Annotated in this window: 48 protein-coding genes and 2 pseudogenes (2 of these 50 running past the window's edge); 18 read left to right on the top strand and 32 right to left on the bottom strand. The window is 36.1% G+C overall.

Annotation, left to right across the window (positions count from 1 at the left end):
- A protein-coding gene (locus BUA89_RS07100; RefSeq protein WP_072954834.1) for a trehalase family glycosidase crosses the window boundary here: on the top strand, window positions 1-638 show its final stretch. It extends 841 nt beyond the left edge of the window; 638 of the gene's 1,479 nt are visible here — the last part of the coding sequence; the start codon falls outside the window, past its left edge; the stop codon is at window positions 636-638.
- Between the two features lie 183 nt (window positions 639-821).
- Entirely contained in the window at window positions 822-3,266 is a 2,445-nt protein-coding gene (locus tag BUA89_RS07095; protein WP_072954831.1) for a TonB-dependent receptor, read from the top strand.
- Window positions 3,267-3,377: 111 nt separating this feature from the next.
- On the opposite strand, the gene BUA89_RS07090 is transcribed toward BUA89_RS07095, so the two are convergent.
- From BUA89_RS07090 to BUA89_RS07080, 3 genes are all read right to left on the bottom strand, one after another.
- Entirely contained in the window at window positions 3,378-3,836 is a 459-nt protein-coding gene (locus tag BUA89_RS07090; RefSeq protein WP_072954827.1) for an SMI1/KNR4 family protein, read from the bottom strand.
- Between the two features lie 986 nt (window positions 3,837-4,822).
- The gene (locus BUA89_RS07085) at window positions 4,823-5,341 is read right to left on the bottom strand and encodes a DUF6678 family protein (protein WP_072954823.1); all 519 of its coding nucleotides are present in this window, start codon (window positions 5,339-5,341) and stop codon (window positions 4,823-4,825) included.
- A gap of 83 nt (window positions 5,342-5,424) precedes the next feature.
- Window positions 5,425-6,063, bottom strand: a complete 639-nt coding sequence (locus BUA89_RS07080; protein WP_072954820.1) for an MBL fold metallo-hydrolase — start codon at window positions 6,061-6,063, stop codon at window positions 5,425-5,427.
- Window positions 6,064-6,338: 275 nt separating this feature from the next.
- Between BUA89_RS07080 and BUA89_RS07075 the strand changes: the two genes are divergently transcribed.
- Window positions 6,339-7,550 carry a type IX secretion system plug protein gene (locus tag BUA89_RS07075; protein ID WP_083531627.1) on the top strand — a complete coding sequence of 404 codons (1,212 nt, stop codon included), beginning with the start codon at window positions 6,339-6,341 and terminating at the stop codon, window positions 7,548-7,550.
- A gap of 256 nt (window positions 7,551-7,806) precedes the next feature.
- Here BUA89_RS07075 and BUA89_RS07070 read toward each other — a convergent pair whose 3' ends face one another.
- From BUA89_RS07070 to BUA89_RS07055, 4 genes are all read right to left on the bottom strand, one after another.
- Entirely contained in the window at window positions 7,807-8,067 is a 261-nt protein-coding gene (locus BUA89_RS07070) for a hypothetical protein (RefSeq protein ID WP_143152282.1), read from the bottom strand.
- A gap of 1 nt (window position 8,068) precedes the next feature.
- Window positions 8,069-8,299, bottom strand: a complete 231-nt coding sequence (locus tag BUA89_RS07065) for a hypothetical protein (protein ID WP_143152281.1) — start codon at window positions 8,297-8,299, stop codon at window positions 8,069-8,071.
- Between the two features lie 737 nt (window positions 8,300-9,036).
- Complete coding sequence (gene hemH / locus BUA89_RS07060) at window positions 9,037-10,059, bottom strand: ferrochelatase (RefSeq protein WP_072954806.1); 1,023 nt, start codon at window positions 10,057-10,059, stop codon at window positions 9,037-9,039.
- 86 nt (window positions 10,060-10,145) lie between these two features.
- Entirely contained in the window at window positions 10,146-11,024 is an 879-nt protein-coding gene (locus BUA89_RS07055) for a NifU family protein (RefSeq protein WP_072954803.1), read from the bottom strand.
- A gap of 154 nt (window positions 11,025-11,178) precedes the next feature.
- Here BUA89_RS07055 and BUA89_RS07050 point away from each other — a divergent pair, with 154 nt between their 5' ends.
- A complete protein-coding gene (locus BUA89_RS07050) occupies window positions 11,179-11,718 on the top strand; it encodes a gamma carbonic anhydrase family protein (protein ID WP_072954798.1) in 540 nt (179 codons plus the stop codon).
- A 97-nt stretch (window positions 11,719-11,815) separates the two neighbouring features.
- Here the strand turns inward: BUA89_RS07050 and BUA89_RS07045 are convergent, their stop codons facing one another.
- Window positions 11,816-12,256 carry a hypothetical protein gene (locus tag BUA89_RS07045; protein ID WP_072955774.1) on the bottom strand — a complete coding sequence of 147 codons (441 nt, stop codon included), beginning with the start codon at window positions 12,254-12,256 and terminating at the stop codon, window positions 11,816-11,818.
- An 80-nt stretch (window positions 12,257-12,336) separates the two neighbouring features.
- Here BUA89_RS07045 and BUA89_RS07040 point away from each other — a divergent pair, with 80 nt between their 5' ends.
- Window positions 12,337-14,466, top strand: coding sequence for a helix-turn-helix domain-containing protein (locus tag BUA89_RS07040; protein WP_072954794.1), 2,130 nt, complete (start codon window positions 12,337-12,339; stop codon window positions 14,464-14,466).
- A 6-nt stretch (window positions 14,467-14,472) separates the two neighbouring features.
- On the opposite strand, the gene BUA89_RS07035 is transcribed toward BUA89_RS07040, so the two are convergent.
- From BUA89_RS07035 to BUA89_RS07020, 4 genes are read right to left on the bottom strand one after another with little or no spacing between them, the layout of a single operon-like run.
- Window positions 14,473-14,961, bottom strand: coding sequence for a DUF1877 family protein (locus BUA89_RS07035; protein WP_072954791.1), 489 nt, complete (start codon window positions 14,959-14,961; stop codon window positions 14,473-14,475).
- Window positions 14,962-14,970: 9 nt separating this feature from the next.
- Window positions 14,971-15,426: a hypothetical protein gene (locus BUA89_RS07030; RefSeq protein WP_072954787.1), complete on the bottom strand. Its 456-nt coding sequence runs from the start codon at window positions 15,424-15,426 to the stop codon at window positions 14,971-14,973.
- 57 nt (window positions 15,427-15,483) lie between these two features.
- The gene (locus tag BUA89_RS07025; protein WP_072954784.1) at window positions 15,484-16,179 is read right to left on the bottom strand and encodes an endonuclease/exonuclease/phosphatase family protein; all 696 of its coding nucleotides are present in this window, start codon (window positions 16,177-16,179) and stop codon (window positions 15,484-15,486) included.
- Window positions 16,179-16,751, bottom strand: a complete 573-nt coding sequence (locus BUA89_RS07020; RefSeq protein WP_072954779.1) for a hypothetical protein — start codon at window positions 16,749-16,751, stop codon at window positions 16,179-16,181. Before BUA89_RS07020 ends, BUA89_RS07025 begins: the two co-directional genes overlap by 1 nt.
- 213 nt (window positions 16,752-16,964) lie before the next feature.
- Between BUA89_RS07020 and BUA89_RS07015 the strand changes: the two genes are divergently transcribed.
- Together BUA89_RS07015 and ribB are read left to right on the top strand one after the other, a co-directional pair.
- Window positions 16,965-17,969 (top strand): LLM class flavin-dependent oxidoreductase, encoded by a 1,005-nt coding sequence (locus BUA89_RS07015; RefSeq protein ID WP_072954776.1) that lies wholly within the window; start codon window positions 16,965-16,967, stop codon window positions 17,967-17,969.
- Between the two features lie 244 nt (window positions 17,970-18,213).
- A complete protein-coding gene (gene ribB / locus BUA89_RS07005; protein WP_072954769.1) occupies window positions 18,214-19,335 on the top strand; it encodes a 3,4-dihydroxy-2-butanone-4-phosphate synthase in 1,122 nt (373 codons plus the stop codon).
- 120 nt (window positions 19,336-19,455) lie between these two features.
- On the opposite strand, the gene fmt is transcribed toward ribB, so the two are convergent.
- The 5 genes from fmt to folK form a co-directional block, all read right to left on the bottom strand.
- Window positions 19,456-20,403 (bottom strand): methionyl-tRNA formyltransferase, encoded by a 948-nt coding sequence (gene fmt / locus BUA89_RS07000; protein ID WP_072954766.1) that lies wholly within the window; start codon window positions 20,401-20,403, stop codon window positions 19,456-19,458.
- A 58-nt stretch (window positions 20,404-20,461) separates the two neighbouring features.
- A complete protein-coding gene (locus tag BUA89_RS06995; protein ID WP_072954762.1) occupies window positions 20,462-22,363 on the bottom strand; it encodes a RecQ family ATP-dependent DNA helicase in 1,902 nt (633 codons plus the stop codon).
- A gap of 78 nt (window positions 22,364-22,441) precedes the next feature.
- Entirely contained in the window at window positions 22,442-23,893 is a 1,452-nt protein-coding gene (locus BUA89_RS06990; protein WP_072954759.1) for an OmpA family protein, read from the bottom strand.
- Window positions 23,894-23,928: 35 nt separating this feature from the next.
- Window positions 23,929-25,044, bottom strand: a complete 1,116-nt coding sequence (locus BUA89_RS06985) for an outer membrane beta-barrel protein (protein ID WP_072954756.1) — start codon at window positions 25,042-25,044, stop codon at window positions 23,929-23,931.
- Between the two features lie 22 nt (window positions 25,045-25,066).
- On the bottom strand, window positions 25,067-25,483 hold the full coding sequence (gene folK / locus BUA89_RS06980) for a 2-amino-4-hydroxy-6-hydroxymethyldihydropteridine diphosphokinase (protein WP_072954752.1): 417 nt from the start codon (window positions 25,481-25,483) through the stop codon (window positions 25,067-25,069).
- A 19-nt stretch (window positions 25,484-25,502) separates the two neighbouring features.
- Here folK and sppA point away from each other — a divergent pair, with 19 nt between their 5' ends.
- A complete protein-coding gene (sppA, locus tag BUA89_RS06975; RefSeq protein ID WP_072954749.1) occupies window positions 25,503-27,263 on the top strand; it encodes a signal peptide peptidase SppA in 1,761 nt (586 codons plus the stop codon).
- Between the two features lie 73 nt (window positions 27,264-27,336).
- Here the strand turns inward: sppA and BUA89_RS06970 are convergent, their stop codons facing one another.
- The 6 genes from BUA89_RS06970 to lnt form a co-directional block, all read right to left on the bottom strand.
- The gene (locus BUA89_RS06970; protein ID WP_072954746.1) at window positions 27,337-27,600 is read right to left on the bottom strand and encodes a GlsB/YeaQ/YmgE family stress response membrane protein; all 264 of its coding nucleotides are present in this window, start codon (window positions 27,598-27,600) and stop codon (window positions 27,337-27,339) included.
- A 71-nt stretch (window positions 27,601-27,671) separates the two neighbouring features.
- The gene (gene ftsY / locus BUA89_RS06965; RefSeq protein WP_072954742.1) at window positions 27,672-28,625 is read right to left on the bottom strand and encodes a signal recognition particle-docking protein FtsY; all 954 of its coding nucleotides are present in this window, start codon (window positions 28,623-28,625) and stop codon (window positions 27,672-27,674) included.
- Between the two features lie 190 nt (window positions 28,626-28,815).
- On the bottom strand, window positions 28,816-28,965 hold the full coding sequence (locus tag BUA89_RS06960; RefSeq protein WP_065395045.1) for a DUF4295 family protein: 150 nt from the start codon (window positions 28,963-28,965) through the stop codon (window positions 28,816-28,818).
- Window positions 28,966-28,985: 20 nt separating this feature from the next.
- Window positions 28,986-29,168, bottom strand: coding sequence for a 50S ribosomal protein L33 (gene rpmG, locus BUA89_RS06955; protein WP_027373683.1), 183 nt, complete (start codon window positions 29,166-29,168; stop codon window positions 28,986-28,988).
- A gap of 6 nt (window positions 29,169-29,174) precedes the next feature.
- Window positions 29,175-29,417, bottom strand: coding sequence for a 50S ribosomal protein L28 (rpmB, locus tag BUA89_RS06950; RefSeq protein WP_002976757.1), 243 nt, complete (start codon window positions 29,415-29,417; stop codon window positions 29,175-29,177).
- Between the two features lie 250 nt (window positions 29,418-29,667).
- A complete protein-coding gene (gene lnt, locus BUA89_RS06945) occupies window positions 29,668-31,302 on the bottom strand; it encodes an apolipoprotein N-acyltransferase (RefSeq protein ID WP_072954739.1) in 1,635 nt (544 codons plus the stop codon).
- A 55-nt stretch (window positions 31,303-31,357) separates the two neighbouring features.
- Between lnt and BUA89_RS06940 the strand changes: the two genes are divergently transcribed.
- Entirely contained in the window at window positions 31,358-31,777 is a 420-nt protein-coding gene (locus BUA89_RS06940; protein ID WP_072954736.1) for a VanZ family protein, read from the top strand.
- Between the two features lie 125 nt (window positions 31,778-31,902).
- Here BUA89_RS06940 and proC read toward each other — a convergent pair whose 3' ends face one another.
- The 4 genes from proC to BUA89_RS06920 all read right to left on the bottom strand — a co-directional run bounded on the left by proC (window position 31,903) and on the right by BUA89_RS06920 (window position 35,518).
- Window positions 31,903-32,706, bottom strand: coding sequence for a pyrroline-5-carboxylate reductase (gene proC, locus BUA89_RS06935; protein ID WP_072954733.1), 804 nt, complete (start codon window positions 32,704-32,706; stop codon window positions 31,903-31,905).
- Window positions 32,707-32,791: 85 nt separating this feature from the next.
- Window positions 32,792-33,805 (bottom strand): UDP-N-acetylmuramate dehydrogenase, encoded by a 1,014-nt coding sequence (gene murB / locus BUA89_RS06930; RefSeq protein WP_072955771.1) that lies wholly within the window; start codon window positions 33,803-33,805, stop codon window positions 32,792-32,794.
- A gap of 5 nt (window positions 33,806-33,810) precedes the next feature.
- Complete coding sequence (locus tag BUA89_RS06925; protein ID WP_072954729.1) at window positions 33,811-34,293, bottom strand: hypothetical protein; 483 nt, start codon at window positions 34,291-34,293, stop codon at window positions 33,811-33,813.
- A 19-nt stretch (window positions 34,294-34,312) separates the two neighbouring features.
- Window positions 34,313-35,518 (bottom strand): pyridoxal phosphate-dependent aminotransferase, encoded by a 1,206-nt coding sequence (locus tag BUA89_RS06920; protein ID WP_072954726.1) that lies wholly within the window; start codon window positions 35,516-35,518, stop codon window positions 34,313-34,315.
- 285 nt (window positions 35,519-35,803) lie between these two features.
- Between BUA89_RS06920 and BUA89_RS06915 the strand changes: the two genes are divergently transcribed.
- The 6 genes from BUA89_RS06915 to BUA89_RS06890 all read left to right on the top strand — a co-directional run bounded on the left by BUA89_RS06915 (window position 35,804) and on the right by BUA89_RS06890 (window position 42,896).
- Window positions 35,804-38,404 (top strand): T9SS-dependent choice-of-anchor J family protein, encoded by a 2,601-nt coding sequence (locus BUA89_RS06915; RefSeq protein ID WP_072954722.1) that lies wholly within the window; start codon window positions 35,804-35,806, stop codon window positions 38,402-38,404.
- A 123-nt stretch (window positions 38,405-38,527) separates the two neighbouring features.
- The gene (locus tag BUA89_RS06910; protein WP_072954717.1) at window positions 38,528-39,712 is read left to right on the top strand and encodes a hypothetical protein; all 1,185 of its coding nucleotides are present in this window, start codon (window positions 38,528-38,530) and stop codon (window positions 39,710-39,712) included.
- Between the two features lie 8 nt (window positions 39,713-39,720).
- On the top strand, window positions 39,721-41,145 hold the full coding sequence (locus BUA89_RS06905) for a hypothetical protein (RefSeq protein WP_072954714.1): 1,425 nt from the start codon (window positions 39,721-39,723) through the stop codon (window positions 41,143-41,145).
- A gap of 121 nt (window positions 41,146-41,266) precedes the next feature.
- Window positions 41,267-41,725, top strand: coding sequence for a DUF1801 domain-containing protein (locus tag BUA89_RS06900; RefSeq protein ID WP_072954710.1), 459 nt, complete (start codon window positions 41,267-41,269; stop codon window positions 41,723-41,725).
- A complete protein-coding gene (locus BUA89_RS06895; protein ID WP_083531626.1) occupies window positions 41,700-42,359 on the top strand; it encodes a YiiX/YebB-like N1pC/P60 family cysteine hydrolase in 660 nt (219 codons plus the stop codon). Before BUA89_RS06900 ends, BUA89_RS06895 begins: the two co-directional genes overlap by 26 nt.
- A 225-nt stretch (window positions 42,360-42,584) precedes the next feature.
- Complete coding sequence (locus BUA89_RS06890; protein WP_072954707.1) at window positions 42,585-42,896, top strand: NIL domain-containing protein; 312 nt, start codon at window positions 42,585-42,587, stop codon at window positions 42,894-42,896.
- 132 nt (window positions 42,897-43,028) lie between these two features.
- Here BUA89_RS06890 and murA read toward each other — a convergent pair whose 3' ends face one another.
- From murA to BUA89_RS06870, 4 genes are all read right to left on the bottom strand, one after another.
- Window positions 43,029-44,336, bottom strand: coding sequence for a UDP-N-acetylglucosamine 1-carboxyvinyltransferase (gene murA, locus BUA89_RS06885; RefSeq protein ID WP_072954704.1), 1,308 nt, complete (start codon window positions 44,334-44,336; stop codon window positions 43,029-43,031).
- Between the two features lie 2 nt (window positions 44,337-44,338).
- Window positions 44,339-45,013 (bottom strand): DUF4290 domain-containing protein, encoded by a 675-nt coding sequence (locus BUA89_RS06880; protein ID WP_072954701.1) that lies wholly within the window; start codon window positions 45,011-45,013, stop codon window positions 44,339-44,341.
- Window positions 45,014-45,154: 141 nt separating this feature from the next.
- Window positions 45,155-45,568, bottom strand: a complete 414-nt coding sequence (locus BUA89_RS06875) for a thiol-disulfide oxidoreductase DCC family protein (RefSeq protein WP_072954698.1) — start codon at window positions 45,566-45,568, stop codon at window positions 45,155-45,157.
- An 11-nt stretch (window positions 45,569-45,579) separates the two neighbouring features.
- On the bottom strand, window positions 45,580-46,041 hold the full coding sequence (locus tag BUA89_RS06870) for a heme-binding domain-containing protein (protein ID WP_072954695.1): 462 nt from the start codon (window positions 46,039-46,041) through the stop codon (window positions 45,580-45,582).
- 341 nt (window positions 46,042-46,382) lie between these two features.
- Between BUA89_RS06870 and katG the strand changes: the two are divergent.
- A pseudogene (gene katG, locus BUA89_RS06865) lies at window positions 46,383-48,658 on the top strand (catalase/peroxidase HPI).
- Window positions 48,659-48,747: 89 nt separating this feature from the next.
- On the opposite strand, the pseudogene BUA89_RS06860 reads toward katG, so the two are convergent.
- Window positions 48,748-49,490, bottom strand: a pseudogene (locus tag BUA89_RS06860) (SDR family oxidoreductase).
- 442 nt (window positions 49,491-49,932) lie between these two features.
- Here BUA89_RS06860 and BUA89_RS06855 point away from each other — a divergent pair.
- A complete protein-coding gene (locus BUA89_RS06855; RefSeq protein ID WP_143152280.1) occupies window positions 49,933-50,550 on the top strand; it encodes a hypothetical protein in 618 nt (205 codons plus the stop codon).
- Between the two features lie 153 nt (window positions 50,551-50,703).
- On the top strand, window positions 50,704-57,671 hold the 5' portion of the coding sequence (locus BUA89_RS06850) for a beta strand repeat-containing protein (protein WP_072954688.1). Its footprint extends 694 nt past the window's final position; the window shows 6,968 of its 7,662 coding nt (coding positions 1-6,968); its start codon is at window positions 50,704-50,706; its stop codon lies beyond the right edge, outside the window.

Raw genomic sequence — 57,671 nt, 5'->3', positions numbered from 1 at the left:
ACGGAGAACATATACAGACGATTGAAACGTTGAATTTAGCTGAAGTAGATCTGAATTGTCTTTTATGGCATTTGGAAAAAACATTGGCAAAATCTTCATCGCTTTATCATCTGTCTGAAAAAGAAAAATTTTATTCTGAAAGAGCGGCAGATCGAAGACAAATGATCGACAAATATTTCTGGGATAAAAATTCCGGAACTTTTAAAGACTATCACACGAAAAAAAACACAACAACCCCGTCTGAACATATTGCTGCTCTTTATCCTTTGTTTCTTGAAATTGCAAGCTACGATCAGGCAAAATCTGTTGCCCAACATATTGATGAAAAATTTTTATATCAGGGCGGATTGGTAACGACGACAAAAAAATCGGGTCAGCAATGGGATCTTCCGAATGCTTGGGCGCCGTATCAGTGGTTGGGTTTTAAAGCTATGAAAAATTATGGCTTTGATGATCTTGCAGAAAAAATTAAAAATAACTGGTGCGCCAATGTAGAAAGAGTTTATAAAAACACAGGCAAACTGATGGAAAAATACAATGCTTTAGACATTGAAACCGTTGCGGGAGGCGGAGAATACCCAAATCAGGACGGTTTCGGATGGACGAATGGTGTTTATCTTAAACTAAAACAACATTAACATTAAGGAATTAAGATGTTAAAGCTCAAAAAGGAGAATTAAGAGATTTGACTTTGTCAAATTTTTAGCAATATGCTTATAAACATTTTTGATGTTTTTACTTAATTCAACTTAAAATCTTACACCTTCTTAATGTTTAAAATAAATTAAATCAAAATTAAAACTAACTATAAATTAAAGGCTATGAAAAAAAAATCAATCTTTTTACTTGCCGGAATTGCAACACTTTATTTTAACAATACGTATGCGCAGGAAACTCCGCAGGATTCTACAATAACTGCATCTATTGATCAGGTAGTTATCACCGGTAACTCCAGACCGAAACCGAAAATTGAATCCAGTACGGCGATTTCTACGTTTAGTGCAAAAGAAATTCAGAAACAGAACCCAATCAGTGCGGCCGCTTTGCTACAGAGGGTTCCGGGTTTTGCGGTAGAAACTTCCGGTGGTGAGGTAGGAAATAACCTTTTCGCGAGAGGTATTCCTTCTGCGGGTGCTTATGAATTTGTGCAGGTTCAGGAAGACGGACTTCCGGTTTTTGAAGACGGAGCTTTGCAGTTTGCGAATGCTGATAATTTCTTCCGTGTGGATAATTCGGTAAGCAGATTGGAGGCTTTGAGAGGAGGTTCAGGTTCTATTTTTGCAACCAATTCTCCCGGAGGTTTGATCAACTTTATTACCAAAGAAGGCGGAAACGATTTCAAAGGAACAGCGAAATTGGAAACAAGTACTTACGGATTGATGCGTACTGATGTAAATGTTGGCGGTGCATTGGTTCAGGATAAATTATTTTTCAACGTGGGAGGTTTTTACAGAACGGATGACGGTATCAGAAAAACCGGTTTTAAAGCTAATCAGGGTGGGCAGATCAGAATGAATCTGAAGTATGTTTTCGATAAAGGATATGCTAAAGTGTATTATAAAAAGCTGGATGACAGAAATACATTCTTTCTTCCGATTCCTTTGCTTCAGAATGGTAATGATCTGAAAGATTTCCCTGGTTTTGATGCCAATTATGGTACCTATAGCTACAGAAATATCAGCCAGTTAAATATTCCACAGGCTGGTGGAGGGTTTTTCAGCAGAAATTTAGAAGACGGAATCCATCCGAAAGTTGATGTTTTAGGTGCTGAATTTAAGTATGATCTTGGAAATAATTTTTCAGTGATCAACAAAACAAGATATACGAATATCAATATGAATTATACGGGAATTTTCCCGGCAGGTGGTCCTCAATTAGCCGCTGATTTTGCTAATGGAGCTGGAATTACGGGAAATAATTATCAGTATTCATTAGTAAGCAATGGAGCAATTGTCAATCCTCAATATGTGCAGAAATTAGGCTTTTGGGCGATCGACAAACAGATGAATAATTTTGTGAACGACCTTCAATTCAATTATAAGTTTGATAAGGGGAATGTAACGGCAGGTTTCTATAAATCCAACTGGAAGTCTCATCAATACTGGAATTGGAGCAATATTTTAACCACAGCTTCAGACAGACCGGAACTTTTGAATTTGGTTGATACTTCATTAACACCAACAAGCACAGGTTATTCTAAAACATACAACGGGGTTACCGATATGTCTTTCCTGTTGAGAGATTCTCAGGTTCAGGGAAGTTTGAATGATCTTTACTTAAATTTAGATTATAATATTACGGATGCTTTAAGCTTTAATGGAGGAATTCGTTACAGCCGTGATTTCTATAAAGGTTATGGAGTAAGTACAACAACAGGAAATTTAAATAATTCTGGTTTGACGACAGACGGAACTCACAGTTTTACTACAACAACTGCTGATGATAATATGTCGGTTTTGGGAAATAAATACACGTATTGGAATTACGATGTCAACAGAGTTTCCTTCACTACCGCTTTGAATTATAAAATTAATAGAGAAAATGCGGTGTATGCACGTTTTTCTAATGGTTTCAGATCTCCAAACGAAGAAGCATATTATAACAATATGAATGATTTGTCGGCGATAAAGCCTGTAACGACAAACCAGATTGAAGTTGGATATAAATATTATTCGAGAACATTTGATGTAGCGGTAATTCCGTTCTATTCGACATTGAAAAACCTTTCGTTTACGGATGTTTTCTCTGACGGAACTTCGGAAAATAAATTTGCCAACACAACAAATATCGGGGTAGAATTGGAAGGTTATGCAAGATTATTCAATAATTTATTGGAAGTAACTTTCAATGGAACAGTTCAGAGTCCTAAATACAAGGATTTTACGGGAAGAAATGGAGACGGAACTACATTTGATTATGATGGAAATACGGTAAGAAGAATGCCGAAATTCTACTTCAATATTTCTCCTGCTGTAAATATTACAAAAGAATGGAGAGCGTATGTAAGCATGAATTATTACGGAAAACGTTTTCAGGATGAAGCAAATACGGATAAAAATACTTTGCCTTCATTCTCAGAATTTGGTGCGGGAACATCGTATCAGTTAGGAAAAATCCGTTTTGCGGTTGATGGAACTAACATCTTCAATACCATCGGAATTACAGAAGGTGATCCAAGATCTCCGCTAACCGGAGCAGGCGACATCAGAATGGCAAGACCAATTATGGGGGCGGCTGTAAGAGCTTCTATTACTTTAGACTTCTAAAATTAGTTTCTTCATAAAATTGATAAACCCGTCAGGAATTTTTCTGGCGGGTTTTTATTTTTAGTAAAGCAAAATTTTAGAAAATTTGTTTCAATTTGACTGATGAAATCTTTACTCGTTGGAATTATTTATTCTCAGTTCGTTGTGCCATTCATATAAGCCACCTGTATCAAATACATTTCCTGTTAAAAATCTCTGAAGAAATTCGTTCAAAGAAGAACTGAGGATTTTATCTGGATAACTATCATTAAATATTTCAAATTGTCCCGTTGCAGTATATCTAAGTCCCCACATGTCAGAATAAATCATATATTCGGAGAAATAAAACCAACTATTGCCGAAGTTTTGTTGACTCTCTATAATCTCTTGAAACGGTATCATATTGAATATATCTTCATTACAACAAAAACCATTACAAGTTAAATAAAACTCTCTAAAGTCTGGAGGTAGTGAAAAACCAATTTGATTTTCAAATTCTATGATATCTGAAAGTGTTGCCGGAGGATTTATCTCAATTCCGCTAAGATGATGTTTCTGTTTTATTAATTTTACTAATTGTTCTATATTCATTACTTGCAAATTTTTCTATCTTTTTAAATACTTTCCCCTTTAGCTAATTTTCTCAAATTTTTCAATTTCTCTGTAATCTGATATGCTCTTTCTTTATTTTTTCTTTTTTCAGCTTTTCTCTTGCTTTTTTAAATGATTCACTATAATGATCAAATACTTTTTTTTAATTAACAGGTCGTCTACAACCTTATACAATCCGCTTAAGATCCATTTAATGCCATATTGGCTAAGCTTTTATTCAAGAAATTAAAGACCAACTACCATTTCTTCATTCCACGAACTGATATTCATAATAGCTTTGAATACATAACCGGTTGTAGAATATATTGTCTTAAACCATCACTGAGATCATAAAAATAATTAGCTTCCTTATTTTTTCTTTACTCTTTATAATATTCTGATAAAGATTCGCAAGCAATTTTACAGCTCAGAAATCCATCACCAGTCCATAAAAATCCAGACACAATGAATCTCCATCCAGTAATCCGTTAACAAAAACAGTCAGTCCCATTAAATCATATTTTTTATCAGTTTGGAGCAATTCCGAATGATTGGATAATTATATTGTTATTTCTTCAATATATCATTGAACTCCTGATGAGTTGCCCAAAATGGAAAAAGATTGACAAATAATGCCTGTTCTATTTCTCCTGATCCAATTCTCCTCCATTTTTTGCATAATCCGGCAATTCAACGTATGCCTCTAGATATTCTTGAAATGAATCTCCTGCTAACTTTTTTATAAGTTCTTCTTTGTTCATGGTTTTAATTTTTTGTTTAAATTATCTAATTATTAGTTTTATGGGGTATGATATATAATTAGCAGCAAGATGTCTCTATATTTATTTATACCCGTAAATTTTTAGTCCTTCTTCTGTTATGTCGTACTCAAATTGTCCCAAAGCATTCATTATTTGTTCAAGTTTTTGTAATGGCTGAAAAATAATTTCTGATGTCAGTTTTTCGTTTCTGTTCCAACGTTCAGCTTAATATTTTTCAGGAATTAGTATCCATTCAATTTCGTTAAAATTAAAGGGTCCTAATTCGCTTACATCACCAAAACCTGTTTGGTTAAATCCTCCGAAATGAAATTTATACGTTCTATCTGTCAGCAAGAATTTGATGTGTGCAGAGTGGATTTTAATTTTTTCATTTTCTATTTCTGTAAATAGTTTGAACCATTTTGTATTGTTCATAAAGGAATTTCGGGTTAAAATTTCCTTTTCCAATCTATTTAGATTAATTGAATAGTGGTCTATTTCAAGATCTGATTTTTTTATCCACAAAGAATTCTCGATAGGATTATGATTTTCAACACCAAATTCAGTCAGGTTTTTATTGAATAAAACTAAAACTCTTCCACCATTCATTTCAGTATCATCTATAACTTTTCCTTTTTCTCCAATTAGTTTCCAGTAATTTTCTCTTTCTTCAACTTTCTCTGAAGATGATAATTTTCCTAAAAAAGTTTTTAAAATAATAGGTGTGTCTTTTACTATTCGCATAGCTGATCATATCGTATTTTTAGTGTTTTATATTTTTAAACGGAGAGGATTGAGTTTAAAAAATTTCCATTACTACAATATTCTTACTTCAAAAACGGATTGTGTGCCTTCTCAAAACCAATCGTCGTCGTATTTCCATGTCCCGAAAGAACCTGCGTTTCATCATCAAGGATAAAAAGTTTTGTCTTAATGCCGTCAATTAATTGTTCATAATTTCCTTTATAAAGATCTGTTCTGCCGATACTGCCTTCAAACAAAACATCGCCAGAGATCATGAATTTCTGATTTTCATTATGATAAACCACGCTTCCCGGAGAGTGCCCTGGAACATGATAGATTTTAAATTTCTCACCGTCAAGATCCAATTCGTCGCCTTCGTTGATATAATTAATTTCAACATTAATATGATTAAGCTCGAATCCAAACCTCATCCCGCTTACCTGAAACATATCCAAAACTTCTTTATCATCTTTATGCATTAGAACAGGAACCTTATAGGTGTCAAAAGCCCATTGTAAACCCAAAATATGATCAATATGGGCATGAGTTAAAAGAATCTTTTCAACTTTCAGTTCATTTTCCGTGATGAAATTTTCTATGGCTTTGGTTTCCTGGGGAGTCATGTTTCCCGGATCTATTATCCATGCTTTTTTATTTTCGTTGTAAAGAACATAAGTATTTTCGCTCGCAAAATTGAATACGAAACCTTGAATCTGAAGCATATTCTGAATGTTTTTAATTAAAGACAAATGTAACGACAATAGTTTGGGTTTAAAATATTTTAATAAATTTTTAATTTGAATATATTTAAGGAGATGCTTCGGCAAACTCAGTGTGACATTGCTATAAATTTACCGTTAGATAAAGCGATGAATATTAGAAATGTCATGCTGAGCCCGTCAAAGCATTTATTATTTTTACTGTAGAAAGGTAATTCAATTTAATAAACATGTTCTCCTTTTAGGGTTTAAAAACAATTTTCGTTATCTTCGTCATAATGAAAACTTTGCGAATACTTTTAGTTTCTTTGAGCGGATTGGTTTTTGGACAAAATATCCAGAGCATCCAGTTGTTTAATCCTCAGACGAATGACGAGACACCGGTGATTAATTTCAGTCAGCAATTGGTATTAAGTTTTGATGATCTTACCAATTCCAGCGAAATTTATAGGTATACCATTAAGCATTACAACAGAAATTGGGAAGATGATAATCTTTTTTTTACGGAAATCGCCAATGGAAGTCTGAATGGGCTGTTGGATAAGTTTCAGTATTCTTTTAATACATTACAGTCGTATACCCATTATACGCTGACGTTCCCGAACGAGAAAATGCAGCCGAAAATTTCAGGAAATTTCGAGCTGATAGTTTATAAAGATTCAGCAGAAAAACCGCTTTTCAAAAGAAGATTTTATATTGTTGAAGAGGCGGCGGCACTGGCTTTAAATATTTCGAGATATGCAGACGCAAGAAATCCGAATGCCAACCAAAGGGTAGAGGTGAAGGCTGTTTCAAAGAGCGGAGATTTAACTTCCAATGTAAATTCTATGTCATTGAATGTGATGCAGAATAATAATCCGAACGTTACCATTAGTAATTTGAAGGCAACTACCACTATGGGAAATCAATTGCTTTTTCAGCAGATGAATTTGGTGTTTCCGGGAAATAACGAGTTTTATTATTTTGATAATAAAAACATGAATATGGCCGCAGATATGGTTCGTGCCACGGAACTAAAAGACGGCGTCAACAATACTTATCTTCATCCGGTTTGGGCTTTCCCTCTGAATTATCAGTATCAGCCGGACGTAAACGGAGCCTGGTACTACAGAAGAAATGATCTCGGAAACGAAAGAAATGCTGAGAGAGAAGCGGATTATTCGTGGGTGCATTTTTCTCTGGACTCAGATCCTGTAGATCAGGAAATTTATGTGTTGGGAGGTTTTAATAATTTTAAGCCAAGCAAAGAAAACCAGATGCAGTATGATGCAACAGAAAAAAAATATATAGCAAAAATTTATCTGAAGCAGGGTTTCTACAACTATATTTTAGCAACAAGACAAGGAAACGGACCTTTAAATTTCGGTGAAATCAACGGAAATTTCTGGCAGACGGAAAATCTTTATCAGGCATTTTTATACTATACGCCTTTCGGCAGAAATTACGATGGATTGATGGGGTATGGAGAATTCAGAACGCCGGTGAGGTAGCCTAAGGATAGGAGAGTTTAAGAATTTGAGTGAAAATATCTTCAACTTTTTTTAAAATAAAATAGTACGTTTCGAGAACCTCAGCATGGCAGTCTTTATGCTAATTGTTTTTAATAGGGTTGTTATTTTGAGGGTTCTGAATCATATAAATAGATTTCTCTTTCGTCGAAATGACAGAAGAAATGTAATAAGAAAACAAAAACCTCGCAGAAAAATCCTGCAAGGTTCAATATAATAATAGTCTGGAAAATCTTAATTAAATTTTAAAAATCGCGGTAACCAGCAAATTTTCTTCATCCTCAAAAATATAATGAATATTCACGGGGAAATTCTGCATGCTACTCACGGAAATTTCTTTATCTATAATTTCATGGCTTTTGGTATGTTGTAAAATTTCGTTAATCGATTCTTTAAGATCTTCCAGAAAATCTATTCCTTTATGTGCTTTTTCCGCGTTAAAAACCCGCATAAGAAGTCTTATGTCGTTTTTGGCAATCGAAGAGAGGAGGACATTCATTTTAGGCACAATACTTTTTCAGTTCCGAAATGTTTTCGTAGAAATCTAATTTGGTTTTAGGATTTTCATTATGAAACTGGATTCTGTATAAAATTTCATCCAGATGAAACTGTGGAATCGCAGCTTCTTTTTTTACTTCAAAGCTTTCCATCATTTTTGCAAAAGCTTCTAACGTTTCAGGATTGAAGTTTTCAATTTTATTTTTTAAAATTTCGGCAGTTGCATTCATCATTTCTAAATTTTAAGGTTAATGGTGTTGTTTTGATGGGGTAAAGGTATGAAAAATATTTAATTTTTCAATTTTTATTTAAAAATAATGGGGTGTTTTGTTTTAAATGTATTTTTTTTAATTCGAATTGTGATTTTTTAAGGGGGTAGTTGTTTAAAAACAATTTTAAATAATTATTGGATTAGTATTTATTTTTTCTATTAAAATATATATATATGAAAGTTATCCACACTATGAGTTTTTATTGTGACAGCCATGATCTTTAAAACCAAAATAATAATCCTGATTAATTTTTTACGCCAAATCATTTAATTATTAATTGCTTTTCAAACTTCTTAATCCATTGAACTTTTTTTTTGAAATTAAAAAAGATCGTAGTTTTCCACAAAAGCTATTTTTGAAGACTACTTTACAAAAGATTTTATTTAAAATAATTTTGGAAAAAGTTATCCACAATATGACTTTTTCATAGTAACAGTCGGGGTTTTGCTTCTTGAAGTATTATTTTGAAATAACTTTTTTGGTTTAAGTAAATTGAATATTAGTTGTTTATCTATACTTAATATCAACAAAAATTAATTTTAAGCAGAATTTAGGATGATACTTTTCCACAATCGGGATAGAAGTTTGAAGAATCGAATGGTAAGATGTAAGTAATATAAGCAGTTTTGAAAGTTATCCACAATGTCGTATTTAGACAAGACAAAAAAAATAACCTCCGTTTCCGAAGGTTAATATTTTTAAACTAAATAAAATTCATTGAGCTTTTCCTCACACAGTGTTTTTACGACTTCTATCCATCGGTCTTCATCATTAAGGCAAGGTATATAATGAAAATTTTCTCCGCCTCCGTGCAGGAATTGTTCTTTTCCTTCCACAGAAATTTCTTCCAGTGTTTCCAGGCAGTCGGAAACGAAAGCCGGGCAGACAATTGCGAGATTTTTGATCCCTTTTTTACCGATGCTTTCAAGCGTTTCATCGGTGTAAGGTTCCATCCATTTATCTTTTCCCAATCTCGACTGAAATGTCACCATCACTTTTTCTTTTGGCAATCCCAGTTTTTTAATCACAGAATTGGTAACATCAAAACATTGGTGACGATAACAAAACTGATGACTCGGATTGTTTTCTCTTGAACAGCAGTCGTTCAGATTACAAGTGTTGGTAGGATCAGTTTTATAAATATGTCTTTCCGGAACCCCGTGGTAAGAAAACTGCAGCGCATCAAAATTTTCAGGAAGTTTTTCCTTAATGCTTTCAGCCAGACAGTCAATATAAATATCTCTGTTGTAAAAAGGCTGGATATAATTGATTCTGATGTCGGGAAATTTCTGCTTTCTTACTTCTTCTGCTTTTTCGATAACGGTTTCCGTTGTACTCATTGCATATTGAGGGTACAGTGGGAAAAGTACGATGTCAGTTACTCCCTTGTCAACCAGTTTTCGGATTCCCGTTTCGATGCTTGGTTCTGCATATCTCATCCCGATTTCCACCGGAACATCCACCAATTTCTGAAGTTTCTTCTGGATTTTTTCTGTAATAACAATTAATGGAGAGCCTTCGTCCGTCCAAACCGTTTTATAGGCTTCGGCAGATTTTGCAGGTCTTGTTTTTAAGATAATTCCCTGTACCAATAGGGCACGGAAAATCCATCGGTAATCAATTACCCTTTCATCCATCAGGAATTCGTCAAGATATTCCTTTACATCATTTACGGCTGTAGATCGTGGCGATCCTAGATTTACTAATAGAATTCCTTTCATATATACAAGTAATAGGTAATGAATAACGAGTAATAAATAATCTGCAAACAAATTACTTATTACCCATTACTTATTGCTAATATTTTTTATCCGTTTACAGCTTCCACTCTTTCTACCAGATCAGGAACGAATTGTTTTAAAATATTTTCAATTCCGCCTTTCAATGTAGCGGTAGAACTTGGGCAGCCTGAACAAGCTCCTTGTAGCAACATCTTTGCCGTTTTGTTGGCTGCGTCGTATTCCATTAAAGAAATTTTTCCGCCATCATTTTCTACAGCAGGAGCAACATATTCATTAAGGATATCAGAAATTTTCTGCTCGTCGTCTGTATAGTCTCTGTTGATGATTTTTTCTACAGGATTTTCATGCTTCTGAGCTTCAACATTAGAAATTTCGCCGCCGTTTTGAAGATGATCCGCAATAAGAGCACGAACCGCCATCATCACCTGATGCCATTCTACCGAATTGTCTCTTGTAACCGCCACGAAATTATCAGAAATAAAAACTTCTTTTGCAAAATCAAATTCCTTGAAGATCGCCTGAGCCATCGGAACGCCCTCTGCCTCGTCTCTTGATTTTACTTCAACAAAACCTTCAAGCAGCATTTTATTGGAAACAAATTTCATCACATTAGGATTCGGAGTCATCTCTGCATAGACCTGATACATCTCCTTTTTCTTCTGAAGATAAATTCTCGGGTTGGCGAGTAGTTCGTCTTCAATGACGTTTTTAAGGCTTTCTGCAACATGTTCCCATTCTACGGTATCTTGTTTTGCAACTGCAACAAAATTAGCCGTAATGAAAATTCTTTCCACAAAAGGATAGTTGAAAAGCTCCTGTGCTAAAGGAATTTCTGAAATATCTGAATCTCTGTCCAACTCTAAAGATCCCGGGATCAGGTTATAATCCGCAACAAATTTTATTACTTTCGGGTTTTCGGTTGGTTCTATAAGTATAGTACGCATTTTTTCGTTAAATTTGAGATACAAAAATACGTATTTAGAAATTAGGAGTTGGAGGTTGGGAGTTAGATTTTTGCTATCACTGTAATTTACAATTTGTGATTTCCAGATTTAATTTTCAAATTAGCTCATTATCAAATTATCAAATTAAAAAAATATGGCACTTATAAAAGAACTTTTAGGCAAAGCACCACAAATCGGCGGAAATACTTTTCTGGCAGAAACGGCTACGATTATCGGAGATGTTACGATGGGGGAGAACTGCAGTATTTGGTATAATGCGGTGATCAGAGGGGATGTTCATTACATTAAAATGGGGAATAAAGTGAATGTACAGGATAATGCGATGCTGCATTGTACGTATCAGAAGCATCCTTTAAATATTGGTAATAACGTATCTATTGGGCACAACGCCATTGTTCACGGATGTACGATAAAAGACAATGTTTTAATCGGGATGGGTTCGATTGTAATGGACGATTGCCTGGTAGAGGAAAACTCTATTGTAGGAGCCGGTTCTGTTGTAACGCAGGGAACTCACATCAAGTCTGGAGAGGTTTGGGGTGGTGTTCCGGCAAGGAAGATCAAAGATATCAGTTCTCAGTTACTGGAAGGAGAAGTGAACAGAATAGCAGATAATTATGTGAAATATTCTTCGTGGTATAAAGAAAATGTGAAGAATGTTGAAGAAGTATAGACATTAAATGAGTCACTTAAACATACACTAAAAAGCTCTGTCAAAAATAAGTTGACAGAGCTTTTTTCTTTCGATACAGCTTAAATATTCCAATATATTAATTCACAAGCTCGGCTTTTCCGTTCGCACATTTAATGGATGTTGGCGGCATCACCATCATGCAATCAGACATTATCTGGTATTTTTGGTTGAAAGCTTTTACTTTTTCTGTATAGTCGTTGATTTTAGCTAAGATCGTAGTTTCCATTTTTTTAGGATAGGCAATGTACAGTTGTGGCCCTCCGCAGGATTTTGCTCCCATAGGAGCGAATGTCCAGTCGCTGGCATTGGTGCATTTTTCTTTAGAGATTTCAGATTCTATGGACGCTTTTATCTTATCAATTTGTGCTTGTTCATATTTTTGGCTGTCTTCATCTGCGGGTCTCTCAGAAATATCTTTCGGAAGATTGTCTTCTGCATTTTTGGCGGTACCGCATGAAAAAAACAGCAGTGTAGAGCATAATACCGCACCAGAAATATATTGAGTTGGTTTTAACATAATAATTTTTTTGGGTTCAAATTTCCAAAACTTGTGCCAAGATAAAAAATTCAAATTCATTTTCCGTAATTTTGACAGCGATGAACAATCATTTTTTTGACTTAATAGAACATACCAGCAGAAGTATTTTTTTAACAGGAAAAGCCGGGACAGGGAAAACTACGTTCCTTAACGACTTTGTAAAACGGACAAAGAAAAAGCATATTGTGGTGGCTCCTACAGGAATTGCCGCAATTAATGCAGGTGGGGTCACTATCCACTCAATGTTCGGGTTGCCGTTGAGAACTTTTTTACCAACGACGGAAAGAATAGATACCAGTTTGGCGAATAATATTGCTGATCTGATGCCTCATTTCAAGTACAGAAAAGATAAGTTGAAGCTTTTAAGAGAAGTTGAAGTCATTATCATCGATGAGGTTTCGATGCTTCGTGCCGATGTTTTGGATATGATGGATTTTTCACTGAGATTTATTCGGAGAAATAATCAGCGTTTTGGGGGTGTTCAGATGCTGTTCATCGGGGATTTGTATCAGCTTCCGCCGGTGGTGAGGGACGAGCATATCCTGAAAATGTTTTACAACTCACCTTTCTTTTTCGACAGTCTGGCAATTAAAGAACTTCCTTTGCTGACGATCGAACTAACGAAAGTATATCGACAGTCGGATGAAGAATTTTTATCAATTCTGAACGCCATTCGTGACGGAGATATTGCCAATATCGATTTTGATCATTTAAATGAAAGATTCGATCCTGACTTTGATTCCGGTGATGAACCGTACGTTTACCTGTGTTCGCACAATAAAATGGCGGATGATATCAATCAGGAAAAATTAAATGATATTAAGGTTACCCCGAAAACATACGAAGCAAAGCTTTTTGGTGAATTCAAGGAAAATCAGTTCCCGAATGAGCAGTTTTTAGATCTAAAAATCAGTGCTCAGATTATGTTCATTCGAAATGATATTTCCGGTGAAAAAAGATATTTTAACGGAAAATTAGGTGAGATTTCTGCTTTGGATGAAAATGAAATTAAAGTCATTCTCGACGGAAGCAAAAGAGAAATTACCGTAAAAAGGGAAGTCTGGGAACAGAAAAAGTATTTCTTAGATACCGATAAAAATATCAAGGAAGAGGTGCTCGGAAGTTTTGAACAGTTTCCGATAAAGCTGGCCTGGGCGGTAACTATCCATAAGAGTCAGGGGTTGACATTTGATAAAGTGATTATCGATGCAGGAAAAAGCTTCACGGCGGGACAGGTGTATGTAGCCTTGTCGCGTTGCCGAACTTTGGAAGGAATTGTTTTAAAATCTAAAATTACACCTGACGTTATTTTTAAAGATAACCGAATCCTGAAATTTCAGGGAGAAACTCGTGCCAACGATAATGTGGAAGCGATTCTCAATCAGGAAAAATATGATTACAGTATCAGAAAAGTGCTTCGGACAGTTGATTCTCAATGGCTTTTAAAGGAAGTTGAAGATTGGAACAACCTCTCAATTGTTACAAAAAGCTTAGATCATCTTAAAACAAAACAATTATATAATCAGTTAAAGCATGAGATTGTTAACCTGGGAAAAATATTTGAAAAACTGGAAAGAATAATTTTCCAGAAGGTCAATAATTTTATCGAGCAAAAAGAGGAATGGTCTGAAATTGAAAATAAAACAAAGGGGGCGGTTAATTTCTTTTTTACTGAAATAAAGGATAAAGTTTTCAGTCCGTTAAAAGAATTTTACGCTGAAATAAAAGGGGCAAAAGGGCTTAAGCAATATAACGAAGAGCTGAAAATCTGGCTGGAAGATATTGAAGATTATCTGAACAACCTGAAAGATATTCATCTGTTGGAAACCAAGCTTCTGGATGAGAAAAATGATAAGGAAGTGAGCATGAAAATTGCAAAAGTTCCGTCTCAGGTGCTTACCTTCCAATTATTCGAACAGGGAAAAACGATTGCTGAAATTGCTTTGGAAAGAGGCTTGGTGAAAGAAACGGTTATCGGCCACCTGGCGAAATTTGCTGAACAGGGTTTACTGGATATTGCAAGAGTGATTACTGCCGATAAGATCAAGGTTTTTGAAGAAATTTTTTACAAAGATCCGAAAGAAACGCTTACAGAATGGAAGAATATTCTGCCGAGTAATTTTGAATTTAATGAGATCAGGATTTTGATTAATCATTTTAATTATTTGAAAGAGAAGGCGAAATCTTAAGTTAATTTAAGGCATTAATATTTGAACAATTTTAGAGTGAGTACAAAATGCTGTATTTACGGCATTTTTTAATTCCTGAAATTCAATGATCATACATTCTATATCGTAAATTGATTCCATATTGTATCCTTCTTGCTGTGAAATTTCGGATTTGAAAAATTCATCATTAAGTGCATTGCTGAGTATTTCAATAGAAATTTTTTGAAGCTCGTTGTAAATATTTTTTATTTCATCTGTTTGAAGAATCTGAATATATTCATTGGTTTCCTCATTGCGTTTGCCTTCTCTTAATTTTATAAAAATTTCATTTCCAGATATTTTAAATAGAAGAAAATACAAAGGATCCCAAGTTTTTACAAATGAATTGAATGATTTTATAGAATGACAATATTGTTGAAGAATGTTTTCAATATCAATTCCAATATTAATATTTCTTTCAATTTCTGTGATAGCATTTTCGTCTGAAATAACTTGATAACTTACTATGATGCCCATCTTTACTATTTAAACTTTAATATCTAAAATTAATTTTCTTCGGTTGTTTTCCCAATAAGATGCTGATCGGCTTTCATCTTTAAACTCGGTTTCCGCATTTTCAAGTCGATTGAATTTACTTTTGTTGGTTTTAATAGACTTGATAATTATAAAATTTCTTTCATCAATAACATTAAAATCAACTAATTTTAAATATTCTTCAATACAGTTTGTATCAATCATAATTTTTCCGCCACCGCACCAATGCCTATCTTGCCCGTTTTTCTTTACTCCGGAAATCCAGTATTCTTCACCGGTTTCTATATCAAAATGATTGCCTGAAATTCCCGGATTTTTAAGTTTTTTAAAGGCTTTTCCATTAAAATAAACGGTTTGTCCCGATTTTGAAAATTCTACAAAACCAATCCATGCAGATCCCGTGTGACCTTCAGATTTGTTTTCTAAATACATTATTTTTGATTTCATGGTTTTGAAATTTGTAGAACAATATTAATGATTTTAGGAGTAAAGAATATTAATTATTTAAAAAGTTTCAATTGAAATAAAAACTCCTTGATGATCGCTGATAAAATCTTTATCCACAAAGATTCCTGTTTCAATAATATTATTTTCAAAAGCTTTCGGAATAACAAGATGATCAATATTTTCTTCAATTTCTGAAGTCGTATTGATTAAGTTTAAATCTTCAAAAAGGTCTTGTAATGATTCTGTTGTACGAAGATTAATTGTAAACTGTTCTTCACCTTTTCTAAATGATGTATTCAAATCACCCACAATAAAAAGATTCGGATTTATTGAATGAATTTTCTGGCAATCCTGAATGGTATTTTGTAATTCGTTATCCACAAAAGGTTTTCGATTGAACCAGGTTCCGATAATTGTACAATAGAAAACAATATTTCCAAGTTCAGTTTCAAATTCTAAAGCCAGATTTGTTTTGTCGTCGGTTACTGGATATTTTTTTAAACAAGGAATCTTAGAATATAAAACAGTTCGAAAAGCTTTTTCTCCTTTTAGATATTCTGTGTAATTGAGATTTTCATAAACAATATTTTCAGGAATTTGCGAACACAAATATTTGTACGGAAAATTTTTAAGATCAAGATCCATAGCTTCTGTCAAAATAAGAAAATCAAAATTAAACCGATTTAAAAATTCTGATGTTTTGGAAGTTCCTTTTTTTCTTGCCCAATCGATGTTGAGGGTTGCGATTTTCATTAATTTTTAAAGTTTTTCAGGATTGGGATTCCATAAGGTTTAGCATCAGATTTATTTCTGTAAAGCTTAATCATGGTTTTATTCTTATCAATAATTCCATATCTGTATTCAAAATTTTTTCTGGAATTAAAATAAACAGTGTTGTTTTGGATTGTATATTCGCCTTTGAGGCGGTCTATTCCGAAGCAAATACTTTCATAAATGAAATTTTTATCGGTTTTAAATTTTAAAGTTGTCGTACAGTTGGCAACTCCTTCGGCTTGAGCAAAAATTTTGTCTTCGCCTTCCAGTAATTTTTCAAAATTGATGAGTCCTTTTGGCTTAATCGCAACTAAAGCTAAGCAGGAAGGAATAAATAGTAATAGAATATTCCTCTTTTTTTCTCTGAATTTATCTCTGATAGAAATGTATAGTTGCCTGATGAGTTCTATAAATAGAAGGAAATAAATGACAAAGGCAGTAATAACAACAATTAAAAAAAACAACCCAAGTTCACCTTCCCAAAAATATGAAGTATTAATTAGTAAAAATAAAATTGAAGTTAAGGTAAATTGTAAAGTGAATTTTTTCATTTGTGTATCTTACCAATTCATGATTAAAGTTGTTGAGTAAATATATTAATTTTGAGGAATATTTTATTAATCGGTTGAAAATTTCATGAATATCAAATCTCAATAGTTTTTCCCTAAACTACACTATCAATCCTATCAATTACAAAAAGTAACTAATGAAGATTATAAGTTTTAAATTTGTTGGGTTTTTTAGACCTAAAATTTAAAATAAATATGAAAAATTTCGAAATATCGGTGCTGGATCTTGCGCCCGTAAAACAGGATAAGACCGTTCACGATACATTTCAGGACAGTTTATCTTTAGCAAATCATACTGAAAATTTAGATTATAAAAGATTCTGGCTTGCAGAGCATCACAATATGGAAAGCATTGCCAGTTCTGCCACTTCGGTTCTTATTGGCTTTATTGCCAACGGAACAAAAAAAATAAGGGTAGGATCGGGAGGAATTATGCTTCCGAATCACAGTTCATTAGTGATTGCCGAGCAGTTCGGAACTCTAGAATCTCTTTTCCCCGGAAGAATCGATCTTGGTTTGGGAAGAGCACCCGGAACAGATGGCTTAACCGCACAGGCTTTGGGAAGAAATCCTGCGATTATCAACCAACAGTTTCCAAGACAGATTTTAGAATTACAAAAATATTTCTCCAAAGAAAATCGTGATGCGCTGGTTCGTGCGATTCCGGGAGAAGGGCTGGATATTCCGCTGTATATTTTGGGTTCGAGTACAGACAGTGCATTTTTGGCCGCTGAATTGGGGCTTCCTTACGCCTTCGCGGGACATTTTGCACCCGAACAAATGGAAATGGCCTTCAATATTTACAGACAGAATTTTGAAGCTTCAAAATATTTGGATCAACCTTACATCATCGCTTGTGTCAATGGAATTGCAGCGGAAACTTCGGAAGAAGCACATAAAATTTCGACAACATTGTTTCAGGCTTTCATTAATATTGTTAGAAACGACAGAAAACCTTTTGCACCACCCGTTGATGATATGGACGAAATCTGGTCGGCAATGGAAAAGTCAATGGTTTTACAGAAATTGAAATATACCTTAATCGGAGATCAGTCTGAGATTGAAGAAAAGCTGAAAGGTTTTCAGGAGAAATTTAATGTCGATGAACTGATGATTAATTCTCACATTTACGATCATCAGAAAAGATTAGCTTCTTATCAGATTTTCAGAAATGCTAAAGACTCTATATTTAAAGCATAATCACAGAAATAAATTTTACCACAAAAGAAATAAAAGATATTGTACAGTTCAGTTATTAAAAATAAAAATCGAAGATTTTAAAGACAAATTAGTCCTCTGCATGTTGCTTTTTAAACTTAAAATAACCAAAGTATTAAAATCTTTTGTGGCTGGAAAAATTATCATTTAACGAATACAAACCATTTGTATTAATTGGGAGATGCTTATTTTTATGAGTATCTTTACGCAAATTTAAAAAGTAAAAATGTCTGATATTAAATTAAATACTATTCCAGAGGCTATCGAAGACCTTAAAAATGGTAAAATAATCATAGTAGTGGATGATGAAGACAGAGAAAATGAAGGTGATTTTCTTTGTGCTGCTGAGCTAACGACACCAGAAATTATCAATTTCATGGCATACCACGGAAGAGGACTGATCTGTATGCCGCTGCCCGAAAAAAGATGTGACGAGCTGGGGCTTGAAGTAATGGTGAGCAGAAGCAGCGATCCGAAAGAAACTGCTTTCACAGTATCGGTAGACCTTTTGGGGAACGGTACTTCTACAGGAATTTCTGCCAGCGACAGAGCGAAAACTATTTTGGCTTTGATGGACGAAAAATCCAAGCCGACAGATTTCATGAGACCCGGTCATATTTTCCCGCTTCGTGCAAGAAAAGGTGGTGTTTTGAAAAGGGCAGGACATACTGAGGCTGCGATTGATTTAACTTGTTTAGCTGGTCTTAAAGAAGGTGGAGTAATCTGTGAGATCATGAATGAAGACGGATCTATGTCTCGCTTACCCGATCTTTATGCTTTTGCCCAAAAACATGATATGAAGATTGTTTCTATTGAAGATTTAATTCATTATCAGCTTAAAAAAGGTAATTTGATCGAAAGAATTGAGGAGAGAAAAGTAAAAACTGCTTATGGAGAATACGATTTCTTTGCCTTCAGAGAGACTTCAAATGATCAGATCCATTTTGCTTTAACGAAAGGTACCTGGGCGGTTGATGAGCCTGTTTTGGTAAGAGTTCAGTCTTCCGATTCTTATTTTGATGTATTGACAAGACTGAATAATGGTGAAAAACCTCAGTTGGAAAAAGTGACTTCTATGGTGAATGAAGCCGGAAAAGGTGCAATTGTTTTCATCAATAACGTTTCAAATTCTGAAAATACACTCAGAAAATTACAGCAGTTTATCAATTATCAGGACGGACAGGAACAGCATCCTACGTTGGCTTTCAATTACAGGGATTACGGAATTGGAACTCAGATTTTAAAAAATCTTGGAATTAATAAGTTTAAAGTAATTACTCAGAATCCAAATATCAAACCTCAGGTTGGAGGATATGATGTTGAGGTGACAGAGATGGTGCAACTATAACATGTGAATGGTGAATAGTCAATTTGTTTCGCAAACGAATTTTTGCAGTGTCAAAAATTGACAATGAAATGAATTTACAATTGACAATTCTTTGAAGAAATAAAATTGGCTTGATACAAATCAAGCCAATTTTATTTCTTCGAAACTTCTAAATCCATTTAGAAAATCTTTAATATTCATTCTTTTCTTTCCTTCCAATTGCAATTCTAAAGGAAAATATACACCGTCTTGCGTGTAGATCTTAAATTCATTTTTCGAAATCTCTAAACTTCCGACAGTTTTTCCGTGGTTTGAAAGTTCAAATTTTCCGGCGAATATTTTTAGTCCTTTTTCTTCTTCACCAATTTTTAATGTGGTGAAAGCGGCAGGATAAGGCGACATTCCCAGAATAAACTGGTGAACTTCTTTTGAAGTTTTTGTCCAGTCGATTCTGGTGTCTTCTTTGAAGATTTTATAAGCATTTTTCGGATGTTCAACTTGTGGCTGAGGTTTTTCAACGATGGAGTTTTCTGCTAATCCGTCTAATGTTTTTACAACCAATTTTGATCCCATTTCCATCAATCTGTCGTGAAGGTGGCCGGCATTTTCATCCTCCAAAACCGGAATTTCTTCCTGCAATAAAATATTTCCTTCATCTATTTTTTCGTTGATAAAGAAGGTGGTAGCACCCGTTTTTTCTTCACCGTTAATTACTGCATAATTGATGGGAGCCGCACCTCTATAATCAGGAAGTAAAGAAGCATGAAGATTGAAAGTTCCCATTTTAGGCATTTCAAAAAGAATTTTAGGCATCATTCTGAAAGCAACCACTACAAAAACATCCGCATCTAATTTTCTCAATTCTCCCAAAAATTCTGGGTTTCTCAGTTTTTCTGGTTGAAAAACGGGAAGATTATTTTCTACCGCAAAGACTTTTACCGGAGATTGAGTGATTTTTTGTCCGCGTCCGCTCGCTTTATCTGCAACGGTTACAACGCCTACAACTTCGTGATGTGACTGATGAATGGCTTCCAATGAAGTTTTCGCAAACTCCGGAGTCCCTAAAAAAACGACTTTCAATGATTTCATGGTGCAAAGATAAGGTCTTTGATTATAAGTTATAAATTATGAGTTATGAATTATTTGCTTATACCAACATATACGTTCTGAAATTCAACATTTTCACTTTTCCGGAATCCAACAGGAAAATCAGGTTTTCCAAAATATTTTCTCTGGAATGATAACTCAACTGAATGGAAAGTTCCTCAATGGTGGCTGGTCTTTTTGCCAATAAATTAACAATTTGTACTGAAATATTTTTCCCGAAAATAGATTGTTTATTTTTTTCACAGACAGAGCATTTGCCACAGTTTTTGGCATTTTTTTCTCCGAAATAAGCCAAAATAAGTTTCATCTTGCAATATTGCTGATTTTCTAAGAAAAACTTCATTTCTTCCCATTTTTGGATTTTATTTTTTTGAATATGTTCAAAAAGTTTCCAATAAATGGAATTGTTTACTCTTTCGTCTCTTGGCTTTAAAAATTTCACGCTTGCCAGTGCACCGTCAATATATTCGACGTAACCTTTCTGTTGCAGCTCTTTTAATCTCTCTTTAATGAGAGTGATTCCCACGTTTATTTTATTGCTTACCTGCTGTTCACTGAACATGACTTTATGCGTTGTAATTCCGGAAATCGTACGAAGCATTAGTTCTAAGAAATACGCATCTTTCTGTGGTAACTGATCGATTTCATCGGCCTGCATTAAAATCTGTAATGACGACAGGCTTTTATTTTCGTTAAAATATATGATTTCCTGATTATGAAGGAAATTTAAAACATTTTTAATTTTTGCATTCGATAATTTTGTGAAATTCTGAATTCCGGCTGTATTGAGCTGAAAAACTTTTTCAGGTAATTCAAACTCAGCAACCTGAAAAATAGAGTAAAGGTAATTGACTATTTTTATAAATTCTGTCTTACTGGGAATCTGATTTTTTAAAATTTGATCAAAATTCAAAATCTCCTGCTGATTCCAAAGTAGAAATGCAAAACTTTCGTTGCCATCTCGTCCTGATCTTCCTATTTCCTGATAATAATTTTCAATCGACGGAGCTGGAGAATAGTGAATGACAAAACGGACATTGTCCTTATCAATTCCCATCCCAAAAGCATTGGTTGAAATTAAAACACTATTATCACTTTTATTCCAGATGTTTTGTCGGGTATTTTTTTCTTTTGCAGTCAGCCCTGCATGAAAATAATCAACGTTTTTCAGCTGATTTTTCTGTAGAAATTCTGAAAGCAGTTCTGCTTCTTTTCTTGTTCTTACATATACGATTCCGGACTCATTTGTAAATTTTAAAATATCAAAAACCCGCTGGAATTTATCTGAAACTTCTTCAGTAAAAATTTTAATATTTTCTCTTTTAAAACTTTTCTGAAAAACTTTTGGCTCTTTTAGTTCAAGCTTTAGTTTTATTTCATCTAAAACCTTTGGAGTTGCTGTTGCCGTTAGTGCTAAACAGGGGATTTTCGGATTGTTATGCCTGAAATCTTTTATATTCTGATAGCTCGGCCTGAAATCCTGGCCCCATTCGGAGATACAATGGGCTTCGTCTACAGCGATAAACGACAATTGTATTTCTTCAATATTCTGTAGGAATTGTTTATTGGTAATTCTTTCCGGAGAAATATAAAGCATTTTCGTAAGACCTTCCTTACATCGATCGTAAATAGTTTCAGCATCATATTCATCCAATTCTGAAGATAGATATTCCGCTTCGATTCCTCTTGATTTTAGTTGATTCACCTGATCTTTCATCAAGGCTAAAAGCGGGGAAATAATAAGACAGGTTCCTTCTTTTAGCAAAGCCGGGAGCTGATAACATAAAGATTTTCCTGCTCCTGTAGGAAGCAAAACCAATGTGTCTTTTTCGCTAATTATCGAATCAATAATAGATTCCTGAGAGTCGCGAAAATGGTCGTAACCCCAAAAATGTTTTAAGGTTTTGAATTTTAGCTCTTGAAAATCTTGTTGAGAAATCATGGGACAAAAATGAAGACTGAAATATAATAAAAAAAGCCACGCAATGCATGGCTTTAATATAATTTGTAAATAAATTTATTATTTAGCTTCGAAGTAAACTCTTCTGTTTGCTCTGTTTTTCCATTCAGGACATTTAGTAGCAGGGTCGCACTCAGGATATTTAAGGTCTTTTTCACCTCTACCTACTGCGTTTAGTTTACCAGACTGAACTCCGTTTTTAATTAAATAATCTTTAACGTTGTTTGCTCTTCTTTCAGAAAGTTTTTGGTTGTATGCTTCAGATGCTCTTGTATCAGTAGCTCCAATTACAGTATAAGATCCGCTCGAAGAATTGATATAGTTAACCGCATTATTCAAAATAGGCGTATTAGAAGGTAAGATTCTGTCTGAATTCAGATCAAACTCAATTCCGTCTAATTTTGTTTCTGTTTCTACTACCGGTCCAGAAGGAGTTGTAGGGCAACCTTGGTTTTCTACCGGTCCAGGAACAGTTACACACTTATCGTAAAGGTCGATTACTCCGTCTAAGTCAGTATCAAGGGCTACACCAGCTCCGTCCACTCTTGCTCCTGCAGGAGTATCAAGCTGTCTGTCCCAATCGTCGCAAACTCCGTCGTTATCAAGATCCCCTTTCTTACAAACTTCGATATCCTGGTTTTTATTAGCCAATACATCTAATTTGTAATAGATTTCCTGAAGCGGATCATGCCACATTAAGTGAGATTCGTGCTTTCCTAACTTCAAAGAAACCCCTAAAGTTGCATTGAAGAAGTTGTCTGAAACCTGCTCTTCACGTTGATTGATCGGGTCATATTTACGACCTCCACCATCGAATTCGTCATCACCTGTAACAGCATACATTAATCTACCTTCGATGTCGATTCTTCTGTTCACTTTAAATTTAACTCCGGCACCTGCCTGAGCAAACATTGAACCTAACTGGAAAGGTTTAATTTCTGTTACCATTCTCTGACCTTTTTCGTCTTTCTGGTAAGCTCTGTATGCTAAAGTTCCGATACCTGCATATCCGTGTAATGCCCATCTGTAAGGAGAATGGTTGTCAACTCTTCTGAAAAGATTAGAAAAGTTGATGTCTCCTAATAATGAGATGGCATCATACTGAGTTCTTGCTCCGACATGTTGTGTCCCAGAAGCATTAGGTTCAGCAGAATCTTTTGTATTAAACCAACCTTGTCTTGTTTCTCCTCTGTCGTACTGTAAATTAATACCAAAAGCATGTGTAATGGCTTTATCAATACTTACATAAGCAGAATATCCGAAAAGGTTTTTACCGTTACCGTTCTTTATAGATGTTAAGTCTGCAGACTGTATCATGGGTACACCAGCACCTATAGAGATCGCCCAGTCGTTAAATCTTTTAGACTTATTCGTAAATGGGGAAACATTCGCAGAGCCCGAAGAGAAAGTATTGGGATAACTTCCATTGGAAACTACTGCAGTTGAGTCTTGTGCAAAGCTTGCTGTAGGAACAGATAATGCTAAGGCAACAATTGCTAAACTTAATTTCATAGTGTATTTTTTATTTAGTTAATTAAATGATTAAGTTATTTAGTTGTGGTAGGACAACCTTGGTTTTCCACAGGTCCAGGTACAGTTACACATTTATCGTATAGATCGATGACACCATCAAGATCCATATCCAAAGCTACACCGGCACCGTCTACTCTTGCTCCTGCAGGAGTATCAAGCTGTCTGTCCCAATCGTCGCATACTCCGTCGTTGTCTAAGTCTCCTTTTTCACATACAACAAACTCTGCGTCCTGATTTTCAAGCACGTACGTTCTGTAATAAGCTTCCTGTAAAGGATCGTGCCATGCAAGGTGAGTGTCATGCTTCCCAAGTTTGAAAGAGACTCCTAAATTTACAGTCCATGCATTGTCAGATCTTTTCTTATCAATCATGTTGTACTTAGAAACATTAGACGTCGGATCGTAATCTGCAGGGCCTGCATTCCCACCGCCGTCAAATTCATCATCACCACTGATGATATACATTGTTCTGGCTTCGATGTCAATAAGTTTTGAAACATTATATTTCAGACCTGCACCAAATTGGTAATAAACCGAATTGATATCTAATTTCTGCTTGATGAACAGAGGAATTCTTGCAGGAGTAGTACTCCATCTGAATTCATTGTTATCATGTAATGAAGTATTGAAGTTCATTAAACCAACACCTCCATACCCGTGAAATGCCCATCTGTAAGGAGAATGATTATCCACTCTTCTTAAAAGATTAGAGAAATTGATATCTCCCATTAAAGCAATCTGGTTGTACTTAGTCTTGGCTTCTGCAACGCCGGCTGCAACACCTGCCGCACCTTCTAACTGGGCTTTCTGTGTAGTTTCACCTCTCTGATAGATAAGACTAAGACCAAAAACATGCGTAATCTGTTTGTCTAAACTTACGTACGAGTTGTATCCCCAGTTGATTTTTTTATCCGTAATAGATTTCAGATCCGAGTGCACCATGAAAGCGACACCACCACCGATCGATACAGACCAGTCGTTGAATCGCTTAGCCTTGTTATTGAAAGGTTGAACATTGGCAGAACCTGAAGAGAATGTATTTGGATATTCGCTGTTTGCAGTAACAGCTATACTATCCTGTGCATAAGCTGCAATAGGAAAAGTGGCCAATAATAATAAACCTAATTTCATACAATATGTTTTATGTTTTATGTCAGATAAAATCTTTTAATAATATTCTTGAAAACTCCCTTTCAAAAAGATGCTTTTGGTGAGGGATTTCCAATCTTTCTGATACAAATTTTAGTTCATTATACTTAACAATATCTATGTCTATAACCCTGTCAGCATATCCTCCGTTTGCTTTAGAATCGTTAATTCTTCCCATTTCAACCTCTATATTTTTGAGATGATTAAGAAGCCGAACTGGCGAAAGATCTGTAAATATTATCATTGCAATATTACAAAAAATATTAGAACTGGCAAATTCTACGGGGTCGGATGTCAAAAATTCACTTATTTGTAATATCTCATTTCCCCCTTCCTTGATTTTTTTTATAGCAATCTCCAGATTTTTTTTTTGATCTCCAAGATTACTTCCGAGTAACAAAACGACTTTATGTTGCGACATATTGAAAAATGATTGATTTATGAAAAGTTTTTTTAAAAACGTATTGGCAAATATAGTGGCAATTGTCATTTTAGGTGTCGTGTTTTTCTTCTTTTTCATCATGATGCTCGTCTTTAGTGCGATGGGAAGTGAGAAATCTGTAGCTGTGAAGAAAAATTCTGTACTTACCATTAATTTAAAGACAAATATAATAGATAGTCCTACTGAAGAGCAGAAAGGTTTATTTGATATCAGTGATCAGAATAAAAGTGTTTTGATTTTTGATGCCATTGAAGCGATTAACAAAGCAAAAACCGATGATAATATCAAAGGAATAAGTATTGAAGCAGATTATTTAAACGCGGGAATTACCCAGATTGATGATCTTAGAAATGCCATAGAAGATTTTAAAAAGAGCGGAAAATTTGTATATGCTTACGGAAATTCTGTTTCTCAGGCTTCCTATTATTTGGGATCGGTTGCTGATCAGTATTATTTAAATCCGTCTGGGATGATTGAGCTTAAAGGGCTTGCGACTGAAGTCGCTTTCTATAAAGATTTTGCGGATAAATACGGTATTGGGATTGAAGTGATCCGTCACGGAAAGTTTAAATCTGCGGTGGAGCCTTTTTTAAGAAATGATATTTCTCCTGAAAATAAAGAACAGCTGAGCACACTTTTAAATGATATATGGAAAAATACATCCTCAAGAATGGCGGTTTCCAGAAAAATTGATACAGCCCAGTTCAGAACAGTTGTGGACAGTTTATACGGGATGATTCCCGATTTAAGCTTAAAATACAAATTGGCTGATAAATTAATTCAAAAGACAGAATACGACCAGTTAATCAAGTCAAAATTAAATTTAAAAGAAAAAGATAAATTAAATAAGATCTCTTTAGGAAAATATATTGATTCTTATTCAGATGATGATAAGTCAGGAGATAAAGTAGCAGTTTTATACGCCTCAGGCTCAATCAACGGGGGGGATGATTATAACGATATCCACTCTGAAAAATATATTAAATACATTAAAGAACTTCAGAATGATGAAAAAGTAAAAGCAGTTGTTTTCAGGATTAATTCACCAGGAGGAAGTGCCAATGCTTCGGACGAAATTTTATTTGAACTTCAGCAGCTGAAAAAGAAAAAGCCGCTTGTGGTTTCTTTCGGAGATTATGCAGCTTCAGGAGGATATTATATTGCGATGGCAGCGGATAAAATTTATTCTGAGCCGAATACACTTACGGGATCAATCGGGGTTTTCGGTGTTATTCCTTATTTTAAAGATATAGCCAATAAAAACGGGATCCGTTCAGACATTGTCGCTACCAACGCCAATTCTCAGTATTATTCTTCTTTAAACGGTGTTACGCCTTATGGAGTAAGTTTAATTACAAAAAGTGTGGAAGGAACTTATAAAAGATTCGTACATTTCGTTACTCAAAACAGAAAACAGACTTTCGAGCAGATCGACAGTGTAGGAGGAGGAAGAGTATGGAGCGGAACCAGAGCCAAGCAGATTGGTCTTGTAGACGAATTGGGTACCCTGAATGATGCGGTGAAATTTGCGGCCCAGAAAGCGGGTTTAAAATCATCTTATAATGTAGTATCTTATCCGAAAAGAATGACTCCTTTCGAGCAGATCTTTAAAGATCTTAATGAAGACGATATTTCTGCAAGGGTTGTGAAAAGTAAAATAGGAAAGGCGAACTACGAGCTTTTGCAGCAGATTGTTGAAGAAAGAAAACTGCAGTCTGAAGTGAAAATGGAAATGCCTTACCAAATAAAAATCAACTAAATTATATATTGTACAGCGAAACGGCGGGTTTGAATTTCAAGCCCGCCGTTTTATTTTTTATTACGTTTAGAGATTAGGCACTCTTCCTAGTTGCCATTCCATAGATCCAAAGAACAATCAGCGCTCCTCCGATTGCTAAGATCCAGCTTCTGAAATTCCAGAAAGAATCTACATCACCCCAATGAAGTACATAGACTCCGATAGCCCCTCCAATGAAGGCTCCAACGATTCCCAGGATCATGGTGATAAGCATTCCGCCTCCCTGTTTTCCCGGCATGATTAATTTTGCGATTGCTCCGGCTAAAAGCCCGAAGATAATCCATGTTAAAATTCCCATAGTTGCAAATTTTTTAAATGTTAATATTTATAGGTTTAGTTTATTGCTAATGTAGGGAAAACATGATTGCATCATCTTTTCTTGAAGAACGAGTCTACAAATTCTGTACCATTGAATAACTGCAGATCCTGCATCTTTTCTCCGACACCGATGTACTTTACAGGAATCTGAAACTGATCGGAAATACCGATCACAACACCGCCTTTTGCGGTTCCGTCTAATTTTGTTACAGCCAAAGCATTCACTTCTGTTGCTGCGGTAAACTGTTTTGCCTGCTCAAAAGCATTTTGGCCTGTAGAGCCATCCAATACCAATAAAATCTCGTGAGGCGCATCAGGAATTACCTTTTGCATCACCCTTTTGATTTTTGAGAGCTCGTTCATTAAATTAATTTTATTGTGAAGTCTTCCCGCCGTATCAATGATAACAACGTCTGCATTTTGAGCTACAGCACTTTGTACCGTATCAAATGCTACAGAAGCAGGATCAGAACCCATTTCCTGCTTTACAATAGGAACTCCGACTCTTTCACTCCAGATCACCAATTGATCAACCGCTGCCGCTCTGAAGGTATCTGCTGCTCCCAAAACAACTTTTTTCCCTTCCGTAGTAAACTGATGAGCCAGCTTTCCGATGGTGGTTGTTTTTCCGACACCATTCACTCCTACAACCATGATGACATAAGGCTTTTTGGAAGTATCAATATTTCCTGTTCCTCTGTGCGGGTTTTCCAATAAAAGTCCTGAAATTTCTTCACGAAGTATTTTGTCTAATTCGTTTACACCTACATATTTGTCCCGGGCAACACGTTCCTCAATTTTTTCAATAATTTTGATGGTTGTGGAAGCTCCAACGTCGGAGGCAATAAGGATTTCTTCAAGATCATCGAGAACCTCGTCATCTACTTTGCTTTTACCGACTACGGCTTTTGTCATTTTTTCAAAGAAACCCTGGCTGGATTTTTCCAATCCTTTGTCTAACGTTTCTTTTTCTTCTTTTTTGAAAATATTTTTAAACCAACTCATTTTTATGAATTACGGAGTTTTAATTAGTGATGGAAGCTGGGAGCAGGAGGGTTGAAGTTTACAGACTTAGCTTTTAAGTTTGCAATTAACTTCAAGCCTCCTGCTTCTGACTTCCAGCTTAGAAAAGCAAAGATAACAAAAAAACTACCCAAAATATGAGTAGTTTTTTATATTGTAAATAAAGTAGGGATTATTTTTTCAAAAATCCATCCACTTCGTCTGCATTCATTACTTTTTCTTCGAAAACGTAAGCTCCTGATTTAGAAGACTTCACCATTTTCACCACTTTAGTCATTTTTTTAGACCCGGTTTGTAGGGTTGCTACTACTTTCTTTGCCATGGTAAATTATATTTTATAAATTACTTGATTTCTTTGTGAAGGGTAGATCTTTTAAGAACCGGATTGTATTTTTTCAATTCCAATCTTTCTGTTGTGTTCTTTTTATTTTTTGTAGAAATGTATCTAGACATTCCTGGCATACCGCTTTCTTTGTGCTCTGTACATTCAAGGATTACTTGAACTCTGTTTCCTTTTTTTGCCATGATTTATTAATTCTTTTTAATCAATCCGTTTCTAGTAGCTCTTTCAATAGCTTCCTCGATTCCAATCTTGTTAATCACTCTCAATCCATGAGCTGATACTTTCAGTGTTACGTGCTTATCTTGCTCCGGAAGGTAAAATTTCTTCTCTAATAAGTTAATTTCAAAACGACGCTTCGTTTTGTTATTAGCGTGAGAAACGTTGTTACCAACCATTGCACGCTTTCCTGTTATTTGGCAAATTCTTGACATATCTCGATGTTCTTATTTGTACTATAATATTTGAGAGTGCAAAATAACGAAGAATTTTTTAGATAGGCAAATGTTTTAGAAAATTATTTACAAATAACTTACTGATTCATAATAACGATTTTAGCTTCAGAAATATCACATTCCATGACAGTCGCAGATACAACTGATTCGGAGCAAATGCTGTAATCAGGAATAAATACTGCAAATTTCTGTTGTTTTTTTTGAATTTCCAAAATCGTTTTTTTTGCCTTTAAGCTTTTTTCATTTTATTCTGAAGCCGTTTAATTAAGAAATAAAATAGTAAAAAGCCAAGTGCAAAAATTGAAAATCTTGAAAGCAGATCTCCGGCTCTTGAATAAAAAGTCATTCCATCATAAAGGTTCACTTTTGCAAATAATGCCGCTTTATCCCCGTAAAAAGTATCCTCTAAAATCTCTCCTTTTGCATTGATGTGTGCGGAAATTCCACTGTTGGCTGCACGGGCGATTTCTCTTCTTGTTTCGATTGCTCTCAGTTTTGCGTAAGAAAGAAGCTGTTTGTGTCCTTCCGTAACGCCCCACCACGAGTCATTCGTCATGATGGCTAAGAAATTGGCTCCTTTTTTTACATAATCGGTTGTAAATTCTCCATAAATACTTTCATAACAGATAATCGGAGCTATCTTTCCTTTGTTGAAAGGATTCGAAAAGGCAACTCTTTCTTTGTCGGTTCCTAAGGAAGCTACCGTTCCTCCCAGATTAAGCATCGCGTCTCCCAAAAGCGGTTTCAAATAATTCATATATGGGAAAATCTCCACACCAGGAACCAATTTTCCTTTGTGATAAACTTCCACCTTTTGATTCGGGATAATCTGAACTGCCGAGTTATATCTTTCAACCCAAAGTTCAGGGGTTAGCTGATAGGCTTCTTTAGGCAAGTTATTTTTGTCGGTATAGTAATGATGGGAAGAAATTCCTGTGGCAAAAACAGAACCAGGATGTTTCGATAAAAATCCTTTAACATTGTTCAGAACCATGCTCTTTTCAAAAGCCGTTTCAGAAATAGATCCTCTTCCTGGAAGAGCCGTTTCGGGGGCAATATAATAATCTATTTTTCCTTTTGAATTTCTTTCTGCCAGATTCAGAAGGTCATTTTCAATCGTCAGGCTGTCGATGGAGTATTTTTCGTCATAAGGATCAAGATCCGGCTGAAGCATTAAAACGTTAACTGTCCCAATCGGTTTTTCGTTAAAATTATTAAATTTAACAAGAGAAATAACCATCGGAATGGCAATTAAACCAATAGCAATTGAAGAATTTCTAATTAAATCTTTTCTTTTTCTTCCAGCTTCCCAGGTTCTCACTGTATAGAAAATCAGGACATTAATTAATAAAATCCAGAAGCTTCCGCCTGTTGCACCCAAAGTATCATACCACTGGATCAATTTAGGATACTCGGAGAATGCATTTCCGAGATTCAGCCAAGGCCAGGTAAATTCCCAATTCAGATGAAACTTTTCAAAGCTCATCCAGATGGCAATGAAAAATCCTAATCCCCAATATGTTCCCTGTGCATTTTTATACCAATGGTAACATTGAAAAACCAGAGAATAAAGAAGCGAATTTACCAGTACCGGAAAGGCAACAGCAAGTATTGAGTGGCTTCCGTCCGGGTTTTTAGCTCCATACAGCCACCCGGTCGTCACGATATTCCAGATCACAAAACACAGGTAGGAAAGCCCGAAAACCACCCAGCTTTTTCTTTTGTACTCTGAAAATTTAGAGACCCCGTGCTCCATCATCAAAAGCGGAACAAGTGCAAAAAAGATAAAAAACGGGACACCATAAGTTGGCCATGAAATGGACAGAAGCATCGCTGAAATGAGCGTAAGTAAAACGTATTTCATTAAATTAATTTAACATACAAATTTAATGTTTTTGAAATGAATAAATTTGTAATTGATGTTAAAGAAATTTTATAAAATTATCATAGTTCCGTATACTTTGTTTTTGCTTTATCTCATGTTTTTTGGGATGGGAAGGGTGCAGTATGAAGATAATTTGCTTACGGTAGAGCCTATTTTTTCCACAATTAACTTTATTAAAGGAGAAATTTCTCTGCAATATATCATTGTGATTGTGCTGGGAAACATCGTCATGTTTGTTCCGTTTGGATTTCTCGGCTGGATTTTTCCGGAACTTAAAAACCTGAAAAATTTGCTTTTTACTTTTGTTTCAGGAATTACGATTGTAGAAGCGCTTCAGTATTTTTCCAGAATGGGGATTTTTGAAGTGGATGATATTATTTTTAATACTTTTGGTGTTTTTCTGGGTTTTTTGCTTAGGAAATTTGTTGAGAAACGATTTGTGGATTGGGTTTAATATTTATATTTTAATACGAAATGCTTCGACAAGCTCAGTATGACATTCATGACACTGATGTATTGCTCATAAAACATTTAGTATTAGGGTTGTTATGCTGAGCTTGTTGGAGCATTCAACATATTCTAACCATTCAATTCCTTAGCACGTTTTTCTGCGTTTAGTATTCCGCTTTTTAAAATTTCTTTAAAATTATTTTCGTTAAAAGTTTTTAGGGCAGCTTCTGTAGTTCCGCCTTTTGAAGCCACGTCCTGAATAAGTTCTTCCAGATTTTTATCCGAATTGTTAATTAAATGATAGGCTCCCAACATCGTTTGTTGCACGAAAAGTTTAGATAAATTTTCGTCGATTCCCATTTCAACGCCGGCTTTAATCATTGCATCAACGATATAATAAAAATAGGCGGGTCCGCTTCCGGAAAGGGCTGTAACGCCATCTAATAATTCCTCGTTTTCCAAATAAACCGATCTTCCTGTTGAGTTTAGTAATCTTTCAATATTAATTAACTGACTGAAAGAAATGCCTTCCGCAGCGGTGTAGCCTGTAATTCCCATTCCTAAGAGAGTAGGAGAGTTTGGCATAGCCCTTACAATCAGTGGATGATTCAATACTTTCTGGATTTTTTCAATTTTAATTCCGGCCATGATGGATAAAACCATTTGGTTTTCTTTCAACTGAAACTTGAAATTTTCTGCAACATGTGGAAAATCCTGTGGTTTTACGGCGATAATAATTAAATCAGTATCCAAATCCGTCACTTCATCAAAAGTTGAAATTTTAGATTTTGGGAACTCTTCTGATATTTTCGGGAATTTAGTTTGATTTCTTGTGATTAAATGTAGATTTTCCGGTTTTATCAATTCATATTTTAAAAATGATTTTGAAAAAGATAAGCCCATATTTCCGGCTCCGAGAATGGTAATTTTCATGTTTGTGTTGTTTTTTTGGTTATTAACCTTGTCAAAGTTCAAAACTTTGACAAGGTTAGGTTAAGTACCTGAATTTATTGAAAATTTAAATAATATTCACTTCCCTCTCAAGCTCAATCCCGAATTTTTCTTTTACAGAATTAATGATTTCCGTTGAAAAATCAAAGATTTCTTTTCCGGTGGCATTTCCTGTAGCGTTAATGATGACTAAAGACTGTAATTTGTGAGAAGCAACGTTTCCGATCTGTTTTCCTTTCCAGCCGCATTGTTCGATCAGCCAGCCAGCGGGAACTTTTACGAAATCTCCGTTAGGATAGCCTTGAATATTTTCAAATTTTTGTTTTAACTCTTTAAATTGAACTAAAGGAATCGTCGGGTTTTTAAAGAAACTTCCGGCATTTCCAATTTCTTTCGGATCCGGTAATTTACTTTGTCTGATATTGATAACCGCTCTCGAAACATCCTGGATCGTCGGGTTTTGAATGCCTAAATTTTCCAACTCGGATTGGATGGCGCCGTATTCTGTTTTTATATGATGAATCCGATGCGTAAGTCTGAATGTAACATCCAGAATTACATATTTTCCTTTTCCTTCCTGCTTAAAAACGGAGTCTCTGTACCCGAATTTGCATTGTTTCAGATCGAAAGTTTCCAATTGCAGATTTTCAAGATTGAGAACCGTGCAATTCACAAAAACATCCTTAATTTCAGTTCCGTATGCTCCGATATTCTGTATCGGTGAAGTTCCGACGTTACCTGGAATCAAGGAAAGATTTTCCAATCCGCCAAAGTTATTATTCAGACAAAACATAACGAATTCATGCCAGTTTTCTCCTGATTTTGCTGTTACCCAAAATTCGTTTTCATTAATGGGGTCTGTGTGGATTCCTTTCAGATTTAATTTAATCGCTAATCCGTCAAAATCCTTTGTTAACAAAATATTGCTTCCGCCACCAATAAAAAGAAGTGGGAGTGTTTGGGTATCCGGATTGTTTAATGCTTCTATTAATTCTTCGATAGAATGAACTTCTGTGAAATATCTTGCATTGGCATCTACTCCGAAAGTATTGTAGGGCTTAAGTGAAAAATTTTCGTGCATCATTTTTATTGATATTCTAAAGGAAGAATGTTTTGAATTTGATTTTTTAATTTTTGAAGCTGCTGATAATGGACGGTATCTACATAAGAATTTACATATACATGATACTTATTGCCTGTCCTGATCTGAAAAGTTTCGTCGAAACCGTCTACAGATTGTTTGCTGGGAGAGCTTCTGATATTGTCTAAAGTCTTTACATCGACTGTTGATACAATTCTTTGCCATACTTCGGGTGAAATGGCAGATTTCCATTCTTTATGGGTTTTATTATTCGTAATACCTTCTTCAAAATGAATGGAATCCCTGGTGACTTTAAAAATTTTATAATTTCCAAACTGTCCGCCGATATCCGAATAATTAATAGAAATAACTTCATTCGGGTTTTTAGACGGAATGCTTTCGGATTTAGGCGTGTCACAAGAAAAAAATATCAGCAATAAAACATAAAGTGAGAAAATTTTCAAACTAAAATATTTTATTGCTGACATATTATTTTTTTAATTTCAATTATAGATTGAATTCTAATTTATACTTTTCAAGTGCATCTTTTAAGATTTCGGCACTTCTTATTAAATCTTCTTCTTTCAGAACGTAAGCGATTCTTACTTGCTTTTTACCCAACTCAGGGTTGCTGTAGAATCCTCCTGCGGGTGCCACCATGATTGTTTCTCCATGATTGGAATAAACTTCCAGCAGCCATTGTGCGAATTTTTCTGTATCATCCACCGGAAGTTCTGCAACGCAATAGAAAGCTCCTTTCGGTTTCGGGCAGATAACTCCCGGAATAGCATTGAGAGCATCAACTAAAACATTTCTTCTGTGTGTATATTCTTCTCTTACGGCTCTGATATAAGCTCCGTCATTTTGGTGAGCGGCAGTTGCAGCGATTTGTCCCAATAAAACAGGGCTTAATCTTGCCTGTGCAAAAAGCATTGCTGCATCGTGGATTTTTTTGGAACGGGTAATCATACATCCAATTCTTACACCGCACATAGAGTAACGTTTTGATTCTGAATCGATAATGATGCAGTTTTCTGCCAGTTCGGGAAATGCAAGCATCGAAATTTGCTGCTTTCCGTCGTAAACATATTCTCTGTAAACTTCGTCGGAAATAACAACGATATCGTATTTTAAAGCAATTTCTGCTAATTTCTGAAGTTCTTCACGGGTGTAAAGATAACCGGTAGGGTTTCCGGGGTTACAGATTACGATTGCTCTTGTTTTCTCAGTGATTTTTTTCTCAAATTCTTCTATAGAAGGAAGGGCAAAGCCTGTATCGATAGTGGAAGGTACTGCTACTACATTTACATTGAAAGTGCTTGTAAATCCGTTATAGTTGGCATAATACGGTTCCGGGATAATAACTTCGTCTCCGTCATCACATAATGTTGAAATTGCAAAATTCAGTGCTTCAGATCCTCCGTTGGTTACAATAAAATTATCAGGCGTAAGATCTGTGAAATCCAGAGAATGATAATATTCTGTAAGTGCTTTTCTGTACTCAATATTCCCTTCAGAAAGAGCGTATTCCAATACTTTTAAATCAATATTTTTTAAAGCATTAAGAGCCGTTTCCGGAGTTTCAATATCCGGCTGCCCGATATTAAGGTGATATACTTTTGTACCTTTCTGTTTCGCTTTAAGGGCAAAAGGAACCAGTTTTCTTACCGGCGATGGCGGCATGTGTAGTGCTCTGTTTGAAATATTCGGCATTGTTCAAAAAATTTGTAGGGCAAAAATAAGATTTAATTTTTCAATAATGAAATAATGACGGATAAGAAAAATTTTTATTTGAATTTAAATATTTATTAACAAATACCGCTGATATATAGTAGATTATTGAATTTTATTTTTAATAATGATTATGATAATTATTTCATTGATTCGTGATTAATTTATATATTATTCAATAATATTCAAATATTTTTATATTTTTTTTAATAAAAATATTTTCGTATTGTTTTTTTTATAAATTTACAACGACAATAACTAGTAAATATGAAATTAAAACTATTTTTTGGAGCACTCAATGCGATGGCTCTATTGGCCGCCGGTTCTGTAGCGGCTCAGAACTACCAACAAATGCCGATTGTTTCCGGCTTTACTGCCGATGTCATTGCAAACGGGATAGGTTCATCCAACACTTCTACAAATAATGACGTAGATGGAGTTTCTTATGCTTTTATCGCCAGAGATTTTCAGCTGACCTCCACAAGTGCGCCTATTAACTTTGGTATTCCTGTGGATGGAATTATCAATTCTGTAGTGGCAACAACTCCGGGGCTGAGCTTTCAGTTGGCAAGTTTAAATGCAAATAACTCCTTGAGGTTGGCTGCAATAAATGATGCAGGAACGTTAACATTTGCCACGCCCAAAGCAGCGACTAAACTGTATATGCTTGCCGTGAGTGGGAGCGGTACCTCCACTGTAAATGTCGTGGTAAATTTCACGGATGCTACTTCACAGACGTTTTCAGGGGTAGCTCTTGCGGACTGGTATGGTGGTACCAACTTTGCTGTTCAGGGAATCGGAAGAATCAGAAAACCAGGAGCAACTCCGAATTCAGCTGATGATGTTCCTGCTCCAGAAGGAGGAACCAATCCAAGACTGTATCAAAGTGAATTGGCATTAGACGCTGCTAACCAGACAAAGCAGATACAAAGTGTGACAGTAACTAAAGCAAGTGGTACCGGTCTCCCGAATATTTTTGCTTTTTCGGCAGATGCATATTCAGATTGCGCGCCGCCTGTGTTACAAACGCCTTCAAGTATAACGGCTAGTTCTGCTTTGGTCTCATGGGCTGCCTCAGCGAATGCGGTAACTTATGATGTTTACCACAATACTTCCAATACAACACCTGCAAGTACTGTATCTCCTACATATTCCGGAGTATCAGGTACGAGTCAGAATATCGGCGGTCTTAACTCGAATACTAACTATTATTACTGGGTAAGAACCAACTGTAGCTCAGGAACCAGCCAGAGTGTATGGTCTTTTGGAGGTACCTTCAAAACGGCTTGCTCCACATTTACTGTTCCATATACAGAAAATTTTGATACCACAAGCACAGGTTCTACTTCTAATAATAATGCGCCAAGCTGCTGGTCTTATCTCGAAAGTGCTTCGTTTCCGGGAAATGGGTATGTAATAGCATCCAATTCTTACTCATCCCCAAATTCATATTATTTAAATAACTCAAGCGCTACTACGGGTAATCAAATGTTGGTGTCGCCTCCAACTATTAATCTTTCGGATGGTAATAAGCGTGTAAGGTTCTATGCGAAATCTAGTTCAGCTAATTATACATTATTAGTAGGAACTTTATCTAATCCTTTAGATTCAAATACATTTACGCCAATTGGCTCGCCGATTACCTTAACAACTACGCAGACACAGTATACGGTTAATATCCCTGCAGGATCTGATCTGCATTTGGCATTTAAGCACGGTTTGGGAGGAACGAGCCGCACTCTTTATCTTGATAATATTACTGTTCAGGCAATTCCTACTTGTTTTGAGCCTACTGCTGTTACATCATCAACGGTTACTGCAAACTCTGCGGTAATTGCCTGGACGGCGGCTGCTCCGGCTCCGGCAAACGGATATGAAGTATATTACAGTACAACCAATACGGCACCTACTGCTGCAACTGTTTTAAATGCTTCGAACTCTGTAACATCTACTACAAATTCTGCTCCTGTGAGTGGGTTGGCAGCTTCAACAACATATTACGCCTGGGTAAGATCTAATTGCGGGCCTACAGATAAAAGTATATGGAGTGAAACTTCTACAACCTTTACAACACTTTGTGTTCCGATCACGACATTGCCTTGGAATGAAAATTTTGATGCTATGCCATCTATCGGATCGGCAGTACTTCCAAATTGCTGGAAACAGACTCCGGGAGGAAGTAGTTCCAATTATAGCTTTACATCAGCTAATGCTTCTCAGCAAGGTTATAATGATCCTAAATCTGCACCTAATTATATGACAATTTATTATCCATATACGAATGCAGCCTATTTATGGACTCCGACATTTACCTTAACAGCAGGAAATACTTACAGTTTTTCTTTCTATTGGGTAGGAGATAATTATGCAGGGTGGCAAAATGATGTTCTGGTAAATACTGCACAATCGGCAACGGGAGCAACCAACTTAACGACATTCATTACATCCGATCAGACAGCAACAGGAGGAAGTAACAGCACAAACTATACTTTAGTGACTGTTTCGTATACTCCTACAGCTACAGGAGATTACTCTTTCGGAATTAAAGCGTTAAATACAACAACAGCTCCATTCTATATGGGATTTGATGATTTCTCTCTTACACAGACTAATTTGGCAACAGCCGAAACCTCTGTGAAGAAAAATACAATCAAAGTATATCCAAATCCATTCAAAGATGTACTATACATTGCTGAAACCAAAGAAGCAAAGTCTGTTTCAGTGGCGGATGTATCTGGAAGAGTAGTGAAAACTATTGAAAATCCTGGTAAAGAATTACATTTAAGTGAATTGAATTCAGGATTGTATTTGGTAACTGTTACATTTAAAGACGGTACAAAATCAACTGTAAAAGCTATCAAGCAATAATTTTTAATATTTAATAATTTACATTAAAGGCAGTTATACATTGAGTATGACTGTCTTTTTATTTAGAAATAAAAACATTTTTATAATAAATTATTATACTTTTGCGCTCAAAATATAAAGCTTATGAAGAAATTAAATTTACTCTTTTCTATTGTTGTTTTTTCGGCTCAATCTGTGTCAGGGCAACGGATTGATAAGGAAACCATCAGTTTTCAGCTACTGAAAGAACCAGTATTTTCAACAGATCTTCCCAATAGAAATTATACAATTACTGTCAAATCTCCATACAATATTACCAAAGATGACGTGTTGCGAATATCAAAGGAAGATTATCAAAGACAGGTGGATAATTATCAGACGAATGTAGAAACTGCAAAGATTGAACATCAGGAAAGACTGAAGGATTACGATGCAGAAGTTAAAAAACTTCAGGAAAAATATAAGCTGGAATCTGCAGAATACAGCAAATTATCTGCGGTTGAGAAAATTGCCGCCACCAACGGGGCTCCCATTTTAAGATTACCTTCAAGACCTGTTTTAAATATTCCGCCAATGCCAATCTATAAGCAGCCTGACCTTAGAGATGCTTTGATTGTTGATAATAAAATTCTCGCTTCACAGATGGATGTTGCGGGCTTTTCTAAAAATGGTAGCCATCTTGATATTGTAGTGGAAATGGAAAGGACTAATTTTCAGGACAACCAGGGGAAAACATTTGCCAATCAGCCGGTAAGAATTATCGGAAAACAAAATGGAGTAGTAAAATTAGACAAAACTTATTTCTCGGATTTCTCGGAAATTGCAAGTGTTCCTACGAATGAGCTGAATCTTAATTATCACGAGAAAATGTATCTGCAGAGAACAATGGACCGTACAAGAAACATTATTAATGATAATTTTGGATATCAGATCATAAATTCTACAGTAGCTTTGGAAACTGTGAAAAATAAAGGAGATTATGATGAGTTGGAAAAAGCGTACATTTATGTTTCTACCAATCTAAAAAAGCTTCAGGCAAAGTCCGATTATGCACCCAATAAGGTAGCGATGGAAAACATGCAGAAAGGAATTGATCTTTGGAAAACAGCTTTAACAAAGATAAATTACAACGATAAAAAAGCACTTTACAACCAGAAAATCGGAGAATATCTTTATTTTAATTTAATAAGATTAAATCTTGCTTTAGGTAATTATCAGGAAGCAGAAAAATATTTGAATGAGCTTCAGGAACATTTGGTTGATATTAAATTATCCTACGATGCTAATCTTGAACTAAAAAAATTAGAAGAAAAAATTTACAATAACTAAGAAATATTATGATTAAACAGATTATTGCTTCGGCACTAATTACTGCTTCTGTTTGTGCTTTCGCACAGACAAAAGTAGTGGAAGGGACAAAATTTACAACTGATGACAATCTTGAGAAGGATGAAAAATTAGTTTTGGCAGACGATTACAACTCTTATATGTTCAGTGTAATCAACATTGACGGATTGATGAGGAATGTTTTTCCTCACAAAAAATTATTGATGAGAAAGCTTGATCAGAACGGAAGTCTGGTTGATACCTATACTCAGGATTATGCGAACAAAACAAACGGTGTTCTTCACAACTATTTAGGATCGCAACAGATTGATGAAGATAAATTTGTAGCTTTTACAGAAGAATATTTTGGAAAAGAAAACAGAAAGGAAGTCTTTCAACATGTTTTTAGTAAGAAAAGCGGAACTTTTACTACAAAAAGCATTGCAAAATACACGATTGAATCTACTAACAAATCAGGAACTACCTATGTAGTTTTCTCTGAAAACGGAAAATATGCTGCAGTTTTTAATGACAGATATGCTAATAAAAAAACAGATAATATCAATGATGCCTTGGTAATTGATCTGAGAACGCTTTCTCCGCTTTGGAGCAAAGAAATCTCGTTGAGCAGCGACTATGTTGAAAAATCTTTAACATTAACAAATTCTGGGAAAATTGTTTTACTGCGTAAAGCTGCAGGTTGGAAAGAATCTTATAAAATGGAAATGGTTTCCAATACGGAAGACAAGGATTTACCTTTTGATGACAAGTATATTCCTGAGAAATTATATGCCATCAGTAAGAATGATAACGATTACCTGGTGACTTTCGGAAGAAAAAATCAGGCTGTTACTTTAGGCGGAAGTACTTTTGGAACGGTAATGTTTTATGATATTAAATCCGGAAAATCCGTAATCAGTAATACAAATTTAGCGGGAGCTAAAGACATGAGTGACGTGAAAGTTATTAAAACAATTGTAAAAGGAGATGAGGTTTTAATGGCTGTTCAGCAGGAAACAATTACAAGACCTTTACCGACAGCGATGAATCGTTTTCCGGATCCTGTTTACAAATTGGATGTTGGTGTTTTAATAAAATTCAATAAAGAAGGTGAAGTGAAGCAATTTGTTCCGCTTGGCAGCAACCCGATGGGAAGAAGAATTCAGGTGATTGAATCGGGAGATAACCTTTATGTTTCCTCGTTTTATCCAAAAGGTGCATTCGGAAATACAGGCTTTTCTATGAAAGCTTTTGATTTCAGCGGCTTAACTCCTAGAGAATTGACATCAGACTATAAAGGGAAAAACTTCTTTATGAATTACGGATTTACAGATGGAAATCTAATCCAATTTGTTTCGAATGTCAATAAATTATTGTTCTTACAAAAAAGCGGTAAAGATGTCCAGATGGTCAGTCTTTATAATTTTGTAAAATAATTTATTTTAAAATATTTGATCAGTCTTACAGTTTTGTAAGGCTGATTTTTTTTTGCTTTGATTTAAAAATATTTCTCATTAAAATTTTGTTAATTTGAAGAATTATTAAAACTGAACTGTTATGCAAATTCCCGCAATTTCTGTAGAAGATTACATCTCTAAAATTCCTGAAGAAAGACAGGAGATTTTCAAAAAAGTATTTGATGCGATTAATGATCATTTACCGGAAGGTTTTTCAAAAAACATCAGCTATGGTATGGTGGGATGGGGAGTTCCGCTGGAGACTTATCCCGCAGGCTACCACTGTGCGCCGGGCACACCGCTGCCTTTTATCAGTATTGCCTCTCAGAAAAACTTCATTGCGGTATATCACATGGGGATATATGCAAAACCGGAATTGCTGGATTGGTTTGTTGCGGAATTTCCAAAATATTCCAAAAGAAAACTGGATATGGGGAAATCATGTATCCGTTTCAAAAAAATGGATGATATTCCGTTGGAGTTATTGGCTGAGATGAGTAAAAAAATGACTGTTGAAGAATGGATTGATATTTATGAAACCAATTTTAAAAAGAAATAATTTTTTACTGAATTTCTTTGCAGTTATCTTTCTGTTAAATTCAATTTTAAGTTGCGGAAATTCACAAATTTCAGGAGTAAGAAACGGTGATTTACTTTTCGTGACTGCAAAAGAAACGGGACTTTCGGGAGCGATCAATAATGTGACTCAAACGCAGAAAAATGTTTCATTTGATCATATCGGGATTTTAGAGCAGACGAAAAAAGGAACTTTTGTTTTACATGCTGCTCCAAAAGGCGGTTCGCAAAAGCAGAACATAGTAGATTTTCTAAAAGATCAGAGAAATGACGGACAAAAAATAATTGTTTATCGTTTGAAGTCTCAGTATCAGAATACGATTCCAAATGCGATTGAAAACGCAAATTCGATGTTGGGGAAATCGTATAATTTCAATTATATTTTGGATGAAAATTCCTATTACTGTTCGGATTTTGTGGAAAGAGCATTTCGAAAAGACAATATTTTCAAATTGGAACCCATGACTTTCATCGATCCGAAAACCGGAAAAACAAACACTTTTTGGGAAGAATTTTATCAAAAGAAAAATTTAAAAGTTCCCGAAGGTGAGTTGGGCTGCAATCCAAACGGATTGGCTGCATCTGATAAAATTGAAAGGGTGAAGGAATTAAAATAATAAAAATGGTATATACGCCATTATAAACGGGCTTAGGTCCGTTTTTTTATGGTTTTATCTGAAGCTGCAATTAAAATACAGGCATTTCAATAAATATTTTTAAAATTTTTCAAAAAATATTATCCTACTAATTTGGTAGACTAATATTTTTTTATATTTTTGTCAAAGATTTAACGCATTAGAGCAATGAACATTAGAATTTAAACCATTAAAAAAAGTTTTGTTATGATTACACCAAATCCGAACCTGCAGGTTTTACAAAACAAAATCAACCTGCCCAAAAAAGAATTGATACTGGAAATAGAATTAAATGGAAAGATGAAGTTTGAGCATCTGATGAATACCATTTATAATCAGTTAGGGATCTGTCATAAGGTGTTATCAGCTAATGTAGAATATGTGAACGGTCTGAGTTTCGGTTCTGTTCAGTTATACATCAATGTAAATTCAGAAGATTTCGAACAACTGGAATTTTATCTGAATAAAAATAAACTCTTGAGTACGACTGTGGAGTATGTCTGCAGAAAATATTCATAGGTGAGATTCATATAGTTTTAATTACAACAAACGGCTGTCGCAACCTCTGTGATAGCCGTTTTTACTTTCATTGATTCAATTAAATAAAAAAAGACCACTCGAAAAAGTGGTCTCTATATTTTACAGTGAAAATTAAATTCTTTCAATATCGGCACCGATTGCTTTTAATCTTCCGTCGATATTTTCATAACCTCTGTCGATCTGTTCGATATTGTGGATAATTGATTTCCCTTCTGCAGAAAGTGCTGCGATTAGAAGTGCATTTCCGGCTCTGATATCCGGTGAAACCATTGTTGTTCCTCTCAGCGGAGTTTCCTGGTTTAATCCGATTACCGTTGCTCTGTGCGGATCACAAAGAATAATCTGTGCCCCCATGTCAATCAGTTTATCTACGAAGAACAATCTTGATTCAAACATTTTCTGGTGAACCAATAGGCTTCCTTTCGCCTGAGTTGCCACCACTAAAATAATGGATAACAAATCGGGAGTAAACCCTGGCCAAGGCGCATCAGAAATTGTAAGGATAGAACCATCGATAAATTTCTGAATTTTATAATTTTCCTGAGCCGGAATGAAAATATCATCATTACTCTGCTCAAGCTGAATTCCTAATTTTCTGAAAGTATTTGGAATAACACCAAGCTGGTTCCAGTTGACATTCTTAATAGTAATTTCAGATTTTGTCATTGCCGCAAGACCAATCCAGGATCCGATTTCTACCATATCCGGAAGCATCGTGTGCTCAGTTCCGTGAAGATGGGCAACTCCTTCAATGGTTAATAAGTTGGAGCCGATTCCTGAGATATTGGCTCCCATTCTGTTCAGCATCTTACACAATTGCTGAAGATATGGTTCGCAGGCAGCGTTATAAATTCTTGTTTTTCCTTTGGCTAAAGCTGCTGCCATCACGATGTTGGCAGTTCCCGTTACAGAAGCTTCTTCCAATAAAATAAATTTACCGTTAAGCTCTTTCGCTTTTAAAGAATAGAAAAATTCTTCTTCATCATAATGAAATTCAGCGCCAAGTTCTACAAGTCCTTGAAAGTGGGTGTCTAATCTTCTTCTTCCGATTTTGTCACCTCCCGGAGTCGGCATATACGCTTCACCGTATCTTGCTAACATAGGTCCCATCAACATGATTGAACCTCTTAGTTTGGCTCCGTCTTTTTTAAACTCGTTGGATTTTATATAATCGAAATTAACTTTATCAGCTTTGAAAGTATAGTCTCCGTGCCCGTTCTTGGTAACCTTTACCCCAAAGTCTCCAAGGATCTCAATTAATCGATTAACGTCGTGGATATCCGGAATATTTTTAATTCTAACTTCCTCATCAGTTAACAAAACGGCACAAAGAATCTGTAGAGCTTCATTTTTTGCTCCTTGTGGAGTGATTTCACCTTGCAGTCTTTTTCCTCCTCTTATTTGAAATGTTCCACTCATGTCTACTTTCTGTTGTTTTTATTATGATTGTTGTTGTTATTATTGTTATGTCGTCTCTTATTATTTTGGTTATTCCGGTTATTGTTTCGGTTGTTATTTTGGCTATTTCGGTTGTTGTTATTGGTTGTGTAATAGATCTTGCTTTTCTCAAGAGAGTCTATTCCTGTAAGATCGAGCCTGTTCTCCGAAAGTTCCTTCAAATGACGGAAAATTACATCATCTGTTACGTGTTCTTTATTATATACATTATAGGATTTCTTCATATTGTTGGCAATGACTTCAATCAGGGCTTCTTTTTCGTCACCTTGTTCTAGTTCGATTGCTTTTTCGATTAACTGAAGAATACTTTTCCCATAGAATTTAAAATCACCCTGAAGTTTTGGATATTCCATTCTTTTAGGTTTTTCTTCAAGTTCTTCTTTCGTAGGAAAAGGGTAGGGAGAATCTACATCCAAATCATGGTTGGCCAAAATATACAGATGATCCCAAAGTTTATGTTTATAATTTTCTTCGTCTCTTAGCTGGGGGTTTCTTTGACCCATAAAATCAATGATTGCCATTGCCATTTCGTTTCTTTCTTCTTTCGTAGAAAGCTCCTTGCAACGCTCAACCAACTGTTGTATAATTCTGCCGTATTCAGGCAAATGAAGCTGAGTTTTTTGGGTATTGTATTCCATAGTCTGCAAATATATGGATTAATGGAAAAATTGTACCGAAAATCTTTAAAGTTTATGATTTTTTAATGAAAATTGTCCATAAATGTATTCGGATCCAGCAGAAAATAATATTGGAAATAAGTGTTCTTATGAAGGCATTAATTATACTTCAATAAATTTTTTCCTTTGATGCGGAGTGGGTAGATAACACTTTTGATTAGCGAGTTTCATTCGGTTTCTTGAAATGATGTCATACACTTTATCACTTAGAAATTTAGGAATCAGTTTTCCTATTCCTGAAAGTTTGTAAATTCCTCCGAGTAAATTGGCGATCTGTAATACGGCGCGGGATTTAATTAAGTAATATTGGTTAGGCTTCCAAAGATACATCGTGTTGAAAACATCAGTCGCCAATCCTCTCTCTGATAAAAATTTTTGCCCGAATTCCGACTGTAGGGAAGCAAACAGAAATTGGTCATTACGGTCTCTTTCTAATATCCATTGCACCCAGAAATTACAGACTCCGCAATCTCCGTCGAAGAATACTATATATTTATTTTCCCAGTTTTTCTGCATGATTTCCCGTTTTAAAATGACATCTTTCTTTCAGTTTCCTTTTTCTCTCTTTTAAAATAATCAATTAAAAGTTTTCGCTGCCCATCGGTCAGTTTTGCATCCTGATGTCCCAGAAAGTAAGAATCTAAAGGCATTTCCCTTTTATCGATCATCTCTGTACATTCCTGCAATTTTTGTGCCTGTACTTTGGGCTCATATATTGCAAAAGTAGAGAAATTAAGATGTTTCCTTCCTTCATTAATATGATTTTTCATGAACCATGACGCTGGTGCGAAGTTGGAATACCAGGGATATCTCGTTTCGTTGGAATGACAGTCGTAGCAGGAGGTATTGATTAATTGCGCAATTTCGGGTTGTACATTTTTTATTTTTAAGAAGTCCATTCCGGGGGTTGGAGCAGGATTGGTTTTGTCAATAGGGAAAAACTGGATCATAATAAATGCAACGAGAACTACAACTAATATTTTTTTCATAATCAAATTGTCATTTTCTGAACAGATAAAGTTAATTAATTTTTAATAATAAAAGATGCGGAAATTTAAATAACCTTCACGATTCTCTTGAATTATTCTAAATATGTTTTTAATCTTTATCTTTTATTTAATTTTCTTTGAAAATGTATTAACTTAATTGCATTATTTGAGCTTTAGTAATCTGATTAACGGGAAATCAATTATTTAAATTATGTTATCACTTTTAACTATTGTAAATATATTTTTGATAGATTGTATTTATTTTATAACTGTGGTAAGTTTGTCCTGTTCTATTCAGTGAATTTCAAACAATAAAAAAGAACATCAAAAAATTAAACAATATGGAAAACAATTCTGGTGACATCAGTAAATGCCCGTTTCATAACGGAACAATGAAAAAAGAAAACGTAGCCGGTGGCGGAACGAAAAACCTTGATTGGTGGCCCGATCAGTTAAGAGTGGATATTCTGCGTCAGCATTCCAATCTTTCAAACCCTATGGATCAGGATTTTAATTATGCAGAAGCATTCAAAAGTCTTGATCTTGAAGCTGTGAAAGCAGACCTTCATGCCCTGATGACAGATTCTCAGGACTGGTGGCCTGCAGATTTTGGTCATTATGGTCCTTTGTTTGTCAGAATGGCATGGCACAGTGCAGGAACGTATCGTGTAGGAGACGGAAGAGGAGGAGCAGGAGCCGGACAGCAGCGTTTTGCCCCACTGAACAGCTGGCCGGATAATGTAAGTCTGGATAAAGCGAGAAGACTTCTTTGGCCGATCAAGCAGAAGTATGGAAGAAAAATTTCCTGGGCAGATTTGCTGATTCTTACAGGGAATATTGCTTTAGAATCTATGGGATTTAAGACTTTCGGATTTGCCGGAGGACGTGAAGATGTGTGGGAACCGGATCAGGACGTATATTGGGGGACGGAAAAAACATGGCTGGGCGGAGATCATCGGTATGCTCACGGTTCGCCAGGCGTTGTAGAAGGTCATGGTGTTCTTCCAAGTGATGATGATGCAGACGGTGATATCCACTCAAGAAAGCTGGAAAAGCCTTTAGCAGCCGTTCAGATGGGACTTATTTATGTAAATCCCGAAGGACCGGACGGAAACCCTGACCCGATTGCCGCAGCGAAAGATATTAGAGATACATTCGGAAGGATGGCAATGAATGATGAGGAAACAGTGGCTTTAATTGCCGGAGGACATACATTCGGGAAAACCCATGGGGCAGGGCCGGCAGATCATGTGGGAAAAGAGCCTGAAGGAGCCGGAATTGAATCACAGGGATTAGGCTGGAACAGTACTTATAAATCAGGAAAGGGAACGGATGCGATTTCCAGCGGATTGGAAGTAACATGGACGGAAGCTCCTACCCAATGGACAAATTATTTCTTTAAAAATCTCTTCGAAAATGAATGGGAGTTAACGAAAAGCCCTGCAGGAGCACATCAATGGGTCGCTAAAAACGGAGCGGAAATTATTCCTGATGCCTTTGATGCCAGCAAAAAACATAAACCGATGATGCTGACAACCGATTTGTCATTAAGATTCGATCCTGTTTATGAAAAAATTTCAAGGAGATTTTACGAAAATCAGGATGAGTTTGCAGATGCTTTTTCCAGAGCGTGGTATAAGCTCATAGGGATATGGGACCTAAAGCAAGATATTTAGGACCAGACATTCCTGCAGAAGAGCTTATTTGGCAGGATCCTATTCCTGAAGTTGATCATGTTCTAATTAATAACTCAGATATTGAAGCTCTAAAATCAAAAATATTAGATTCAGGTTTAAGTGTTTCCGAATTGGTGTCAACGGCCTGGGCATCGGCTTCTACCTTCAGAGGAAGTGATAAGAGAGGAGGTGCAAATGGGGCGAGAATCCGTTTGGCTCCTCAAAGATACTGGGCGGTAAATAATCCTGCTCAGCTACAGAAAGTTTTAAATGTTTTAGAAACTATTCAGAAAGAATTTAATGAAAATCAGACGGGCGGAAAAAAAGTTTCATTGGCTGATTTAATCGTTCTTGCGGGAAGCGCAGCGGTTGAAAAAGCGGCTAAAAATGCAGGACAGACTCTAATTGTACCTTTCGTGCCGGGAAGAATGGATGCCTCTCAGGAACAGACGGATGTAGAATCTATGGGATATCTGGAACCTGCTGCAGACGGATTCAGAAATTATCTTAAGAAAAAATTCTCTGTCTCCACAGAATCTTTATTAATTGATAAAGCACAGCTGCTAAATCTTACCGCTCCGGAATTAACGGTATTGGTGGGAGGGATGAGATCCTTAAATACGAATTTCGATGGTTCAAATCACGGAATTTTTACACAAAACCCTGGTACTCTTACCAATGATTTCTTTGTGAACCTATTAGATATGAATACGCAATGGAAATCGGTTTCCAATGATGATGAGCTGTATGAAGGTACCGATCGTAAAACAGGTGAAAAGAAATGGACGGCAACACGTGCTGATCTTGTCTTCGGCTCTAATTCTGAGCTAAGAGCGATTGCTGAGGTGTATGCAAGCTCTGATGCTCGGGAAAAGTTTGTGAATGATTTTGTTTCTGCGTGGGTAAAAGTGATGAATGCAGACAGGTTCGATTTAAAATAAATGATCTATCAATTTATATTGATAAATTTCAAAAAATAAGTTGGCTAATCAATAGCCAACTTATTCAAACATAAAAACTAAAACCAAAATTATCGGGTAGTATATCCGCCATTTGCGAATATGGTTTGGCCCGTAATCCACCAACCATCTGTCACTAAAAACTCCACCAAAGGAGCAATATCTTTAATATCTGTAAGTCCGCTTAAAGCAGAGGCAGATTTGTGATAAGCAACGGCATCATCGGCTTCCTGTCCATAGAAGAACGGCGTATCCATAGGTCCTGGCGCTACTGCAGTTACAGAAATACCTTTAGGTCCAAACTCTTTTGAGGCAGCCCTTGTAAAATGCTCTACAGGTGCTTTCATTCCTGCATAAGTGGAGTACAAACCTGTATAAGCCGCTAATAAAGAAGTAACTATCGTACAGATTTTACCATTATTATTTACTTTTTTGCCCGCTTCCTGAATAAAGAAATACGCAACTTTAGAATTGATATCAGACATTGTATCGTATTCAGCTTCGGTAGTATCTACGAAAGGTTCTTGAGATCCATCCCTACCGTATTGATCGTAATATCAATGCCTCCGAATTTGGCGACTGCCTCATCGAAAAAACTTCGTAATATTTTCTATTTTCGTAAGGTCTCCCTGAAATAAAAATCCTTCTGCTCCTAGAGCCTGCACATTACTAAGGGTCTTTTTGAACCTTCGCTATTATAATGAATTGCCAGCTTAGCTCCTTTGGCAGCAAAATTTCTGCTTAGTAATCCACCTAAATTTTTACCGCCGCCGGCGATTAAAACAACTTTACTGTTTAAATTTTTTTCTGACATAATAACTGTTTTTACAAAGCAAATATGTAGATGAAATTGTGATGAAGCACAAGATTTATATGGATAGATGTGGATAATTCTTAAATCCTTCTAATATTTTTACGAGGCCGGTGGGTGATGAAAATTTTAAAAAATAAACCATATTCTCTATGTTTTGACTTAAATATCAGCAAAAAAGAGGGAATAATTATTCACTATATATTGTATAATTATAGAGAAGATTTTTTCTAATATTCTTCTATTATTTTTATTACGTATTTATTTGATTGATAGTTTTTTATTTGATTTTCGTTAGCATTTTATTAAGATATATTTTTTCCTTAAAAATGTTCTTTTTTCTGAATTCATCTTGATAAGAACTTGCGTTTTGCTCTTTGTTAACATAATATTGTTAAACCTTTTAGGCATTGCGATTCTAATACACATTGAAACACTGAAAAAAATGAAAACACAAATGAATGGAAAATTCAAAGAAAGATCTTCTCTAGCTACAAGGGGAAGATTTTTTCTTTTTTTCTTTTCATTTGTTTCTATCTGTCAGTTTTCGAATGCTGCTGTTCCTGAGGATACTAAAGAAGAGGTTATCTTAGAAGATGATTCTCTTCAAAATTTTACGAATGACCAGCCGGCAATGTATGTGACGGGGGATGCCCAACTTACAGATCCCGAGAAAATAATTACAGGACCAATTATCATTTTGAAAGAAAAGAATAAAAATGATATTTCAAAGAAAAAAGAAAAGGAGAAGGTAAAAGTTAAGCAGGAGATAAAAAAAACGCATAAAAGACCTGTACAAAAAAAGGTTTCAATAAGCCATTTATATTTTAATAATCCGCAGGACAAAGAATACGCTCATTTTGATGTCGGGCTGGATAAAGCGGTAGTAACCACTACCCATCAGATAAAATTATTTTCTGTAAATACAATTTTGATTCTAAATTTAGTGCTTTTCGTGAGCATATACTTGGTGTGTTTTTTTAAAGAAAACACTTTTTTTATACCATTTTTAGGCAAAAACTTTCAGCGTCCTCCGCCTCATTTTTCCATTCAATTATTTTAAAACAAACGTGATTAAGGGATTAAAAAGTCTCTCAATCAACGTTCCGCTATTTCGAACTTCTTAACTAAAGATGACTAAAGTCTGGATTATTTCCTGCTTTAGAATCTTATCGATATGAAGCAAGGAAAAAAATAATAACTAAATAATTAAATAATGAGAAGAATAATAACTTTATTAATTGCGCTATCGTCGCCATTACTGTTATTTGGACAATCGCCGGGTGGTGTTACCCCGGCAGCCTGGTATAGGGCTGATGCTACAAGCTCATTGTTTTCAGATGCAGGTATTACCAATTCAGCGAATAATACGACGGTATATCAATGGAATGATGCACAGGGCAACGGTTTCAATCTTTTGCAGACAAATGCAGGACTTCGCCCAACATTTTCCAATACTACTACTTTAGCAAACTTCAATCCCACTGTTACATTCCAAAGCAAATGGATGGAGTTTCAGCCGGGAGCGGGAATAAATATTATAGACCGTGTAAACGGAACGCTCTACGCGGCGGGTTATATGAATAACTTCACCAGCGGGGGGATCTTCGGCTTTGATTCCTCAATGGATTATCCTGGGCTTCACACTTCTAATAACGGTCTGAATAATCTGTTATTTTTTACAGGCGGTCCCGGCTATCAAGGCCTAACAACAAACAGTTTCTCCAGTAATTATTATTTTACAGCAGGAGCAAACTGGCAAAACGGAGGAGGAGCTACCGCGGCTTATGCAAGTTCTACAGTCTCTTTGAATGGGGTAAGATCCAATTATGCGGGAACTCAGCTACAAAATGCTGTCCTTGATGTTAATGCAAGAGATATCCGAGTGGGTGGAGACACCAATTGGGGGTCTATTAACGGCCAGGTAAACGAAATGCTTATTTTCGAAAACGCTTTGACTGCTGATGAGATGGACAGGGTAGAGTCTTATTTGGCAATTAAATACGGAACTACTTATGCACAGGGTACCAGAGATTATAAAAACTCTTCAAGTGCTACCGTTTGGGGTACAACAGTGAATGCAGGATATAACAATAACATTGCAGGAATTGCCAGAGATGTTACGGGATTAAATCAAAAACAGTCTTGGAGCACAAATCCAGGTAAGCAGATATTAATAGGAACAACGGGATTAGCAAATACAAATGCTGCAAATGCAACTTCTCTTACCAACGGACAATATCTTGTGTGGGGAGATAACGGTTTACAAAAAACTCCTAATGTTTCTATCAGTGGAATACCGGGAATTAACTACCGTTTCGCTTCAATCTGGAAAGCTCAGAATACCGGAAGTGTAGGAACAATAAGAGTGGCTTGGCCTGCGGGATTAACGAATTTAAGATTAATCCAAAGTAGTGATGCTGCATTTGATAATAGTGACACAGTTACTAATATGGCTGCAAATACTCAGACAGTAAATGGAGTTACCTACAATTATGCAGATGTAACATTAGAAAATGGTCAATATTTCACTTTAGCTGCATTTGTACAAGCTCCAGGTGGAGTAGTAGGTGATTTAAGAGTATGGCTGAAGCCTGATAATGGATTTACGCCTTCAGTGTGGCAGGATAAATCAATCAATGCAAATGATTTTACTCAAACTAACACTGCTCGTCAGCCCTTCGTCGCTACAACGCTTTATAACTTTAATCCTGTAGTAGATTTCGGAGGTGCTGCATCTTCAGATGGACGTTTTATGGCTTTCCCTTCGGGAGGACCTTTTACAACTAACGGATTAAGTGCCACATACTTCACAACTACTCTAACAAGAACAGGTGGAACAAGTGGCTACAGAGATATTTGGGGTTTTGATGGTACAACGACTACGGCTTCTTTAACCAATGCTAACTCTCCGGCAGTAACCAAACTGAATGATGATATTGTATTGTATAATACAATTACATCTGCATTTCCGGGGTTATATCCTGATAATAAGTTTTTATTAACGGATATGTCTTATACAGTTAATGTAGCTGGAATAAAATATGGACTTAACGGAACAATTGCTAATACAACCCAGACAAGAACAACGGCTAATTCACTTCAGGCAAACGGAAGTATTTTAGGTTCTCAGCCGGAGGTCATGAACGGAGTAATGGGAGATATGATTGCCTATGAAAGAGATCTTACACCAGCTGAAAAAATTAAAGTAAGAACATATACCAGTGTAAAATATGGCATTACATTACCTCATGATTATGTATCTTCTTCAGATCAGGTGGTTTGGGATAATGCTGTAAATGCAGCATACAATAAGAATATTTTTGGTATTGCTAATGATTTTGTTTCTGCATTAGAACAAAAGCAATCAGTAAGTATTAATGATGGACAGAAATTAGTAATTGGAGCAGGTGGGGCATTAGCTAATACCAATGCTTTAAATACTAATACATTAACAAACGGCCAATTCTTAATTGTAGGCGATAATGGTTTGAAACAAAGTCCTGTAGTTCCTATCAGTGGTATTACTGGGGTTAATTACCGTTTTGAATCAATATGGAAAGCTCAGAATACGGGAGATGTCGGTACAGTACGTATCGCTTGGCCTGCAGGGTTATCGGAACTTAGATTGGTTCAAAGTTCAGATGCTGTTTTTGACGGTACAGATACTGCAACTAATATGAGTATAAATACTCAGATTGTAAATGGTGTTACTTATAATTATGCTGATGTAACGTTAGCTAATGGTCAGTACTTTACTCTTGCAGCATTTGTTCATGCACCGGGCGGAGTTCTTTCTTCACTTTGGTACAGAGCAGATAAAGGACTTACACCGGCAACTGGAGGTGTAGCAACTTGGACTGATTACTCGGCCGGTCAGGTGCCTGTTTCACCTGGGTTGGCAAATACTACTTCAACTCCTACCGCAGTAGACGGAACAGGATTGAATTTGAATTTCAATCCAGGTATCACTTTTGCATCTGCAAATGCCTTAGGAAATTCAGGTAACTTAAATCTTCTTTCAGGAGCAAATCATACAATTTTTACCAGCACAACTCCTGTTACAGGTAATGGATATGACAGAATCTTTGGATTGAATTATACTGGATTTTCGGGTGGATTACGTTATGATAGTCCAGGGCTTGCTGCGGTTAATATAGGAATGAGAAATAGTGCCGGAACTACTGTGTTAGGTGCCGCGGTAGCAACTGGTTATAGATATAATCAGCTTACCAATACTACAATCGTAAGAAATACATTTACGAATACTTTGTTTACCAGATCTTTGAATGGTGCTGTCGCAGGAGCTAATGATACCTATTCCAATATTACAACAGGAGCAAATGGTGGCATCTTGTTTGGTAGAAATGCTAACGATGGGGGAGATGATGATGGTGTTGCTATGACAATGGCAGAAACTATTGTTTTTGATGGAGTTCTTTCAGCAAATGATATCAACAGAGTAGATTCTTATCTTGCTATTAAAGGGGGAATTACTTTAGATATTGCTAATACACCTAATTATTTAAGCAGTAATTCTACCAATGTTTGGAACAGTGCTACAAATACAGGCTATAACAATAATATTTTTGGTATTGCTAACGACTTCTTGTCAGCGTTGCATCAAAAGCAATCTAAGAGTATCAATAACAACCAGAAATTGATCATTGGAGCAGGAGGTACATTGGCTAACACCAATGGTCTTAATACAAACAGTTTAATAGACGGTCAGTTCCTAATGGTGGGAGACAACGGATTAAAACAGAACCTTTCAGTTCCTATCAGTGGAATTGCAGGAGTTAACTACCGTTTCGCCTCAATTTGGAAAGCACAGAACACAGGAAATGTAGGAACGGTACGTATTGCTTGGCCAGCAGGTTTAAAAGCATTGAGATTAATCCAGAGCCCGGATGCTGTATTTGATAGTAATGATACGGTAACGGATATGTCTGTAAATACCCAGACCGTAAACGGTGTTACCTATAACTATGCCGATGTGACGATCGGAAATGGCCAGTTCTTTACTTTCGCAGCGTTTGCAAATGCTCCTGGAGGGGTTGTGAACGGATTAAGTCAATGGTACAGAGCAGATATTGACGCCGTCAATACAGGTAATGGTTCTGATGTAACTTCATGGACAGATTACTTCGCAGGTACGGTTTCTACACAAAAAGGAGCTAATGCGCTTCCTAAATATAGAATAGGAGCAGCAGATTACTTCAACTTTAATCCGGGACTTAATTTTACTGCGGGAACACAAACCATAGGTAATAATGTTGTGCGTACTTTGACGAGTCTGGATTTTGATGTCTTTACGCTTACCAAAGAGGGGATGGCTGCCGGTGGTGGAAATCCAAGATATTTCAGTGTTGCTCAGGACAACAGCGGTAATAGTAATAATGCAATAATGGATGCTTTCGGCTTGTCTCCTACAGGTACGGTAGAAAGAAGACCTATCGGTGGAGGGACACAGTTCCCAGGGGTAAATCCTGCATTTTCTACTACTATTCCTAGTATTATGTATCATAAGCTGACGAATACAACAGCTGCAAAAGGATTAAACGGTGGTGCTTTAGGTACTGCTGAAACTTATGCTGCTCAAGGGGAACAATTCGGAGGTCACTATTTCGGAGATACTCAGTTTGGAAGCAACGGAAGTGATAACCGTGGCTTTATAGGAAATATCGGAGAAACGATTGTTTATGGAGCAGGTACGCTTTCTGATGCAGAAAGAAGAAAAGTAGATACCTATCTTGCGATTAAATATGGTATTACATTAGGACGTATTGCAACGGATAATTACGTTTCTTCTGCAGATGCTGCCATCTGGAATGGGGCATTGAATACTGCGTATAATAATAACGTATTCGGATTGGCAAAAGATGATATTTCATCTTTACATCAAAAAGTTTCTAAGAGTGTAAACGCAGGAACTATTCTTAGCATGGCGACGAATAATGATTTCGTTTCTCAGAATACCACTGCATCAAGAACGGCGTTGTCAGGAGACCAGAAATATTTCTTGGCAGGTGACAATCTTGTAACGGCTACACCTTTGGTTAGCTTTGTCATAGGAGCTAATCCGGCACAGCGTATCCAGAGAATCTGGCTGTCGCAGAGAACCAATACATTGGGAAATATCTATTTCTCAGCAGATCTTTCTGCCTACGGAACAGGCTTCGCAGCAGGTAACAATATCCGTATGTTTGTCGCAGATGATGCCGCATTTACGGTAAATGTTCAGTCTGTAGCAGGTGTTTTCAGCGGAGGCAAATGGGTATTCAATAAGAGTTTTGATACTGATGCTACTGCAAGATATATCACTTTTGGATCAGAGGCACAGCCTCAAGTGCTTTGGGTAAAAGCAGATAAAGGAGTTAACACAGCTTCAGGTGTTCCGGCTGATAACACTCAGATTTCAACCTGGTATGATCAGGAAATTGTAAACGGAGCTCAGAACGGTACTATACCTACAGTAGATCCGGGAGAATCTGCAGAAACTGCGGCTACTCTTCCTACATTACCTTTCTATAGATATAATGCTACGGATAACTTCAACTTCAACCCGGTTGTTAATTTCTCTAATCTTAACAGAGGAAATGCTGTACAGTTTACAACACCTACCCTTGGAAATCAGACCGTGATTAGTGTATTCAAAGCGGCTGGTTTTGGTACTCAGTATTATGAAAACATGCTTTTATACGGCGGTGATGTTTCAACCCCAAGTGCGGGAGATCCTGCACCCGAAAGGGCAGATATGTCATTCGGGGTATCAGCGGGAAGCTTCATGTCATTCGGTGGAGGTTCTTCAGGTGATTACTCCTACTTAGGAAATTTAGGACTTCAGACACAGCCGGCAATTGGTACGATGCTGAGAAACAGAGTAGGAGATGAAGAAGTGTATTACAGCACATATGGAAACGGTTCTAATGATATCCTTAACCAAAATGCTGACCCGGATAACACCAGAACAGGTGAAGGAAGATTACTGAGCGGCTTGGTAAGAATGGGTAAACATTTCTCGGCTCCAACTACACTTAATGACCCTGAAGGAAGATTAAACGGTTCTTATGCCGAGTTAATTGTGTACGACAGACTTCTTTCAGATGCTGAAAGAGCCATGGTAGAATCTTACTTGGCTGTAAAATATGGAATTACGCTAACGGGAGGTACAGACGTTGTCGGAGGTACTGCTGGAAACGTTAACTATCCGTATGTAAACAGTTCAGGAGCGGTGGTTCGTGCATCAGATGCTGCGTACAGATTTGATGTCTTCGGCTTGGGTAGAGATGACCATTATGGCTTGAACCAGCGTATCTCCAAGTCTAACAATGCAGGTGATATTCTTACAGTATCTACCAATACAGACTTTAATTCACTAAACCTTAATGCAGCGCGTACTGCGATTGACGGGGATCAGGAGTATATGCTATTTGCCAATAACAGAGGTAGTGCAAACGCTGTTGTACAGCAGACGACAGAATTACCGGCTAATGTACAGAGAAGATTAGACCGAGAATGGAAAGTGGCTCAGGCAAACACAGACGGTACAAATATCTCTAATGTTTCCTTAAGATTCAACTTAGCTGGTGTTAGCTTAACGGGAGCTAATGTTAACAACATAATGCTTCTTATTGATTCGGACGGAGATGGAGATTTCACTACGGGAGCGGTTCAGGCAATCCCTGCTTCATCTTATGTGTCAGGATCGGCAGCATTCTTTAACAATATAAATCTAAATGACGGACAGGTGTTCACATTAGGTATTACTGAAGGAGTATGCTACAAGCCAGGAGCTGTGGCAGGTGTAGGAAATCCTGCACTTAGCACTAAAACAGGGATTACTGCGCTTAACAGAGCAGGAGCTACAGGAGACAACTGGCCGGGCATCCGTACAGGAGCATGGTTGGCATTGGAATCTAAGGTAAAAGGTTTTGTACCGAACAGAGTGGCGTTCTCAGGAGCTAATCCTGTAGGTATTGCACCTTCCAACTTTGTAGAAGGTATGATGGTATACGATACTACCAACAAATGTATGAAGATGTACACCCTAAAAGACGGAGATACCGCTTTAGCTTGGCACTGTATCTCATCACAAGCTTGTCCGGACACTGCGGTGGGTACGCCAACGTTAACGCCAAGACCTGTGAATATAGGATATTGGGGAGCTTCAGGTTTTAATCT

It is taken from the genome of Chryseobacterium arachidis, from assembly GCF_900129245.1.
GTDB lineage: Bacteria > Bacteroidota > Bacteroidia > Flavobacteriales > Weeksellaceae > Chryseobacterium > Chryseobacterium arachidis.
Note: the sequence above shows the minus strand (reverse complement) of the source record. Positions and strands in the feature narration are given on the sequence as shown.

Coding starts and splice junctions, on each gene's coding strand:
- sppA (WP_072954749.1), top strand. CDS start 25,503: ATGAAAAGTTTTTTTAAAAACGTATTGGCAAATATAGTGGCAATTGTC.
- BUA89_RS06880 (WP_072954701.1), bottom strand. CDS start 45,013: ATGGAATACAATACCCAAAAAACTCAGCTTCATTTGCCTGAATACGGC.
- BUA89_RS07025 (WP_072954784.1), bottom strand. CDS start 16,179: ATGAAAATCGCAACCCTCAACATCGATTGGGCAAGAAAAAAAGGAACT.
- BUA89_RS06895 (WP_083531626.1), top strand. CDS start 41,700: ATGAAACCAATTTTAAAAAGAAATAATTTTTTACTGAATTTCTTTGCA.
- murA (WP_072954704.1), bottom strand. CDS start 44,336: ATGAGTGGAACATTTCAAATAAGAGGAGGAAAAAGACTGCAAGGTGAA.
- BUA89_RS07065 (WP_143152281.1), bottom strand. CDS start 8,299: ATGATGAATGCAACTGCCGAAATTTTAAAAAATAAAATTGAAAACTTC.
- BUA89_RS06900 (WP_072954710.1), top strand. CDS start 41,267: ATGCAAATTCCCGCAATTTCTGTAGAAGATTACATCTCTAAAATTCCT.
- rpmG (WP_027373683.1), bottom strand. CDS start 29,168: ATGGCAAAAAAAGGAAACAGAGTTCAAGTAATCCTTGAATGTACAGAG.
- BUA89_RS07035 (WP_072954791.1), bottom strand. CDS start 14,961: ATGGGCATCATAGTAAGTTATCAAGTTATTTCAGACGAAAATGCTATC.
- BUA89_RS06940 (WP_072954736.1), top strand. CDS start 31,358: ATGTTAAAGAAATTTTATAAAATTATCATAGTTCCGTATACTTTGTTT.
- BUA89_RS06855 (WP_143152280.1), top strand. CDS start 49,933: ATGAAAACACAAATGAATGGAAAATTCAAAGAAAGATCTTCTCTAGCT.
- BUA89_RS06985 (WP_072954756.1), bottom strand. CDS start 25,044: ATGAAATTAGGTTTATTATTATTGGCCACTTTTCCTATTGCAGCTTAT.
- ftsY (WP_072954742.1), bottom strand. CDS start 28,625: ATGAGTTGGTTTAAAAATATTTTCAAAAAAGAAGAAAAAGAAACGTTA.
- murB (WP_072955771.1), bottom strand. CDS start 33,805: ATGCACGAAAATTTTTCACTTAAGCCCTACAATACTTTCGGAGTAGAT.
- lnt (WP_072954739.1), bottom strand. CDS start 31,302: ATGAAATACGTTTTACTTACGCTCATTTCAGCGATGCTTCTGTCCATT.
- BUA89_RS07045 (WP_072955774.1), bottom strand. CDS start 12,256: ATGTTAAAACCAACTCAATATATTTCTGGTGCGGTATTATGCTCTACA.
- rpmB (WP_002976757.1), bottom strand. CDS start 29,417: ATGTCAAGAATTTGCCAAATAACAGGAAAGCGTGCAATGGTTGGTAAC.
- hemH (WP_072954806.1), bottom strand. CDS start 10,059: ATGAAAGGAATTCTATTAGTAAATCTAGGATCGCCACGATCTACAGCC.
- BUA89_RS06925 (WP_072954729.1), bottom strand. CDS start 34,293: ATGTCAGCAATAAAATATTTTAGTTTGAAAATTTTCTCACTTTATGTT.
- BUA89_RS06920 (WP_072954726.1), bottom strand. CDS start 35,518: ATGCCGAATATTTCAAACAGAGCACTACACATGCCGCCATCGCCGGTA.
- BUA89_RS07015 (WP_072954776.1), top strand. CDS start 16,965: ATGAAAAATTTCGAAATATCGGTGCTGGATCTTGCGCCCGTAAAACAG.
- fmt (WP_072954766.1), bottom strand. CDS start 20,403: ATGAAATCATTGAAAGTCGTTTTTTTAGGGACTCCGGAGTTTGCGAAA.
- proC (WP_072954733.1), bottom strand. CDS start 32,706: ATGAAAATTACCATTCTCGGAGCCGGAAATATGGGCTTATCTTTTTCA.
- BUA89_RS07050 (WP_072954798.1), top strand. CDS start 11,179: ATGGCACTTATAAAAGAACTTTTAGGCAAAGCACCACAAATCGGCGGA.
- BUA89_RS06905 (WP_072954714.1), top strand. CDS start 39,721: ATGATTAAACAGATTATTGCTTCGGCACTAATTACTGCTTCTGTTTGT.
- BUA89_RS07055 (WP_072954803.1), bottom strand. CDS start 11,024: ATGCGTACTATACTTATAGAACCAACCGAAAACCCGAAAGTAATAAAA.
- folK (WP_072954752.1), bottom strand. CDS start 25,483: ATGTCGCAACATAAAGTCGTTTTGTTACTCGGAAGTAATCTTGGAGAT.
- BUA89_RS07075 (WP_083531627.1), top strand. CDS start 6,339: ATGAAAACTTTGCGAATACTTTTAGTTTCTTTGAGCGGATTGGTTTTT.
- BUA89_RS06995 (WP_072954762.1), bottom strand. CDS start 22,363: ATGATTTCTCAACAAGATTTTCAAGAGCTAAAATTCAAAACCTTAAAA.
- BUA89_RS07070 (WP_143152282.1), bottom strand. CDS start 8,067: ATGAATGTCCTCCTCTCTTCGATTGCCAAAAACGACATAAGACTTCTT.
- BUA89_RS06890 (WP_072954707.1), top strand. CDS start 42,585: ATGATTACACCAAATCCGAACCTGCAGGTTTTACAAAACAAAATCAAC.
- BUA89_RS06910 (WP_072954717.1), top strand. CDS start 38,528: ATGAAGAAATTAAATTTACTCTTTTCTATTGTTGTTTTTTCGGCTCAA.
- BUA89_RS06875 (WP_072954698.1), bottom strand. CDS start 45,568: ATGCAGAAAAACTGGGAAAATAAATATATAGTATTCTTCGACGGAGAT.
- BUA89_RS06970 (WP_072954746.1), bottom strand. CDS start 27,600: ATGGGAATTTTAACATGGATTATCTTCGGGCTTTTAGCCGGAGCAATC.
- BUA89_RS07090 (WP_072954827.1), bottom strand. CDS start 3,836: ATGAATATAGAACAATTAGTAAAATTAATAAAACAGAAACATCATCTT.
- BUA89_RS07080 (WP_072954820.1), bottom strand. CDS start 6,063: ATGCTTCAGATTCAAGGTTTCGTATTCAATTTTGCGAGCGAAAATACT.
- BUA89_RS07040 (WP_072954794.1), top strand. CDS start 12,337: ATGAACAATCATTTTTTTGACTTAATAGAACATACCAGCAGAAGTATT.
- BUA89_RS07095 (WP_072954831.1), top strand. CDS start 822: ATGAAAAAAAAATCAATCTTTTTACTTGCCGGAATTGCAACACTTTAT.
- BUA89_RS06870 (WP_072954695.1), bottom strand. CDS start 46,041: ATGAAAAAAATATTAGTTGTAGTTCTCGTTGCATTTATTATGATCCAG.
- BUA89_RS06960 (WP_065395045.1), bottom strand. CDS start 28,965: ATGGCAAAGAAAGTAGTAGCAACCCTACAAACCGGGTCTAAAAAAATG.
- BUA89_RS06915 (WP_072954722.1), top strand. CDS start 35,804: ATGAAATTAAAACTATTTTTTGGAGCACTCAATGCGATGGCTCTATTG.
- ribB (WP_072954769.1), top strand. CDS start 18,214: ATGTCTGATATTAAATTAAATACTATTCCAGAGGCTATCGAAGACCTT.
- BUA89_RS07030 (WP_072954787.1), bottom strand. CDS start 15,426: ATGAAATCAAAAATAATGTATTTAGAAAACAAATCTGAAGGTCACACG.
- BUA89_RS07085 (WP_072954823.1), bottom strand. CDS start 5,341: ATGCGAATAGTAAAAGACACACCTATTATTTTAAAAACTTTTTTAGGA.
- BUA89_RS06990 (WP_072954759.1), bottom strand. CDS start 23,893: ATGAAATTAAGTTTAGCAATTGTTGCCTTAGCATTATCTGTTCCTACA.
- BUA89_RS07020 (WP_072954779.1), bottom strand. CDS start 16,751: ATGAAAAAATTCACTTTACAATTTACCTTAACTTCAATTTTATTTTTA.